Origin of the sequence: Pseudomonas sp. PDM16 (genome assembly GCF_014851865.1) — a bacterium.
GTDB lineage: Bacteria > Pseudomonadota > Gammaproteobacteria > Pseudomonadales > Pseudomonadaceae > Aquipseudomonas.
Genome location: NZ_JACVAM010000006.1, coordinates 1 through 56,667 on the forward strand (window position 1 = coordinate 1; position 56,667 = coordinate 56,667).

Below are 56,667 nucleotides of genomic sequence, written 5' to 3' on the forward strand. Positions count from 1 at the left end.
ATTCTACAGCGATCAAAACCACTGTCAACCACCTCTTTAAACCGCCTTCGATCAGAGCCGATCGAAGCGCCAACAAGACCAATCCAGCACCTTGTCAGCCCGGCGCATTCTACTCGAATTCGCCGCCAACGCAACCCTTAATTTCGTATAACTTCTTGTTTATAAAGGAGTTTTCAGATCAGGCCGCGCCGGAACAGGTGCGCATTATAGGGAGACAAATCTAACCGTCAACTACTTTCTGCAAAGCTTTGTCATCTTCTCGCGAGCGACTGACAACGCGGTCGCAACGCTTGGCAGGCGCAAGAGCATCAAAGCTCCGGCGCATGCCGCGTAGACCAGCCACTCGCCTATATCGGCGCGCACCACCCATAGCACGTGCAGCAACGCCAGGCCGAGAATCGGATATACCAACCGATGCAACTGCCGCCAACGCACACCCAGCCGACGTTGGCTGTAGCGATTAGAAGTCAGCGCGAGAGGCAGCAGGCCAAGTAGCGCCAGCGCACCAACGATGATGTAGGGGTGCTCACTGATATCCGCCATCAGACGATCAAAGCGCAGGCCAAGAATGAACAGTAGATAGCTACAGAGGTGCAGCACTATATAGAAGAAGCACCACAGCCCTAGCTGACGTCGCACCGCCAACCAGGCACCCCAAGCCGTCAAGCGGCGCAACGGGGTCATGCTCAGTGTCAGCAACAGCAGGATTAGCCCACCCTGCCCCAGGCTATCCACCAGCACCTTGCCGGGATCGGGGCCGGTCAGTCGCTGCAGTCCTTCGTACAGCCAATACAAGGGAAGCGACAAGGCCACGAGGAATACCAACCCACGCCAGATCGGATAGCGCATCAGTAATGCTTCCGCAGGTCGAGCCCTGTATAGAGGCTGGCAACTTCGTCATAGCCGTTGAACAACTTGGTATCGATGACATTGGGACTGAACAGACTATTGGGTAGACGGCGCTCGGTTGCCTGACTCCAGCGGGGATGGTCGACGCCCGGGTTCACATTGGCGTAGAAGCCATATTCATCGGGCGCCAGGCTCTCCCAGGTGGTTTTCGGCTGCTCGGCAACCAGGCTGATGCGCACGATGGACTTGATGCTCTTGAAGCCGTATTTCCACGGCACCACCAGACGCAGCGGCGCGCCATTCTGATTGGGCAGCACACGCCCGTAGAGCCCCACCGCCATGATCGCCAAGGGATGCATGGCTTCCTCCATGCGCAGTCCTTCCACATAGGGCCAGTCGATCAGCGCAAATTCGGAGCGCACACCCGCCATCTGCTCTGGCGCCACCTTGGTTTCGAAACGGACGAACCTGGCATTGCCGGTCGGCTCGGCACGTTTGAGCAGTTCAGACAGGGGGAAACCAAGCCAAGGGATGACCATCGACCAGGCTTCGACGCAGCGCAGGCGATAGATTCGCTCCTCCAGCCGATGCGGCTGGACCAGTTGCTCAAGCGATATCGGACCAGGCTTGGCCACCTCGCCATCGATCATCACCGACCAGGGTTCCACCTCGAGTTTGCCGGCATGGCGCGCCGGATCGCCCTTGTTGGTGCCGAACTCGTAGAAGTTGTTGTATTGCGTGACATCCGGATAAGGCGTCAGCGCCTCTTCACCCGCGGTTACCGCCTGCCAGCGCACATCAGGCAGCTTCTCGGCAAACCAGCCGGGCATGGGACCGGGATCGACATCCGTATATCGCGCTACGTCCGCATGCGCTCGTAGCGCCCCCAGAGCCATGGCACCGCCAGCTGCGGCCATGAAATGACGTCGAGAGAGATAAACCGCTTCGGGGGTGATATCGCATTCACGCTCTGCGGATGCGGGAGGGGTCTTGATCAGCATGGCGGGCTCCACAGCCTGGACATCGAATGCGCCAATAGACTGCGGAGCCGCGAGGAAATTACATCACTCGGCAGCTTTGCGCCGACGCAGTTGCAACAAATATTGCACAGGGCCGGACGCCGCGTAGGCGAGGAAGATCAGCAGCAGGATACGGGGCGGGTCGCTGAATACCACGGCGAACACCAGCACCACGATCAGGATGGCCACGAAAGGCACACGCCCCTTGAGATCCAGATCCTTGAAGCTGTGGTACTTGATGTTACTGACCATCAGCGTACCGGCGGCCGCCACCAGCAGGGCAACCACGAAGGCCATGTTCGAGCCCTTGATGCCGAAGTCGCTGAAAGCCCACACGGTACCGGCCACCAACGCCGCAGCAGCCGGACTGGCCAGGCCGATGAAGTAGCGCTTGTCGGCCTTCCCCACCATGGTGTTGAAGCGCGCCAGACGCAGCGCAGCACCGGCCACATAGATGAAGGCGACCATCCAACCGACCTTGCCCAGACTACCGAGAGCCCACTCGAAAGCCACCAGCGCCGGCGCGACGCCGAAGGCGACCATGTCGGACAGCGAGTCGTACTCGGCGCCGAAGGCGCTTTGGGTGTTGGTCAGGCGAGCGACGCGACCATCAAGGCCATCTAGCACCATGGCAACAAAGATGGCGATGGCGGCGTGGTCGAACTGGCCGTTCATGCCGTTGACGATGGCATAGAAGCCAGAAAACAGCGCCGCCGTGGTGAACAGGTTGGGCAACAGATAGATGCCACGGTGGCGGACCTTGCGGCCCTCGGCATCCTGGCCTTCTTCCACGTGTTCATCGATGGGCAACAGGCTCTCCGGTTCGGGGGCCTTGCCGGAGTCCTCAGGACGTTCGTTCATGAACAACACCTTGCAGCAATTGGATGAGACTTCGACCGATGCTACCGAAGCAGGTTCGCCGGTAGCATGGTTAAACGAGAGGGCTTTATACCAGAAGCCCGCTGCGCGCATAAAAAAACGCGGCCTAAGCCGCGTTCTTTTCGAGCGTCGGAAGACCTTAGTTCTTGGTCTTGTCGACGATCTTGTTGGCGGAGATCCACGGCATCATTGCACGCAGTTTCTCACCGACCACTTCGATGCCGTGAGCGGCGTTGTTGCGGCGGTAGGCAGTCATAGATGGGTAGTTGGCCGCGCCTTCGGTGATGAACATCTTGGCGTATTCGCCGTCCTGAATGCGCTTCAGAGCGTTGCGCATAGCCTGACGGGATTCGGCGTTGATGACTTCCGGGCCAGTCACGTACTCGCCATACTCGGCGTTGTTGGAGATCGAGTAGTTCATGTTGGCGATACCGCCTTCGAACATCAGGTCGACGATCAGCTTTAGCTCGTGCAGGCACTCGAAGTAGGCCATTTCCGGCGCGTAGCCAGCTTCAACCAGAGTATCGAAACCGGCTTTGACCAGCTCAACACAACCGCCGCACAGAACAGCCTGCTCGCCGAACAGGTCGGTTTCGGTCTCGTCCTTGAAGGTGGTTTCGATGATGCCGGTACGGCCACCACCGACGCCACAGGCGTAGGACAGGGCGACGTTCTTGGCGTTGCCGGAGGCGTCTTGGTAGATAGCGATCAGATCAGGGATACCACCGCCTTTGACGAACTCGGAGCGCACAGTGTGGCCCGGGGCTTTCGGCGCGATCATGATCACGTCGAGGTCGGCACGCGGTACGACCTGGTTGTAGTGGATGGAGAAGCCGTGGGAGAAGGCCAGGGTGGCGCCTTTCTTGATGTTCGGTTCGATCTCGTCCTTGTACAGACGGCCTTGGAACTCGTCCGGGGTCAGGATCATGACCAGGTCAGCGTTGGCGACGGCGGTGGCCACGTCGGTCACTTTCAGGCCATGGGCCTCGGCCTTGGCAACGGTAGCGGAGCCCTTGCGCAGACCGATGGTGACGTCAACACCGGAATCCTTCAGGTTGCACGCCTGAGCATGGCCCTGAGAGCCGTAGCCGATAACGGCGACTTTCTTGCCCTGGATGATGGAGAGGTCGCAGTCTTTGTCGTAGAAAACTTTCATGTTCTGGGCTCTTCTGGATCGAATGGAGGGGGTGCTCAGCACCGCTACGGAGGCACCTTAAGCGATCCTCACCATTGCGTAAAATGATATATTTGCAATACAACGTGCCGATATATGAAACAGATATGGACAGCCACGCTCTCAGGCTTTTTCTTTCTTTGGCAGACAACCTGCACTTCGGCAAAACCAGCCGAGAACAGCATGTCAGCCCTTCCGCTCTCAGCCGCAGCATCAAGCAACTCGAAGATGAACTTGGCGCCCCGCTATTCCTGCGCGACAACCGCTCGGTCCGCCTGACCCGCGAAGGGCAGCAGTTTCGCGGATATGCCCAGGAGGTCATGAATGGCTGGCAGGCTATCCGCCAGACATTCAAGCAGGACCAGTTGATCCTGCACGGCGAGCTCTCCCTGTATTGCTCTGTCACGGCCAGCTACAGCTTTCTGTATGACATCCTCAGCAGCTTCCGGCAGAACTACCCGCGCATCGAAATGAAGCTGCACACCGGCGACCCGGCCAAGGCCGTAGAGCGTGTGCAGCAGGAACTGGAAGACCTGGCCATCGGCGCCCGCCCGGACAGCCTGCCGACCGACATCGAGTTTCAGCCCATCGCCCGTTCCGAGCTGCGCTTCATCGGCCCACAGTCATCGCAACTACTCAGCGACGAGCAGCTGAAGCATCCCAACGCGGAAAGCTGGCGGGACGTACCGATGATCCTGTCGGAAGAGGGACTGGCGCGCACGCGCACCGACCGCTGGCTGAAGAGCCACAACATCAAGCCGCGCATCTATGCCCAGGTCAGCGGCAACGAGGCCATCGTCAGCATGGTGAGCCTGGGGTTCGGCATCGGTGTGGTACCGCAGATCGTCCTGGATAACAGTCCGCTGACTGCGCGCATCCGTATCTACGATATCCAGCCGCCACTGACTGCCTACGACATCGGCCTTTTCGCGCTGCAGAAGCGCCTCAAGGACCCGCTGATCGCCGCCTTCTGGAACCGCCAGAAATAAAAAGCCCCGCACTAGGCGGGGCTTTTTCACAACATGACGATCAGATACTCAGGACCTTGTCGCCACGCGCAATACCGGTGACACCACTACGGACAGTTTCCAGGATCGACGCGGTGCCGATGGCCTGAATGAAACTGTCCAGCTTGTCGCTGGTACCGGCCAGCTGGATGGTATAGACGCTGCTGGTGACGTCGACGATCTGCCCGCGGAAGATGTCGGTGGTGCGCTTGACCTCGGCGCGCTGGGCGCCAGTGGCCTTCACTTTCACCAACATCAGCTCGCGCTCGATGTGAGCGCTTTCCGACAGGTTCACCAGCTTGACCACTTCGATCAGCTTGTTGAGGTTCTTGGTGATCTGCTCAACGACGTCATCATGGCCAACGGTGGTCAGCGTCAGACGCGACAGGGTCGGATCCTCGGTCGGCGCCACGGTCAGGCTTTCGATGTTGTAGTTACGCTGGGAGAACAGGCCGACCACGCGGGACAGAGCACCGGGTTCGTTTTCCAGCAACAGGGAGATGATATGGCGCATGTTCAGGTCCGCTCCGTCTTGCTCAGCCACATGTCACGCATGGCACCGCCGCGAATCTGCATCGGGTACACGTGCTCGCTGGTATCCACGGCGATGTCGAGGAACACCAAACGGTTCTTCATGGCGAAGGCTTCTTCCATCTTCGGCTTGAGGTCTTTCAGATCAGTGATGCGCATGCCCACGTGACCATAGGCCTCGGCCAGCTTGACGAAGTCAGGCAGCGATTCCATATAGGAGTGCGAATAACGGCTGCTGTACTGCATGTCCTGCCATTGGCGAACCATGCCCAGGGCACCGTTGTTCAGGTTGATGATCTTCACCGGCAGGTCGTACTGCAGACAGGTCGACAGCTCCTGGATGTTCATCTGGATGCTGCCTTCACCGGTCACGCAGGCTACATCGGCCTCCGGGAAGTTCAGTTTGACGCCCATCGCCGCGGGGAAACCGAAGCCCATGGTGCCCAGACCACCGGAGTTGATCCAGCGATTGGGCTTGTTGAAACGGTAATACTGCGCCGCGAACATCTGGTGCTGCCCCACGTCGGACGTGATGTAGGCGTCGCCACGGGTCACTTCACTCAGGGTCTCGATCACCGCTTGCGGCTTGATGATGCTGCCGTCACCCTCGCTATAGGGGAACAGGCGGCCGCTACCGCGCCATTCATCGATCTGCTTCCACCAGTTGGCGACAGTTTCCTTGTTCGGAGTCTCGCCGATTTCCTTGAGGATGGCGACCATCTCGGTCAGCACGCTGTCGACCGGCCCCACTATCGGTATGTCGGCCTTGACGGTCTTGGAGATCGAGGCAGGGTCGATGTCGATGTGGATGATCTTGGCGTTCGGACAAAATTTGGCGGCGGTCTCACCGTTGATCACGCGGTCATCGAAACGCGCACCAACGGCCAGGATCACATCGGCGTGGTGCATGGTCAGGTTAGCGGTGTAGCTGCCGTGCATGCCAAGCATGCCGACAAACTGGCGGTCTGTGCCCGGGAAAGCACCGAGCCCCATCAGAGTGTTGGTCACCGGTACATTGAGCATGCGGGCCAGCTCGGTCAGAGGCTCGGAAGCGCCCCCCATGACCACACCACCACCGGAATACATAACCGGGCGCTTGGCAGCCAACAGCATCTCGACAGCCTTGCGAATCTGCCCGGAATGACCACGGGCAGCAGGACTGTATGAGCGCAGCTTGACCTTCTTCGGGTAGCTGTACTCGAACTTCTGCGACGGATCGCCCATGTCCTTGGGAATATCCACGACCACTGGACCGGGACGGCCGGACTGGGCGAGGTAGAAAGCCTTCTTGATCACTTCGGGGATTTCCGAAGGATGCTTGATGATGAAGCTGTGCTTCACGATCGGACGCGAGATACCGACCATGTCGGTTTCCTGGAAGGCGTCGGTACCGACCACGGTGCTGGGCACCTGACCGGATATGATCACCATCGGGATCGAGTCCATGTAGGCGGTAGCAATGCCGGTAATGGCATTGGTCGCCCCCGGGCCGGAAGTCACCAGCACCACACCGGCCTTGCCGGTGGCGCGGGCATAACCGTCGGCCATGTGAGTGGCAGCCTGTTCGTGACGAACCAGAATATGGGTAACTTCCGGCTCCTTGAACAGGGCATCGTAGATGTGCAGGAGAGCACCGCCCGGGTACCCATAGATATACTTAACGCCTTCGTCACGCAGCGAGCGGACGACCATTTCAGCGCCGGATAAAAGCTCCACGTTGTTCACCTCTAGAACGCCAGATCACCACCCGACAACGAGTGGTCCTTTGAGTAGGTCTTACTGGTCAGCGGACAAGCGCGACGGTGGTCGCTGATAATGCAGGGGTCTGCCTGACAAGTAGCGGAACGGCCCAATCTTGCGGAGCCTTTCCTTCCCAGCGCGAGGTAACGCGTTGCGGGTGTAACGGGGGTCGGCACGGGTAGCGCCTTTTTCCACTGAGCTGAGGGACGCTTGCGGCGGACCTCACAACAGCAGGAAGGGCCGATTGTTCGGATTAGCGAACGCCAAGTCAAGCCATGCGTCGCAGTTTCTTCTACTACCGGCTTGTGACATGGCGCAGGATGAAGATTCGTGGGATTTGGTTATAGTAACGAGCAGGTTTTGCTACCGACAAAAAGGAAACGACATGCGTCGCATGATTCTCGCGTGCAGTGTGCTGCTCGCCCTGAGCGCCGGCGCCAACGCCGGACAGATATACAAATGGGAAGATGCTCAAGGGAATGTGCACTTTGGCTCTCAACCGCCAGAGGGGCAGGACAGCACGCAGGTGAACCCGAATATCTCCCAGCCGAAGGGCACTCAGTCTCCGCCCAAGGCCGTTGCCGATGAAGGAGCGGAGGACCCCGAGCAGAAAGCCATAGATGACAAGGTGAAGAAGGATGTCGCCAAGCAGGAGTCGGAACGCAAAAAGTACTGCGAGTCCGCGCGGAACAACCTGGCTCAGCTGAAAAACAATCCTCGCGTACTCGTCGAAGAGAACGGCCAAGTGAAACGTTTGACCGAAGAGGAACGTCAGAGCCGTATCGCAGAAAGCGAGAAAGCCATCGAAACCACCTGCAAGTAGATAAGCCTTCGAGGCAGGAGCTCTACCCTGCCTCGCCGATCAAACGATCAAACTCCCCCAGCGCAGCCAGCAGCCCCTTCGCCGTACCTGAAAATCGCTCCTCAGCCATTGCCCTGATGCCGGAACTGGTGGGCAGTGTTCCTCCCGATTGCAGCAATTGCCTCATGCGCGGCAGGAATATCCACTGCAGCCAGGCCTCTAAATCCATGGTATCGACACAGAAAGGCTGCTGACTGGCCATCGCCTCGGCCGGAGGCGGCTCGGTTGCCCACAATCCCATTAGCCGCAACTCTCGCTCAACCAACAGCAACTGATCGGCCAATGCCGAAATACGGCTATCCATCAGAGATTGACCCTGGCACGCTCGCGAGCTTGGGCTGCGCCTGCTGGATCGCCTTGACGCTCACGAGCCTGACCGATCAGCCCCCATAATCCAGCCTGCAGGGCGGGACGACCACCAGCAAAACTCAGGCCGCGACGAGCCAACTGCTCGGCCTGGGCGGCATCACCTTGAGCCAGACGCACCTCAGCCAGACGATAGAGCACTTGCGGCTCGCGCGGAGCGATGCGCTGTGCACGCTCGAGACTGGACGACGCACCGTCCAGATCACCACTTCCCTGCTGCTGCTGAGCGCTGGTGAGCAGCGCCAGCACCGGCCCATCGAGCTGTTCATCACCAGCCAGACCGCCCCCCGATGGAATACCGCTTGGCATGCTCGGAGCACTCGGAGTCGGGTAACTTCCTGCAGTGGAGGAGATCGGCCCAGTATTGAGGGGAGCCTGATTGTAAGTGGAAGGGGTCGCACTGCTGCCATCCGGGTAGGTTTCCAATGGTGCGGAGGTCACACCACCCGGCACCATCACCACCACACCAGAGTCCTCAGGAAGACTCTGGGACTGCGCCTGCGGTTGCGACTGAGCACTCACCCCGGCACGACCGGCAAAGGCGCCCTGCTCGTCCTCCATCAGGCGCCCCGACGAATCCTGCACCGGAATGGAACCCCTGGGCACACTGGCACAACCGGACATAACCGCCGAAACCAGCATCACCGAAAACCACCACTTAGCCATTCTTCATCTCACTCGAAGCGAATTCAGTTGAGCCATCCACGCACCCAGTCCATCACGTTCTCCGCTGGGGCCTCCAGCAGGCCACATGGCTGTCCGGGTGGCGGTTCGCTGCCACGGATATAGGGTACTTCCACTGCATTCGGACAACCAGAAGCCGAGCCCTGGCCGCTCGATGCATCTACCCAAGCCGTCGCGACGTTGTCTGGCATGGGCATATCCAGCGGCAACGGATCGGCCTTTTTCATGAAGCTGGTCCAGACCTGTAGTGCTCCCGTCGCACCGGTAAGAGGAGTCTTACCATTGTCATCACGCCCCATCCACACGACGGCGAGTAGGTCCTGGCTGAAGCCGGCGAACCAGCTATCACGCGAATCGTTACTGGTACCGGTCTTGCCTGCCAGGTTGAGCGAAGCAGGCAACTGGCTGTAAACCGAGCGCCCGGTGCCTTCGCGCATCACTCGCTGCATCGCGTTCTGTACCAGATAGATGGCCCCCGGATCGAAGCGCTGCTGGATCTGGAACGGATAGCGCTTGAGAGGCTCGCCCTCAGCAGCCAGTACGCTGCGGATACCTCGCAACGGCGTATTGAAACCACCATTGGCCAACGTCTGATACATGGTGGCCACCTCCATCGGGCTCAGCGCACCAGCACCCAGCAGCATCGATGGATAGGCAGGCCAATCCTTCTCAACGCCCAGCCGTTCGAGGGTTTTGAGCACATTCGGCACGCCCAGTTCCAGACCGAGCTTGGCGGTGGACAGGTTGTAGGAGTTGGCCAGCCCCTGATACAGATAGATGGTGCCATGGGCCTTGCGATCATAGTTCTGTGGGCGCCAGACCTGGCCATCCTGCCCTTTCACCGAGAAGGGTGTATCTTCCAGCCAAGTGGTCAACGTGTACTGGCTGGGTCGCTCCAGGGCAGTGAGATAGATGGCCGGCTTGATCAGCGATCCGATTGGCCGATTGGCATCGAGTACCCGATTGAAGCCGGCAAAACGCGGCTGCCGACTGCCGATCAGCGCCTGCACCTCGCCTGTTTCCGGGTTGGTCACCACCATCGCGGCCTCGACCTCAGCGACACCCTGGCGCCCGGAGAGACGCTTGAGCGTCTCGCTCAGCGCAGACTCAGCCTTGAGCTGGATGATCGGATCGAAGCTGGTGAAGATACGCAGACCTTCTTCCGTCAGATCCTCTTCGCGGTAGTCCTCACGCAGTTGGCGCTTGACCAGATCGAGGAAGCCGGGGAACGAGCTATCGGCCAGGCTGCCGCGCTTGGTCACGCCAAGCGGCTTCTGCTTCGCCGCCTCGGCTACCTCGACAGTCACCACACCTTGCTCGGCTAGCAGGTCGAGCACCAGGTTGCGGCGCTTGAGCGCCAGTTCCGGATTACGCCGCGGGTTATATACGGTCGGCCCCTTGACCATGCCGACCAGCAACGCAACCTGTTCAAGCTTCAGTTCTCCCAGCGGCTGACTGAAGAAGTACTGACTGGCCAGGCCGAAGCCATGCACGGCACGCTGGCCATCCTGACCGAGGAACACCTCGTTAAGGTAGGCCTCAAGAATTTCCTTCTTGTCGTAATGCAGCTCCAGCAACACAGCCATCATGGCTTCAGTGAGCTTACGGGTCAGGCTGCGCTCGTTGGTGAGATAGAAGTTCTTCACCAACTGCTGGGTCAGGGTACTGCCACCCTGGCGCAGCTGACCGGCACTGGCATTGATCCACACCGCACGGGCTATGCCCTTGGGCGAAACGCCGAAGTGATTGAAGAATTCGCGATCCTCGACCGCCACTAGAGTCTCGACGAGATATGGCGGCACCTGATCCAGCTTGATCAGGATGCGATCTTCGTGGTGCGCCGGGTACAGGCCACCGATCAGGAGCGGCTCCATCCGGGCCACAGCCAGCTTGGCGCCACTGCCCTGATTGAGCCCCGCTACGTAATCGCCAGAGAACTTCACCCGCACCCGCTGGGCCGGTTCGTTCCCTTCGTAGAACTGGAAGCCACGGGTGTGCAGATCGACCAGATTGCCGTTCACTGCCGCGGCACCCGGGCCATTGGCGGCGCCTTCTCGGCGATAGCCAAGGGCGTCCAGCTCAGTGAGAAAGTCCTCCCTGCTCAGCTTCTGACCGACGAACAGCTCCAGAGGCCGAGCATAGACCTTGGCCGGCACCGTCCAGCGCTTGCCAGAGAATTTTTCCTGCACCACGGCATCGAGATACACAGCGAAGCCGGCCAGCAGCACCAAGCCGACCAGAGACAGTTTGAACAGCCAGCCCAGCCAAGAACGGCTGCCGGCGCGGCGCTTGGCGCCTTTGCGAGGAGTACGGGAACGAGTCATGGCGCGGCATTATACGCACTTTGCCCAGCCCCAACAGGCGCTCCCCAGCGGTTTGCAGAGCGCCTCACAGCGGCCATAATGCCGCTTCTTATCGACTCCAGATGCAAGGAAAGACCGTGAGCCAAGCCCTGATTGCCGCCCTGCAGAACCCTGCCCTCTACCCGCACCCAGTGGACGGCTTCCAGGTAATCGAGACACACATTTCATGGGTCCTGCTCACCGGTCCATTCGCTTACAAGGTCAAGAAGCCAGTCAACTTCGGCTTCCTCGACTTCACCGATCTGGACAAGCGCCAGCACTTCTGCGGTGAAGAGCTGCGCCTCAACCAGCGTCTGACCGATGGTCTGTATCTGGATGTTCTGTCGATCACCGGCAGCGAAAGCACTCCGCAGCTGGGCGGCGAAGGCCCGACCATCGAATATGCACTGAAGATGCGCCAGTTCCCGCAGAGTCAGCTGCTCAGCGCGGTGCAATCACGGGGCGAGCTGACCCCGGCGCACATAGATGCCCTCGCACAGCAGATCGCCGATTTCCACGCCCGCACCCCGGCAGTCGCCGTCGACCACTCACTGTGCCTGCCGAAAGCCATCGTCGCGCCGATGCGCCAGAACTTCGAGCAGATCCGCCCGCTGCTGTCCGACGCGGCCGACCTGCGCCAACTTGAAGCTCTGGAAGGCTGGGTAGAAGCCAGCATCGCGCGCCTTGAGCCGCTACTGGCGCGCCGCGCAGAAGCAGGTGCGATCCGCGAATGCCACGGTGACATCCACCTGGGCAACGCCACTCTGCTCGACGGCGAAGTCGTGCTGTTCGACTGCATCGAATTCAACGAAGAATTCCGCCTGATCGACATCGCCCTGGACGCCGCCTTCCTCGCCATGGACTTGGAAGACCGCGGGCTCAAGGCGCTGTCGCGACGTTTTGTCAGCGCCTGGTTGGAGCGCACGGGCGACTATGAAGCTCTGGAGCTACTCAACTTGTACAAGGCGCATCGAGCCCTCGTAAGAGCCAAGGTCGCGCTGTTCAGCCTCGCGCACCAGAGCGATGCCGTACAGAAGGCCGCAACCCTGCGTCAGTACCGCAATTATGCCAACCTGGCGGAAGGCTACAGCGCCATTCCCACCCCCTTCCTGGCCATTACCAGCGGCGTCTCCGCAGTCGGCAAGAGCCAAGTCGCCATGCGCCTAGTCGAGGCCCTAGGGGCCATCCGCCTGCGCTCTGATGTGGAACGCAAGCGCCTGTTCGGCGAACAAACAGAAGCCGCCAAGGGCAGCCTGAACGGTGGTATCTACAGTGCCGAAGCCAGCAACTCCACCTACGAACGCCTGCACCAGCTGGCAGAAAGCGCACTGCATGCCGGCTTCCCGGTAGTACTCGATGCTGCTTACCTCAAGCGCGACCAACGCTCCGCCGCCTGGCAGGTCGCCGAGCACAATGGGGCCCCCTTCTTGATCCTCGACTGCCAGGCCCCCGAAGAGGTGATCGCCGCCTGGCTGCAACAGCGTCAAGCCGAAGGCATCGACCCATCCGATGCCACGCTGGAAGTGATCCAGGCCCAACAGGCCAACCGCGACGAACTGGACGCCAACGAACAGAATCACAGCCGCCGCATCGAAACCCACAAGGCTGCGAGCCTGGACGGCCTGATCGACAGCATTCGCCAACGCTTGCCGGGGCTGTAGGATGCCGCGCCCAGGGCCTGTCTATACTGCCGGCAGGCCCTGAACGGAGGCACCCCATGAGCCAACCCCGCCAACTCGATAGCCCGCTCTATCGCCTGCTGCGTGACGAGAAGGTCAGCGAGTTCAACAAGCAGAAGCCCAAGGACGGTAGCATCGACCTACAAGGCGCCGACCTTCGCGGAGTCGATCTGCGCCAGCTGGACGCCAGCCGTATCGATTTCACCGATGCTTACTTCCGCGGCGCCGACCTGCGGGGGCTAGATCTGCGCGAGGCCTGCCTGCAGGGGGCAAGCATCGCCCATGCCCAGATTTCCGGAGCCTACTTTCCGGACCGACTGAGTGCCGACGAGATCCTGCTGTCGATGCAGTTCGGCACCCGCATGCGGTATCGAACCATCTGACCCGGAGCGCCCATCAGCAATCTGGATACCGCGTTCGATAATCGTGCCGACGCCGGTCCTCTCGATGCCGAGCGCCTTTCGAGTGCATCGTTTGGTAGGCTCGCAGCGACACCTAGACTCCAGCGCGCGATCAGCAAACCAGCCCGTGATCTTTATATCTTGTGGTACTGATGCAGAGGCGACACCAGGCCCAGGCGGCGGGAAACAGAAGCGTTTTGCACGATGGCCGCTACACTTTCCCGCAGGCTTCCCGACTCAGACTCATTCGTGACTGCGCAGAAAGGCATGGAGGCGCCATGAACGATGAACTGCAACACCTGAAGAACCTGGGCAAGACCTCTGCACAGTGGCTGCACGCAGTAGGCATCCATAGCGCAAATGACCTGCGGCGCCTAGGTTCGGTAGATGCCTATCGCGCAGTACGCGCACGTGGTTTTCGCGCATCCAAGGTGCTGCTATATGCTATAGAAGGCGCGCTGCTCGACGTTCACTGGAACGATCTTCCTCCCGGCCTCAAGGACAGCCTGAACGGGCAACTGGACGAACACAGGCCGAGCAACAAGAGCTAGCTCACAACCTCCGAGCGGCGAGATTTACCTGAGCAACGCTGCCACCTATTGTTGCCAACACTGGCGTGTCTTATCGTCAGCCCAGACAGTTCAAGGAATTACCGTCATGTACCTACTTGGGGAGCAACCGGCGTACGCCGATCAGTTGATCCAACGCCTGCAGAGCATTCCTGCGCAGTTGCTGGATGGACTACAGCCCAGCGGTGCCCCCCTGCGCCTGGAACAGGTCGACGACCTGGCCAAGATACTGCCCGGCAATCAGCTCTACATCATCGAGCATGGCCTGCTGCATGCCCTGGTCGACAACCGCCCTTTGTTCTATCTGCAGGAAGGTGATCTGGTCGGTCTGCGCCAGGGCATAGATTTACCGAGCTGCCGCTACAACAGCGAGGAGCAATTGACGCTGGTCCCCTACGCTCGCAGCGAAGTGTTCAAGCACATATACGGGAGCGAGCAGCGCCAAGAGCTGTTCATCCAGTATCTGATCGGCCACACGGCCCTGCTCTCCGACGCCCTGGCACGCTTGAAGCAGCCGGAGATCCGCCCCGCCACCGGGTTCCAGCATTTCGCGGCCGGCGAGGAGCTGATTCACCAGGGGGACGATGCCGATCACGTATTCGTGATCATCGAGGGGCATGCCGAGGCGCACGTGGATGGGCAGAAGGTCGGCGATGTGCAGAAAGACGAGATTTTCGGCGCAATGGCCGTTTTCACCCGTGAAAAGCGCAGTGCCACGGTGATTGCCAGCGAGCCCTGCACCGTCATGGTGATTCCCAAGGATCAATTCCTCAGCCTGATGCAGAGCAACCCACGCATCGCGCACAGCCTGATAGAGAGCATGGCCAGGCGCATTGACCTGCTCAACAAGGAAGTCACGCAACTGCGCAATCACCCCCAGCCTGTCTGAATAGCTGATGCGACAGACAATGCCCCGGCCCAGGCCGGGGCATTGTTTTTCCGGCCTTTGCCAACCAGTCGAAAATAATTCTCATCCAGGTGTTGACTGGAAAATGAGAATTGTTATTATTACCTCAGCTGGTCGCGAGATCAGCCGATAAGCTCAAGAGACCACGTAGTCGGACTCTTCAGATTATCTCCTCATCAGGCTAATCACGGTTATTGACCCGGCACTTTGCCGGGTCTTTTTTTGCCGGTGATTTTTCAAGCCTGCCAACATGCTCATCCATTTCCTGCCGGAGCATGAGCACGAGCATGAGTGAGGCCACGGCTCCGATCCCATGCATCAGAGGTGGTCCACCGCTGCATCCGAGCGTATTGAGCTGCAAGCAGATCACCCAACTGCGTAACGCTATCGATGACTGTCTTGAGAAATTGAGCTCACCGGAGTGGCCTTCAACACCGAATGCCATGTGCTTGGCCAGAGGTTGACGCTGCCATTTGAGGTTCTAGATCATCGCTCGATGGAGCAACCAAGCACGCTTCTGGACGCCCCCAGCTGGCAGCCACCATGCAGGCTTGCAGGGCACAGCGGTATCTGAGCGGCATCGGCAAAGCCCCCTGGCCCAAGCTAGCCGCTGCCTGAAACAGGCAAGAAGCAATGGCGAGACCGGAAATCGCAACCAGCACTGTGTCGAGCGGGAGACGTGCCCGGTCTGCGGAACGAGCCACGGTACACAGGAAGCCACAACCGCACCAGTGATCAGCCGCTACCTGCAGCAGGTACTAAGGACGGCGCATGGTGGTGAGAAGTTTTCAACCCTAGTAGAAGGCATTCAACCCGGCTGTCGTGCCGCCCGCCCCCAAGCCTGCGCCCGCAACCGAGCAGCCACCAGGAGGCCCAGCAAGACTGAACGGCTACCAGCCCACACCCAGGCCGATCATGTAACGGCGCTCGTTGGTATCGCCGTGCTCGCTGGCCACTTTATCCCACTCGGTCTTCAGGCTCAGCGCAGCCCAGCTGTTCAGCTTGTAGCGCAAGCCCGCTTCGGCGTCGATGACGTACTCGATCGAGTCATCGAACGGCGCGCCCAGTTCGCCCTGGGTATACAGCTCCATGTTCTTGCCATACAGGTAGCGCTTGTAGTCCCACTCCATGGATGCGGAGTTGAAGTGCTCGCTGCTACCGTCGGCGAAAACATAGTCGTTGCGATTGAACAGACCTGCCAGGGAAAACGCCCCCAGCTCACTGTCCCAGAACTGGTAACCGGGGCCAGTACCAACGGTACGCTGGGTCTCCAGTTCCTCGACGCGATCATGGCTGTACTTCAGCTGGCCCTGCCAGAAGAACTTCTGGGTGAAGAAGCGATCGAGATCGTACTCCAGTTCGACCCGATCGGTTTTGCGCTCGTCGTCCTTGGTCTCATGGTCGTATTCCGCCGAGATGCCATGACGCCAGGCACCATGGCGAGCCTTGGTATCGAGATCGATGTCGTAGTCCTTGATATCGTTCTCGGCCTTCTTGTAGTCGGCGGAGAAGTCCAGGGTGCCGGTCCAGGTCAGGTCCTGCACCAGCGGCTTGGGAGGCATCATCTGGCTGATCGAAGCCAATTCCACGACCCTGGGCGCCTCGCCATTGATCAATTCCACTTGCCCCTGCCCCGCAGGCTTGAGCGACTTGGCATGCTCACCGTCGAAGTCTTCCTGCTTCACCAACAGCTCACGATCACTCTCCAGGGTGGCGATCTTCGCCATTTCTAGGGTGATGCTCCCGGCGTACTCGGTCTTCAGCAGCAACTTGCCGCTATCGACCAATTGGATGGTGCCAGTGAGCTTGTCACCATTCTTCAGCCAGACAGTGTCGGCCATCAGCGGTGTGGAGGCGCTGGCAAGTGCCAGGCAAACGAGGGAGCGGAGCGATTTCATGGGCATCGACAACAGGCTGGATCATGGAAAGGCGCGCATTATCCGGATGCACGCCGACTGAGCAAGCACAGACCGGCGAATATGCCTCGAAGTTCAGCCGACGCGCTTACCAGCCCACCCCCAGACCAATGAGGTAATGCCGATCGGATACAGTCGTGCCCAGCCCACGCAGCTGGTTCAGCTCGTACAACAAGGAGAGCCGTGCCCAGTCGTTGAGGCGATAGCGCAGCCCCGCCTCGCCATCGAACACGTAGTCGATCGCGTCGATTTGCGGCACCTGCACCTCCGCGTTCGTGTAGAACTCCAGGCGAGTACCCCACAGGAGCCGCTTGTAGTCCCACTCCAGAGACCAGCTGTTGAAGCGTGCGTCTCCCAGCGCACTGTATAGCTCGATACGATTGAACTGGGTGATCAGATCCAGCCGCCCCAACTCGTTGTCCCAGAAGCGATACCCCGGCCCGGTGCCATAGATGCGTGAGCGATCGATCTGTTCGAATTCGTCCTCATCATGCTCGTAGCCGACGCGCCAGAACCAATGGTCGGTGACGAAGCGGTCAAGGTCATACTCCAGCTCCCAGTTGTCCTCCGTCTTCTCGCCATTTTCTTTCTCGTGCTCCAACTCGCCGCGCAGTACGTGACGCCAGCGGCCGTGCTCGACGCGGGTGTTACCCTTGATCTTCCATTCGTCGGTACGGTCCTGGTTGCGCTCCATGTCCAGTTTGGCGTCCAGGTTGCCCTCCCAGACCCGATCCTTGAGCAACGGTCGCGGCGGGACCAGGCGAGAGATACTCGACAGCGCAATCACTTTCTCGCTGCCATCGACCATCTTCACCATACCCCGCCCGGCGGCCTGCAGACGCTCGCTATGCTCGCTGTCCATACCCTCGCGGCGCAGCATCAGGGGCTTGTCGGAGCTGAGGGTATCGATATCCTTCCAGTCGATCAGTACCCTGCCGGCATACTTGGTCTTCAAGGCCAGCTTACCCCCGTCGAGCACCAGTATTTCGCCGGTCAGGCGATCGCCACTGTTCAGCCAAACGGTATCGGCGGCGACGGGTACCGCCAGGCTCAGCAGCAGACAGGACAGCAGGACGCGCAACATGGCCAGATCACCGAAGAAGGTACGAAGCGACACGCCAGAACATGCCCCAGCCCTGGAGCCCACGGCAAGTGCCGAAGGGCGCCGCGAAGCACTCTATCTGGTCATGGCACAGATTCCAGAGGGCAAGGTGGTCAGCTACGGCGAGCTCGCTGCCCTCGCGGGCCTCGGCCGAGCTGCTCGCTGGGTCGGTCGCACACTCAGCCAGTTACCCCACGACACCCGCCTCCCGTGGCATCGGGTACTCGGCGCAGGCGGCCGCCTGAGCCTGGCGGCCGGGACCCCGTCGGGCGAGGAACAACGCGCCCGACTTCGCACCGAAGGCCTGACCATTCGCAATGATCGCGTCGATATGAGCCGCCACGGCTGGCGCCCGATGGAGGCCAAGAGTTAGAGTGCGCCCTTTGCCCGTGCTAGCAACAGAACATTTCACACATGCCCCGTAGAACCTGGCGGGCCGCCCTCGCCACCTATGCCCATCCGGCCGCCTTGGCTCTGCTTCTGCTGGGCTTCGCCGCCGGCCTGCCTTACATGCTGGTGTTCTCCACCCTTTCGGTGTGGCTGCGTGAAGCGGGAGTGGCGCACCAGACCATCGGCTATGCCAGCCTGATCGGCCTGGCCTACGCATTCAAATGGGTGTGGGCACCGATGCTTGACCAATGGCGTCTGCCATTGCTCGGCCGCCTCGGTCGCCGGCGTTCCTGGCTCATCCTGTCTCAGGGCCTGGTCGCCTTCGGGCTGATCGGTATGGCACTGTGCGATCCGCAGCAGCACCTTTCCTGGCTGATAGCCGTGGCCGTGGTTGTGGCCTTCGCCTCTGCTACTCAGGACATCGCGGTGGATGCCTATCGCCTGGAAATCGTCGACGACACCCGCCAAGCTGCCCTGGCCGCCAGCTACATGGCCGGCTACCGCGTCGCCGCGTTGCTGGCCACTGCAGGTGCCCTGTACTTCGCCGGCTGGTTCGGCAACCCCGGCACCGGCTACCAGCATGGAGCCTGGGCCAGCACCTACCTGTTGTTCGCCATGCTGATGTTGCCGGGTGTCATCACCACCCTGTGGATGCGTGAACCGCCAGTACCTCTGCAGACCCAGATGGCCGCTGCACGATACGGCCTGTATCGCCAACTCGCCTCGGTTTTGGTGCTGATCGTGCTGCTGGTGTCGGTACCAGCGATGTTCACCCAGTTCTTCCGCAGCGACGTGTTCCTGATGCTCGGTGGCGAGATAGGGCTGATGGAACTCGTGCTCGAGGACCGTGCCTTCATGCGCTTCGGCATCTATGCCGTGCTCAGCGCTGTCTGCCTGTCGCGCATGGGCCGCCGTGGTCTGGCGCCGGTACTCACACCGGTCAACGACTTCATCCTGCGCTACCGCTGGCAAGCCCTGCTCCTGCTGGGCCTGATCGCCACCTATCGCATGTCAGATACGGTGATGGGGGTGATGGCCAACGTCTTCTACATCGACATGGGCTTCGCCAAGAGCCAGATCGCCAGCGTCAGCAAGCTGTTTGGACTGATCATGACGCTGCTCGGCGCGGCCCTCGGCGGCCTGCTGATCGTTCGCTTCGGCATCCTGCCGATTCTTCTGCTGGGCGGCGCGGCCTCGGCGGGCACCAATCTACTGTTCGCCACACTGTCCGGATTCGGCGGCGTCGTCGACCCTGCCGGCTATGGCCAGCAAACGGTGAGCCATCTGCTGTGGGCATTGGACCCACACATGCTGATGCTGGTAGTAACCATCACGCTCGACAATCTCAGCTCAGGCCTGGCCACTGCTGCCTTCGTCGCCTACCTGTCGAGCCTGACCAACCTTAAATTCTCAGCCACCCAATATGCGCTGCTCAGCTCGATCATGCTGCTGCTGCCGCGTCTGGTCGGCGGATACTCGGGTGTCATGGTGGAAAAGGCCGGCTATGCCCAGTTCTTCGTCGCCACCGCTCTGCTGGGCGTGCCGACCCTGATCCTTATCGTCCTGCAGTGGAGCCGCGAGGGACGCCAACCGGCACAACCCGAGCAAAACGCTCCAACGCAGCGCGGTGAGGTCTGATCAGCTCGGCGCGGGCGCCTTGAGGCCCCGCGCCAGCATTCCGGGTACGGCGATATCGACGCCCACCTCCCGCAGCCGATCACGAACCTGTTCGTTGAATCTGAAGGTCACCGGCCAGTAGTCGGAGTTGGCCGTCCACACTCTGAGCGACAGGGTGATGAAAGTCTCGCCCAGCCCCGCCACCACCACCGCTGGCGCTGGTTCCTTGAGTACCCGGGAGTCCTCCGCCATCTCGCGCAGCACCTGCTGGGCCTTCTGCAAGTCGCTGTCGTAATCGACCTTGACGTCGAACACTACCTGCCGAGTGGTCTGCCGGGAGGTGTTGGTGATGGTGCCGTTGGACAATGCACCGTTGGGCACGATCACTGTCTTGTTGTCGCCGGTACGCAGCACGGTATGGAAGATCTGAATGCTGTCGACCGTACCGCTCACTCCCTGCGCCTCGATCCAGTCGCCAATACGGAACGGACGGAACAACAGGATCAGCACACCGCCAGCGAAGTTCGCCAGGCTTCCCTGCAACGCCAGGCCGATGGCCAGGCCGGCGGCACCGATTGCAGCGATGAACGAAGTAGTCTCTATGCCCACCATCGAGGCCACACTGATCACCAGCAGCACCTTGAGGATGATGTTCGCCAGGTTCTCGATGAAACCTTGCAAGGCTCGGTCGGAGTGACGCGCGGCGATCAGACCACCGACGCGTGAGGTCAACCGATTGATCAGCCACCAGCCGATCAGCAACGTGACGAATGCCAGCAGCAGCTTGCTGCCATACGCGATGACCACCGGCAGCCAGGCCTCAGAGGCCTTCACCAGTTGGTCCATGTTGATTTCTGTCAGGTCCATGCCCGCACTCCTCTATCGCCAGAAACAACGACGCCATGGCAGGCCATGGCGTCATGGTGCTTCTTGTGCGACGAGAAAAAGCCCGGGGGGTTCCTTCTTCTGCCGACACAGCAGCGGCTCAGTCGCGGAAATTGTTGTACTGCAGCGGCATGCCGAACTCCTTGCCACGCAGGGCGGCGATCGCCTCCTGCAGGTCATCGCGCTTCTTCCCGGTGACGCGCACCTGCTCGCCCTGGATGGCGGCCTGGACCTTGAGTTTGCTGTCCTTGATATGGGCGACGATCTTCTTCGCCAGCTCCTTGTCGATGCCCTCGCGGAAAGTCACCTCCTGCTTCATCACCTTGCCGGACGCATAGGCATCCTTGGTTTCCAAGCACTGGCAGTCGATCTTGCGCTTGATCAGGCTGGCGCGAACGATATCGAGCATCTGCTCGAGCATGAACTCGGCTTCGGCGGTCAGCGTTACGGTCTTTTCCTTGCTCTCGATGCTGCATTTGCCGCGCAGATCGAAGCGCCGATCGAGCTCCTTGATGGCATTATCGATCGCGTTGGTAAGTTCGTGCTTGTCCAGTTCCGACACCACATCGAACGAAGGCATGGGCTTGCTCCTGATGGACGGCGCGATCCTCCTCACGGACTGAGCGCGCCTGACTTGACGATAAAATTGGCGCGCTCATTATAACCAGTCTGATACATGCCGCTCAGCAAACCCGCGGCAGCCCTCTCCCTCAGCCAGCGAGCTCCCCAATGCCCAACCCCCATCTCAGCATTCTGGTGGTGGACGATGCCAAGTTTTCCAGCGCCATGATCGGCCGCGCCTTGAGTCAGGCCGGCTATCAGGATGTGCGCTTCGCCAACAGCGCGGCAGAAGCCCTGCGCCTGCTGGAAAAACGTCCCGCCAGCGTACTGCTGGCCGACTGGCTGATGCCGGAGATGGACGGACTCGAGCTGACTGCGCGGGTACGCCAGCTGGACGAAACCGCCGAGCACTACACCTACGTCATCCTGCTCACCGGCAAGGAAGGCGAGAATGTACTGGTAGAAGCGTTCGATCGCGGCGTCGACGACTTCATCAGCAAGGCGGCAATGAACGAACAGCTGGTTCCGCGCGTGTATGCCGCCGACCGGCTGTGCAATACCCTGCAGCGGCTGCTCAACGAAAACCGCATGCTGACCCAGAACATCGCCAGCCTGGAGCAGCGCAACCTGGTAGACCCGCTAACCGGCCTGGGCAACCCGCGCTACCTGCAACAGAAGATGAGCGACTGCCTGCGCCAGGTAGAGTCTCGTGGTGGGGCCGTCTGCTACCTGCTGATCGGTCTGCAGGAAGGAGAGGCTCTGCGTCGCCAGTACGGCAACGGCTTCTGGAACGAGGTATTGCATGGTGTGGCGCGCCGTCTGCAGCAACTGGTGCGACCGCTGGATGTGCTGACTCGGGTGGATGACACCCACTTCGGCATGATAGCCATGCTCGAAGACCTGCAGGAGTGCTCACCGAGCAGCTTCAAGCGGGTGCACGAAGGACTCAACCTCAAGGCATTCAAGACCAGCGAGGGCTTCATCAGCCTCAAGGCCGGCATCGCACTGGTCGGGATGGACGCGAAGGCTCTGCCCGTGGCGCCCCAATACCTATTCTCCGAGGCAGCGCGAGCGCTACCGGACTCCTACGACAGCGGTCGCGTCAGCGCGGTACGCCTCCCCCTGGCCCAGTGAGCTGGAGCATTCTGGGTGCCGGTAGTCTGGGAGGCCTCTGGGCCGCCAGGCTGGCCGGGGCCGGAGTACCGGTTCGACTGATCCTGCGGGACCAGGAAGCGCTGGCCCGCTATCAGGCCAGAGGCGGGCTGACCCTGATCGAAGACGGTCATGCCACACTTCATCCCATCCCCGCCGAAACCCACTCCACCGGCCAGCCGATTCACCGTGTGCTGTTGGCCTGCAAGGCCTACGATGCCGAAGAAGCCATCGCGAGCCTGGCACCCCGCCTGGCACCCAATGCAGAAATTGTCATGCTGCAGAACGGTATCGGCAGTCAGGACGCCGTAGCTGCTAGCCTGCCTCAGGCACAATGCATCCTGGCCTCCAGCACGGAAGGGGCCTATCGCGACGGGGACTTCCGCGTAGTCTTCGCGGGTCGAGGCCATACCTGGCTCGGCACCCCGGAGCGATACCCCCCGCCCGCCTGGCTGGATGACCTGATCCACGCAGGCATCCCCCATCAGTGGACTGCGGACATCCTTACCAGGCTGTGGCGCAAGCTGGCATTAAACTGCGCAATCAACCCCCTGACCGTCCTGCATGACTGCCGCAACGGAGGCCTGCGCGAGTGGCCCACAGAAGTCGAAGGCCTCTGTACGGAACTAACCAGGCTGCTCCTGCTTCTGGATCAACCCGAAGCAGCCGCTGACCTGCACGAGGAGGTGATGCGCGTGATCGTTGGCACAGCATCTAACTACTCGTCCATGTACCAAGACGTCGCCAGAGGACGGCGTACGGAGATCAGCTATCTCATCGGCCGCGCCGTCCGAGAGGCAGAGCGCCTGCAGTTGCACCTGCCGCAATTGGAAGATCTGCACCAGCGTCTACGCGAGCACCTGACCGCCCGCCGATTGCCCGTGACCTGAACGAGCGCTACCCTGCCACTCCAGCCTGAACGGAACTGCGCCATTGACCCGACTGCGCCAGCACCTCGACAACCTGCCGGTCGGCCGCAAGCTCCTCGCTGCACTGCTGATCCTGTTGGCCACGGTGATGCTGGTGGCCAACCTGGCATTCATCAGCGCGGCCTACTGGATCTCCCAGGAAAGCGTTGCTCCCCAGGCGTTGCAAACGCTGGGCAAACTCATCGCCACTCCCGAACTGAGCCGCCACGCGCTGTCTTCACCAGAAGCTGCGCGCAAAGTGCTGGAAAGACTGGAGAGTTATGCCCCGCTGCGGGCAGCCGCACTCTATAACAGCACCGGACGGCGCCTGGCCGAACTGCAGCTCGGTCAGCCATTGAGCCTTCCCTCGCATAGCGACGAACTCGAGCACTGGCGCCTGGCGGAATTTCGCGCCACCCAGCTGATAGAGCTGCCACAACCGGACAAGGCGCCTGGTCGGCTCCTGCTAGTAGCATCGAGTGAGCTTCCAGGGGCCTTCTATACCGGGACCCTCACCGCGAGCGGGGTAATCCTGGCGATCAGCGTTCTGCTGTGGGCCTTGATCGCCCGCCAGGTACGGCGCCTGATCACCCGACCGATCCGCCGCCTGGAAGAACTGTCGCGCCAAGTCACCCGGGAAGAAAACTACTCACTGCGTGCGGCGCGTGGCAACCGCGATGAAATCGGCAGCCTGGCCGATGCCTTCAACACCATGCTCGGCCGCATCGAGGCCCGCGAACAACAGCTCAAGCGTGCTCGCGACGATGCCGAAAGCGCCTTCGCCCAGGCTCACAGCCTGGCCGAGGAGACCCGCCACTCCAACCGCAAGCTCGAGCTGGAGGTACAGGTACGGGGCAAGATCGAGAAGAAGCTCACCGGCTTCCAGAACTACCTGAACAACATCATCGACTCGATGCCATCGGCGCTGATCGCCCTAGACGATCAGCTCTACGTCACTCAATGGAACCAAGAGGCCAGCGCCCTTTCAGGTACACCACTGGACGAAGCACTGAACCAGCCGGTATTCCTTGCCTTCCCTCCGCTCAAGCCCTTCCTCGTCCAGCTCAAGCGCACCGCCGAGCAACATCGCGTGGAGAAGATAGAGAGGGTCACCTGGCGCAAGGGCGAAGAGGCACACCACTACGCCCTCACGTTCTACCCGCTGGTAGGGGCCGGCGGCCGTGGCGTGGTGATCCGCATTGATGACATCACCCAGCGCCTGTCGCTGGAGGAAATGATGGTGCAGTCGGAGAAGATGCTCTCGGTGGGTGGCCTGGCCGCAGGCATGGCTCACGAAATCAACAACCCGCTGGGTGCCATCTTGCACAATGTGCAGAACATACGCCGCCGGCTCTCCCCCGAGTTGGCGAAGAATCAAGACATAGCCGTCGAGGTGGGCATCGCTCTGGATGACGTCACCGCCTACTTGGACAGCCGAGAAATTCCCCAGTTACTCGAAGGCATATCCCAGGCCGGCTCCCGCGCGGCGAAGATCGTCAGCCACATGCTTGCCTTCAGCCGGCGTAGCAACCGGCAGTTGGCGCCCTGCCAGCTGCCGGTGCTGATCGACCAGGCACTGGAGATCGCCGGCAACGACTTCGATCTGACCGAGAGCTTCGACTTCAAGGCGATCGACATCGTCCGCGACTTCGACCCGCACCTGGGCCCGGTACCAGCCACGGCCAACGAGCTTGAACAAGTCTTGCTCAATCTGTTGAAGAACGCCGCCCAGGCCATCCACCTGCGCGACGACGATACCGAGCCGGGGCGCATTATCCTGCGTACCCGCCTCAGCCCTCCCTGGGCGGAGGTGCAGGTGGAAGACAATGGCATCGGCATGCCCGAACCGGTACGCAAGCGCATCTTCGAGCCGTTCTTCACCACCAAGGAAGTAGGCCAGGGCACCGGCCTCGGTCTATCCGTGTCCTACTTCATCGTCACCAATAACCACAAGGGCCAACTGGAAGTGCAGTCCACCCAGGGACAGGGCACCTGCTTCACCCTGCGCCTGCCTCTGGCCGCCCCTGAAAACTCGAGCATCTGATGGGTCACCGACTGAGCAAGATCTACACGAAGACCGGCGACAAGGGTGAAACCGGCCTGGCAGACGGCCGCCGCGTGGCCAAGAACCACCCGCGAGTGGAAGCCATAGGCGAACTGGATACCCTCAACAGCCATCTCGGCCTGCTGTTGGCAGATCTCGCCGAGCAGGAAGTCACTTGGCCAAAGCTGAGCGAGATCAGCGCGGTCCTGGCGCCCTGCCAGCACCGCCTGTTCGACCTCGGCGGCGAGCTGGCAATGCCCGACTACCAAGCACTGCAGGAGGGCGAAGTGGAGCGCTTGGAGGTGGCCATCGATCACTGGAACGAAGAGCTAGGCCCCCTGCGGAACTTCATCCTGCCGGGCGGCTCTCGCCTGGTGGCACTGGCCCATGTCTGCCGCAGTCTGGCCCGCAATGCCGAGCGCCGCTGCCAGCAGCTCAACGCCGAAGAGCCGCTACGCCCGGTGGGCATGGCCTACGTCAACCGATTGTCAGACCTGCTGTTCGTCGCCGCCCGACTGATCGCACGCAGGCAGGGTATCGACGAGGTGCTCTGGCAGGCAGCGGAGAAGCCCACGCCCTAGCCCCGTCCGTAGCCTACTGACCCGGCCAGAACGCGCGGATACCGGCCACACCCTGGGCGCCCACCTGCCAGGCCCGCTCACGATCCCGAGGGCCGATGCCACCGAGCAGATAGGCCGGCAGGTTGCTCGCGCGAAGCAGCTCGGCAGCAGTTTCCCAGCCCAGCGGAGTGGCTTCCGGATGGGTCTGAGTAATCTGCACCGGTGACAGGGTGACGAAATCCACCCCCGTGCGTACCGCCAGCTCAAGCTCCTCGGCATTGTGGCAAGAGGCGGCCAACCAGCGCTGAGCCGGGAACGGCCGACCATTAGGCGCGTACTTGCGCAGCTGCTCGGCGGTCAGGTGCCAGCCCGCGGCGGGAAAGTCGCCCAGCCACTCCAGAGGCCCCTTGAGCATCAACTGCGCCTTGCCGGCGCAGAGACCCTGGATATCAATGGCCAGATCGCGGTACTGCGGGTCGAACATATTTGGCGCACGCAGCTGGATCAGCCTGGCACCGGCAACCAGAGCGGCGCGCACGCCGTGCATCAGCTCTGGCGGATCGAGACCATCCGGAGTGATCAGATAGGTATCGGGCAGTCGCGCTGCCGACACTATTGGCTGGTTGGCCGCCGGGAACTCGTAGTCGAGCAGCTCCCGTTCAGTGGCCCAGGTCAGGGGTTGGCCCTCAGCGCCATGGGGCTCACCGGTGAAGGCAGAGACCTCCCAGACATCCAGCAGCACCTGCTTGTCCGGGTAATCATGGTGCACCTGGATCAACGGCCGCGCGGTGCTGACGCGGATTCCCAGTTCCTCTTCCAACTCGCGAGCCAGCGCCAGCTCGACGGCCTCACCCTCTTCCACCTTGCCTCCGGGAAACTCCCAAAGGCCGCCTTGATGTTTGTCCTGCGGACGTCTGGCAATCAGTACCCGGCCATCGGCACCGCGGATCACCGCAGCGGCCACGTGGATACGCTTCACGCTCCGACCTCCTGCAGCCCAGCCTGATACCAGCGATGGAACGCCGGCCATTGATAGACGGTGTCAACATAGGCCGCAGCCTCTGCCGGCAACACCACCCGATAGCTGCGTAGGCGCGCAGCAACCGGTGCAAAGAAGGCGTCTGCGATGCTGACATGGCCGAACAGGAACGGCCCGTCCTGACCGAAGCGCTGGCGGCAGTCCGCCCACAGCTTGCATACGCGCTGGATGTCGGCCTGAGCCTCGGCAGGAATTTCGGTCAGGGCCTGGTCGCGGGACAGGTCCATCGACATGTGGCTGCGCAGGGCCATGAAGCCACTGTGCATCTCGGCGCATACGCTTCGCGCCAGGGCACGAGCGTATTGGCCACGCGGCCACAGATGCGCCTCGGGGAAACGCTCAGCCAGGTACTCGGCGATCGCCAGGGAGTCCCACACCGGGCCCTCCTCGGTGAGCAGCACAGGGACCTTACCGGTCGGTGCGTGAGCCAGCAGTTGGCTGCGGCTATTCGGCTGATACAGACGCACCTTGATCTCTTCGTAGGGAACGCCAGTCAGGTCCATGGCCAGCGCCGCGCGCAGCGACCAGGAGGAATAGTTCTTGTCGCCGATCACCAGCTTGAGGGACATATCGTTCTCCTAGAGGGGTTTAGACGCAGCGTACGCGGCCGGAACGGCCGCGAACAATTCCGATCGCGCATACCCCTATGAGTGCAGGGAATGGCAGTGCGGAGCAGTTGGGACAGAGCACCCAACCGTGAAACGGTCAGCTAGCTAGCCCAGGCCGAAGGCCGTACTCGGCGCAGCGATTCGAGTATCGCTGCGCCGCCGAACCACGAGCGTCAACGACACCTCAGGTACGGTACTCAGCGTTGATCTTGACGTACTCGTGGGAGAGGTCAGTGGTCCAGATGGTTTCGCTGCAGGCACCACGACCCAGCTCGATGCGAATGGTGATTTCCTCGCGAGCCATCACCGCCGCGCCCTGAGCCTCGGTGTAGGTAGCCGCGCGCGCCCCCTTGCTGGCAATGCAGACTTCGCCGAGGAACACGTCGATCTTGCTCACGTCCAGATTCGACACACCGGCATAGCCTACGGCAGCGAGGATACGTCCCCAGTTGGGGTCGGAGGCGAAGAGTGCAGTCTTGATCAGTGGCGAGTGAGCCACGGCGTAGGCTACGTCCAGGCACTCCTGGTGGGTACCGCCACCATTGACCTGGACGGTGACGAACTTGGTGGCGCCCTCGCCATCGCGGACGATGGCCTGCGCGACCTCCATGAATACCTCCAGCACGGCTTGCTTGAGCTTGGCGAACAGCTCACCGCTGGCAGAAGTGATTTCCGGCAGCTGGGCCTGACCAGTAGCGATCAACATGCAGCAATCGTTGGTGGAGGTATCGCCATCGATGGTGATGCGGTTGAACGACTTGTTGGCCGCGTCGCGCACCAGATCCTGCAACACGCCGCGCGCCACCTTGGCGTCAGTAGCGATGTAGCCGAGCATGGTCGCCATGTTCGGGCGGATCATGCCGGCACCCTTGCTGATGCCGGTCACGGTCACGGTCACGCCATCATGCTGAAACTGGCGACTGGCGCCCTTTGGCAAGGTGTCGGTGGTCATGATACCCGTGGCAGCTTCGGCCCAGTGATCCTCGTCCAGATCGTCCAGCGCGGCCTGCAGAGCGCCTTCGATCTTCTCGACGGGCAGCGGCTCGCCAATCACTCCGGTGGAGAAAGGCAGCACAGCTTCGGCTGCCACCCCGGTCAGCGAGGCCAGGGCAGCACAGGTTCGGCGCGCATTGGCCAGGCCATCCGGGCCGGTGCCGGCATTGGCGTTGCCGGTATTGGTCAGAAGGTAGCGAACGTCGCCAGCCACACGCTCGCGGGTCACGATCACCGGGGCGGCGCAGAAGGCGTTGGTAGTAGTCACGCCAGCCACACGCGAGCCTTCGGCGCAGCGCATTACCACCACGTCCTTGCGCCCCGGACGCTTGATACCGGCGGATGCGATACCGAGTTCGAAACCGGGAACCGGGTGCAGTTTTGGCAGGGGACCGAGACCAACGGCCATAGGAGACGCTCCTTCAAAGGCAGTGACACAGAAATTGGAAAAACGCCGCGAGCGGCTGAGCCGGTCGCGGCGTTTCTATATAGCAGGTCTGAGACGGTTTAGCCGACCTGGCCGTGGCAATGCTTGTATTTCTTGCCGGAACCGCACGGACAGGGTTCGTTACGCCCGATCTTCGGCTCGCTGCGCGCCGGCGCAGCGACGGCGAGCTCGCCTTCCTCAGCCTGCTCTCCATCAACGGTGGGCATCGCAGACGCTTCGGCATGCTGGAACTGCATGCGCTGAGCCATGGCTTCGGCCTCGCGACGCTGACGTGCTTCTTCCTCGGCGGGATCTTCGCGGCGGACCTGAACGTGGGACAGCACGCGAATGGTGTCGCGCTTGATCGAATCGAGCAGATCCTGGAACAGGGTGAAGGACTCGCGCTTGTACTCCTGCTTGGGGTTCTTCTGTGCGTAGCCGCGCAGGTGAATACCGTGGCGCAAGTGATCCATGGTGGCCAGGTGGTCTTTCCACAGGTCGTCCAGGACACGCAGCAGCATTTGCTTCTCGAAGGTGCGCAGGGCCTCGGCACCGGCCAGCTCTTCCTTCTCGTTGTAGGCGGCCATCAGCTCGGAAAGGATCTTCTCGCGCAGGGTTTCTTCGTACAGCTTGTCGTCATCGTCCAGCCACTGCTGGATAGGCAGGCGCAGACCGAAATCGCTGTACAGCGCGGCTTCCAGGCCGGCAATGTTCCATTGGTCGGGCAGCGATTGTGGCGGAATGTGGGTGTTGATGGTGACGGCCAGCACTTCCTCGCGGAACTCGACGATGGTATCGCCGATGTTCTCGGCAGCCAGCAGGCTGTTGCGCATGTGATAGATCACCTTGCGCTGCTCGTTGGCCACATCGTCATACTCGAGCAGCTGCTTACGCATGTCGAAGTTGCGGCCTTCGACCTTGCGCTGGGCCTTCTCGATGGCGTTGGTCACCATGCGATGCTCGATGGCCTCGCCGGCCTGCATGCCGAGAGCCTTCATGAAGTTCTTAACCCGATCAGATGCGAAGATGCGCATCAGGCTGTCTTCCAGCGACAGGTAGAAGCGGCTCGAACCCGGGTCGCCCTGGCGCCCAGCGCGACCACGCAGCTGGTTGTCGATACGGCGGGACTCGTGACGCTCGGAAGCGATCACGTGCAGGCCACCAGACTCGATCACCTGCTGGTGGCGCTTCTGCCAGTCAGCCTTGATCTGTGCGATCTGCTCCTCGGTCGGCGCCTCCAAGGCAGCAACCTCGGCCTCCCAGTTACCGCCCAGCAGAATGTCAGTACCGCGACCGGCCATGTTGGTGGCCAGGGTCACAGCGCCCGGGCGACCGGCCTGGGCAATGATCTCTGCTTCCTTCTCGTGGTACTTGGCGTTGAGCACCTTGTGCTCGATACCGGCCTCTTCGAGGAGCTTGGAGACATACTCGGAAGTCTCGATCGACGCAGTACCGACCAGAATCGGCCGACCTTGGGCCTGGCATTCCTTGATGTCGGTAATGATCGCCTGGTACTTTTCTTCCTGGGTCAGGTAGACCAGGTCGTTGTAGTCCTTGCGCGCAACAGGACGGTGGGTGGGAATGACCACCACGTCCAGACCGTAGATCTGGCGGAACTCGAAGGCCTCGGTGTCGGCGGTGCCGGTCATGCCGGAGAGCTTCTTGTACAGGCGGAAGTAGTTCTGGAAGGTGGTCGAGGCCAGGGTCTGGCTCTCGGCCTGGATGTTCACCCCTTCCTTGGCCTCGATGGCCTGGTGCAGACCCTCGGACAGGCGACGGCCCTGCATGGTACGACCGGTATGCTCGTCGATCAGGATGACCTGATCGTTCTGCACGATGTATTCGACGTTGCGGTGGAACAGCTTGTGCGCGCGCAGGCCGGCGTATACGTGAGTCAACAGGCCAAGATTGTGTGCGGCATAGAGGCTTTCGTGCTCGGCCAGCAAGCCGGCCGCGGTGAGCATCTCTTCGACGTACTGGTGGCCGGCCTCGTTCAACTCCACCTGGCGGGTCTTCTCGTCGACCTTGTAGTGGCCTTCCTGGGTGACCACGCCTTCCTCTTCCTCGATGTGCTGCTTGAGGCGCGGAATCAGCTGGTTGATCTGCATGTACAGCTTGGAGCTGTCTTCGGCCTGACCAGAAATGATCAGCGGTGTACGGGCTTCGTCGATGAGGATGGAGTCCACTTCGTCGATCACGGCGAAGTTGAGCTCGCGCTGGAACTTCTCGTCCAGCGAGAAGGCCATATTGTCACGCAGGTAGTCGAAACCGAATTCGTTGTTGGTACCGTAGGTGATGTCAGAAGCGTAGGCAGCACGCTTCTCGTCCGGTCCCATGAACGGGATGACGACACCTACGGACAGACCGAGGAACTCATAGAGAGGGCGCATCCAGTTGGCATCGCGGCGTGCCAGGTAGTCGTTCACCGTGACCACATGCACGCCCTTGCCGGACAGTGCGTTCAGATACACCGCCAGGGTACCCACCAGGGTCTTGCCCTCACCGGTACGCATCTCGGCGATTTTACCCTCATGCAGGGTCATGCCACCGATCAGCTGCACGTCGAAGTGACGCATGCCCATCACCCGCTTGCCGGCCTCACGGGCCACAGCGAAGGCTTCGGGAAGGATCTGGTCGAGGCTTTCGCCCTTGGCCACGCGAGCTTTGAACTCCTCGGTCTTGGCCTTCAGTTGCTCGTCGGAGAGCGCCAGCATCTGCTCTTCCAGGGCGTTGATCGCGCTCACTGCCTTGAGCATGCGTTTGACGTCACGCTCGTTCTTGCTTCCAAAAATCTTCTTCAACAGTGGCGCAAACATATCGGCAGATTCTTCCACTCTGGGGGATTGGGAGGACGGCGCAGAAACCCGCCCCGCAGCCAAGCTGGCTGAATGCAAAGGGGGCATTCTACTCGGAAATGTTGGCGAGAAAAGGGCGAACTCCCGCGGGCCCGCCGAGCACGTCCCGGGCGGCCGTGCACGCTATATGGGGACGACAACCGACATCTGCAAGGGCCTTTGCTAACATGGGGCATCAATCTACGAAACCGCGACCATGAGCCTTCGCCCCCCAGCCAAGACCCCGAAAGCGCTGCTGCAAGATAACAAGTCGCTGCATGCCCTGTTCAGCGCAGCGCAGCGACTGAGTAAATTGCAGGCCCTGGTAGAGGCACAGCTTGAGCCCGCGGCGCGCGAGCACTGCAAAGTCGCCAGCTGGCATAAGGGCTGCTTGCTGCTGCTGACCAGCAATGGGCACTGGGCCACCCGCCTGCACTACCAGCAACGCCGCCTGCAGCGCCTGTTGCAGGTGCTGCCAGAGTTCACAGGGCTGCAGAAGATCCAGGTCAAGGTACGCCCGCCAAACACTCAAGTGGCCTATCAGGGCAGCAAGGTCACGCTCTCCGAATCCGCCGCCGAAAGCCTCAACTGCGCAGCGGAAGGCATTGAAGATTCAAAGCTGCGAGCCGCACTCGAACGGCTCGCTCGCAACGCCAAACACGATTGACCACAAAAAAAACAGGCCACCCGAGGGTGGCCTGAAATATCACAGAAGGAGGGTGTTGCTTACACGGCCGCTACCGGGCGCATGTAGGAGATCGGTGCAGTGCTGGCGTCGTCGAAGATCACGACCTCCCATGCATCTTTCTGCTCGATCAGGGTACGCAGCAGACGATTGTTCAGCGCGTGGCCCGACTTGAAGCCATGGAACTCGCCGATCAGACTGTTGCCCAGCAGATAAAGGTCGCCGATGGCATCGAGGATCTTGTGCTTGACGAATTCATCCTCGTAACGGAGGCCGTCTTCGTTGAGCACGCGGAACTCATCGACCACGATGGCGTTTTCCACGCTACCGCCGAGTGCCAGGTTCTGCGAACGCAGGAACTCGATGTCGCGCATGAACCCGAAGGTGCGCGCGCGGCTCACTTCCTTGACGAAGGAAGTGCTGGAGAAGTCGACGCTGGCGGTCTGGGTGCGACCACGGAATACCGGGTGATCGAAATCGATCTCGAAGCTCACCTTGAAGCCGTCGAAGGGCAGGAAGGTGGCGCGCTTGTCGCCCTCCTCCACTGTCACTTCGCGCAGCACGCGGATGAACTGCTTCGGTGCGTCCTGCTCTTCCAGGCCAGCGGACTGAATCAGGAATACAAAGGGACCAGCACTGCCATCCATGATCGGGACTTCTGACGCCGACAGCTCGACGTAGGCGTTGTCGATGCCCAGGCCTGCCATGGCCGAAAGCAAGTGCTCGACGGTGTCCACCTTGACATCACCATTGACCAGAGTGGTCGACATGGTGGTCTCACCGACATTCTCGGCGCGGGCGGGGATTTCCACGACCGGATCCAGATCGGTGCGACGGAACACGATTCCGGTATCCACCGGGGCCGGCTTGAGGGTCAGGTAAACCTTCTCCCCCGAGTGCAGGCCAACGCCGGTGGCTCGGATGATGTTCTTCAGGGTGCGTTGTCTGATCATGGTTTTGGCTGCGCTTGTTGCGAACTGTTTTCAACAATGGGCGGCGATAATAGCAGAACCGCCCTTTGCTGAACACCAATCACCGATATACTCCTGATAGACAGCATCAATCAGCCTGACGACGCAGGAAGGCCGGGATATCCAGATAGTCCAGGTCATCCTGAGTGTTCAGTTTGGCCGCCGCGGCGCTGCCGGCAAGGCTCTGACGCTGAACGGTCGGGCGCTCGTAGTCCTTGTAGTTGACGGCCGGCTGTTCAGCAGCACGCGGAGCAGCGCTGATGGTGGTAGCCGGAGTGGCAACGGCAGCGGCTGCGATGGTGTTGTCGACCACCTTGACCGGCTTCTCGATACGCGCGCCCAGGCCGGTAGCGACCACGGTCACGTGCAGCTCGTCACGCATGTCCGGATCGATCACGGCACCGACCTTGACGGTCGCGGCTTCCGAGGCGAAGGCCTCGATGATCTCGCCCACCGCGGCATACTCGCCCAGAGACAGGTCCAGACCGGCGGTGATGTTGACCAGGATACCGCGCGCACCCTGCAGGTTGACGTCTTCCAGCAGCGGATTGCGGATGGCCGCCTCGGTGGCCTCGCGAGCACGGTTCGGACCGCTGGCGCAGCCGGTGCCCATCATCGCCATGCCCATCTCGCCCATCACGGTCTTCACGTCGGCGAAGTCGACGTTCATCAGGCCTGGACGCTGCATGATGTCGGAGATACCACGCACGGCGCCGGACAGCACGTCGTCAGCCTTGGCGAAGGCGGACAGCAGGCTGGCGTCCTTGCCGAGGATCGTCAGCAGCTTCTCGTTGGGGATGGTGATCAGCGAGTCGACCACGTCGGACAGGGCACGGATGCCCTCATCGGCAACCTGCATGCGCTTGCGGCCTTCGAACGGGAACGGACGAGTCACCACGGCAACGGTGAGGATGCCCATTTCCTTGGCCACTTCGGCGATGATCGGCGCCGCACCAGTACCGGTACCGCCACCCATGCCGGTGGTGATGAACACCATGTCGGCGCCATTCAGCACTTCGGCGATGCGCTCACGGTCTTCCATAGCGGCCTGACGGCCGATTTCCGGGTTAGTACCGGCACCCAGCCCCTTGGTTACGCCTGGGCCAAGCTGCAGCACGGTGCGTGCGCCGATGTTCTTCAGCGCCTGCGCGTCGGTATTGGCGCAGATAAATTCCACGCCTTCGATGTTGTTCTTGATCATGTGGTTGACGGCGTTACCACCGCCGCCACCCACACCGATGACCTTGATTACTGCACTTTGCGGGACGTTATCTACTAGTTCGAACATTTCCCCTCTCCTTCCTTTTTTAGTTATCGCCTACAGCTACCGCGGGTTTCACATCAGAAATTGCCCTGGACCCAGCGTTTCAGCCGTTCCAGTACCGGTGTTTTGGGCTCATCGCCATATTGGATTCCAGGCACGTGGTAGCCGTCGGCCTGCTTTCGCAGCCCGTACATCAGCAAGCCCACGCCTGTGGAATAAATAGGATTACGCACGACGTCGGTCAGTCCCTTGACGCTGTGGGGTACACCCAAACGCACCGGCATGTGAAAGATCTCTTCGGCCAGTTCGACGGCGCCTTCCATCTTGGCGGTGCCGCCGGTGAGGACGATCCCTGCCGGGATCATGTCCTCGTAGCCGCTGCGCCGCAGCTCGGCCTGGATGAGGGTGAAGAGCTCGTCGTAACGGGGCTCGACTACCTCGGCCAGAGCTTGACGGGACAGCTCCCGCGGTGGCCGGTCTCCCACACTGGGAACCTTGATGGTTTCCCCTGGACCCGCCAGTTTGGCTAGGGCGCAAGCATACCGAATCTTGATTTCCTCGGCATACTGGGTCGGGGTGCGTAATGCCATTGCAATATCATTGGTGACCTGGTCTCCAGCGATCGGAATCACCGCGGTGTGACGTATCGCACCTTCGGTAAAGATCGCCACGTCGGTGGTTCCTCCGCCGATGTCGACCAGGCACACGCCCAGCTCCTTCTCGTCCTCGGTCAGCACCGAGTAGGCGGAGGCCAGCTGCTCCAGAATGATGTCGTCCACTTCCATTCCGCAGCGGCGCACGCACTTCTCGACATTCTGCGCGGCGTTGGTGGCGCAGGTGACCACGTGCACCTTGGCCTCCAGACGCACGCCGGACATGCCCAGTGGCTCACGCACACCCTCCTGGTTATCGATCACGTAGTCCTGCGGCAGGGTGTGCAGCACGCGCTGGTCTGCCGGAATGGCAACGGCCTGGGCAGCATCGAGCACACGCTCCAGATCAGCAGGGCTAACTTCGCGATCGCGGATGGCAACGATGCCGTGGCTGTTCAGGCTGCGGATATGGTTGCCGGCGATGCCGACGAAAGCCGAGTGGATGCGGCAGCCGGCCATCAGCTGCGCCTCTTCGATGGCACGCTGGATCGACTGCACGGTGGATTCGATATTCACCACCACGCCTTTCTTCAGCCCCCGCGACGGACTGGTGCCGATCCCGACGATATCCAGGTCGCCATCCGCGGTCACTTCCCCCACCAGCGCCACCACCTTGGAGGTGCCGATGTCCAGGCCGACGATCATCTTGCCGCTCTGCACGCTTGACATGATCTCTACTGTTCTCCTCGATTCACTGGACGGCGACCGTTTCTTCGGTTGCCGTCGGCGGCATCGGCTCGCGCCAGGCCACGGCAAGGCCGTTGGCGTAGCGCAGGTCGATGCGCGCGATATTCGCGATCTGCTGCTTGAGCACCTTGTCGTGGATGCTGGCGAACCGGCGCATCTTGTCGACCAGGTGATCCCGGCCCAGGAGGATTTCCACGCCCTGGGCGGTACTGATGAACCAGCTGCCGTGCTCACGCAGCTCCAGGCTGCTGATGGTGAAGCCCAGCGGACGCAACAGCTGGCTGAGCACCTGGTATTGCTGCATCACCTGCTGCTGGGCGCGCTGCGGCCCCGACAGCAGCGGCAGGTGTTCGTAATTGGCAGCTTCGCGTGGAGCGAAGGCCTGCCCCTGGTTGTTGAGCAGCGACTGATCGCCCCAGCGGGCCACCGGTAGCTGCTCTTCCAGGGTGATCGACACCTGGTCCGGCCATACGCGACGCACTTCGGCGTGAGCGATCCACGGCATCCGCTCCAGCTCGGCGCGCATGCCAGACAGGTCGATGGTGAAGAAGCTGGCCGATGTATAGGGTGCAATGCGCTCCTGCACGGCCCGCTGGCTGATATAGCTCAGTTCGCCTTGTACGCTGACACGGGCAATCGGCCGATCGGCGTATGGCAGCAGGCGCTGGGCACCCTCATAGGTACCGAACCCCAGGGCCACCAGCAGCAACGGCCAGCCCAAACGCTTAAGCCCGCGACCAAGGCCACCGAAGTCCGGCTTCGGCAGGCGCGCGGACAGCGGCTCCTTGGCTACCATCCGACTCGCGCCGCGCGCAGCGATAGGCTGACGCCGGGTGGCGCCTCCTAAGGGCTGCGGGTGACGGAGGGTGGCGACCATGGTTTAGCCCCTTGCCTCTATGCTGTCGGCCAGGATCGCCAGCACCAGCTGCTGGAAGTCCAGACCGGCGGCGCGTGCGGCCATCGGCACCAGACTGTGATCGGTCATGCCCGGCACAGTGTTCACTTCCAGCAGCCAGAACTTGCCGCTGGCATCCTGCATCACGTCGGCGCGCGCCCAGCCCTGAGTGCCCACGGCCTCACAGGCACGCGCGGTGAGCTCCTTCAGTTCCGTTTCCTTCTCGGCCGATAGACCACAGGGAATACGGTACTGGGTGTCATTGGCCAGGTACTTGGCGTCGTAGTCGTAGAAGCTGTGCGGCGTGCCCAGGGCAATTGGTGGCAGCACCTGACCACGCAGCATGGCGATGGTGTACTCGGGGCCGTCGATCATCTGCTCGACCAGCACTTGCGAGTCGTACTTGCTGGCGTCCTTCCAGGCCGCGATCAACGCCTCGACATCAGCGACCTTGGCCATGCCGATGCTGGAGCCCTCGTGGGCCGGTTTGACGAACAGCGGGAAGCCCAGCTCGGCAGCCGCCGCGCGGCAATCTTCTTCGTTGGCCAAGGCAGCGTGGTTCGGCGTCGGCAGGCCCAGGCTCAGCCACACGCGCTTGGTGCGCAGCTTGTCCATGGCCAGGGCAGAAGCGAGGATGCCGCTGCCGGTGTAAGGGATGCCAGCACATTCCAGCAGGCCCTGCATGGAGCCGTCTTCGCCGCCACGGCCGTGCAGCACGATGAAGGCGCGATCAATCCTCTCAGCGACCAGGCGCTGCAGGAAGTCGTCACCGATGTCGATGCCGAAGGCGTCCACGCCTGCCGCCTGCAGGGCTTCCAGTACGGCAGCGCCAGACTTCAGCGACACCGCACGCTCGGCGCTCTTGCCGCCGAACAGCACGGCGACGCGGCCGAAGGCCTTGGGATCGAGGGTGGAATGCAGGCTCATTTCGACTCACCTTGGAACTGGTCATCCTGGCGCGCGACGCCTTGGAACAACGGGTGCTTGATCAACTGCGGGGCTACGCCGCCGATGTCGCCGGCGCCCTGGCACAGCAGGATGTCGCCGGCACGCAGCAGCGGCTTGATGATCGGGGCCAGCTCGGTGCCACGCTCGACGTAGATCGGGTCCAGCTGGCCGCGCTGGCGGATGCTGTGGCACAGATGGCGGCTGTCGGCGCCGGGAATCGGTTCCTCACCGGCCGGATAGACTTCCATCAGAAGCAGCACGTTGGCGTCGCCGAGCACCTGGACGAAATCGTCGTACAGGTCGCGGGTACGGCTGTAGCGGTGCGGTTGATACAGAATCACCAGGCGACGCTCAGACCAGCCACCGCGCACGGCCTTGATCACTGCCGCCACTTCGCGCGGGTGATGACCATAGTCATCCACCAGCATCACGCTGCCACCGTCCACCGGCAATTCGCCGTAGACCTGGAAGCGCCGGCCAACACCCTGGAAGCCTGACAGGCCGGCGATGATAGCCGCGTCCTCGATACCCTCGTCGGTGGCGATAGCGATGGTGGCTAGGGAATTCAGCACGTTGTGGTTACCCGGCATGTTCACCGACACATCCAACGGTTCACGATCTCGACGCAGTGCGGTGAAATGAGTGCGCATGCCCTCCTGCCGCACATTGATGGCGCGCACGTCGGCGTCCTCGGCGAAGCCGTAGGTCACAGTCGGACGGGCCACCTGCGGCAGCAGTTCGCGTACCACCGGGTCGTCTACGCAGAGCACGGCCAGGCCGTAGAACGGCAGGTTGTGCAGGAATTCGATGAAGGTCTTCTTCAGAACGTTGAAGTCGCCGCCATAGGTGCTCATATGGTCGGCATCGATGTTGGTGACCACCGAGACCATCGGCTGTAGATGCAGGAAGCTGGCGTCGCTCTCGTCCGCCTCGGCGATCAGGTAGCGGCTGCTGCCGAGCTGGGCGTTGGTGCCGGCAGCGTTCAGGCGGCCGCCTATAACGAAGGTCGGGTCCAGTCCACCGGCAGCGAATACAGAGGCCAGCAAGCTGGTGGTGGTGGTCTTGCCATGGGTACCGGCTACGGCCACGCCGTGGCGGTAGCGCATCAGCTCGGCGAGCATCTCGGCACGCGGCACCACCGGAATGCGGCGCTCCAGGGCGGTGGCCACCTCCGGGTTGGAGGTATTGATGGCGCTGGAGACCACCAGCACGTCGGCCTGCTCGGCATTCTCGGCACGGTGGCCGATGTAGACGATGGCACCGAAGCTTTCCAGGCGCTCGGTCACGGCCGAGGCCTTGAGGTCGGAGCCGGACACCTCGTAGCCGAGGTTCAGCAACACCTCGGCGATGCCGCACATGCCGGCGCCACCGATACCGACGAAGTGAATGCGACGGATACGGCGCATGCGGCGGATTTCCGAGCGGGCAGCGGCGGGAGACTTAGCCACGGGCCACCTCCAGGCAGATGTCGACCACCGCCCGGGTGGCATCTGGCTTGGCCAGGCTGCGAGCGGTACGGCCCATAGCTTCGAGTTTTTCAGGGTGCATCAGAACCTCGGTCAACTGCGCGGCAAGCTTGTCCGCGTCGGTTGCATATTGCGGCAGAAGGATGGCGGCACCCTCCTTCGCCAGATATTCGGCATTGCGGGTCTGGTGATCATCGATCGCATGCGGCAGAGGCACGAGGAACGACGGCAGGCCGGCGGCGGCCAGTTCGCTGACAGTCAGCGCACCGGCGCGGCAGATCACCAGATCGGCCCATGCATAGGCACGGGCCATGTCCTTGATGAAGGGCGCGACCTCGGCTTCGACCGCGACTTCGCGATAACGCTCCGCTGTGACTTGATCGTGTTGCTTGCCAGCCTGATGGAACACCTGCGGACGCAAATCGTCCGGCAGCTTGGCCAGTGCAGCGGGTAGCAACTTGTTCAGCGGTTCCGCTCCCAGGCTACCGCCCAGAACCAGCAGGCGCGGCTTCCGTCCGGACAGCGCGTCACGTGGAATCTCCAGGAACAGCTCCTCACGCACCGGGTTGCCAGTGGCATGCAACTTGGCACGCTTGTCGAAGGTGCCCGGGAAGGCCTCACACACTCGCGCGGCAAATGGCACCAGGCTGCGATTAGCGGTACCGGCCACGGCGTTCTGTTCGTGGATCACCAGCGGCGCGCCATTCATCCGCGCGGCCAGGCCACCCGGGCCTGTGACGTAACCGCCCATGCCCAGCACGCACACCGGCTGCAGCTCGCGCATCACCTTGCGCGCTTGCAACAGGGCACGGACCAGCTGGAACGGCGCCTTGAGCAGGGACAACTTGCCCTTGCCGCGCAGGCCCGTGACCTGGATCAGGTGCAGCGGCAGCTCAGCAGCCGGCACCAGTTCGTTCTCGATGCCCCGCGGAGTGCCCAGCCAATGCACGGCATAGCCACGCGCCTTGAACTCGCGGGCGCAGGCCAGCGCTGGGAACACGTGGCCGCCGGTACCTCCGGCCATGATCAGGACATTACCGCGCATGCTTGACCTCCTCGGTGTCGAAGAAGTCCGACTCGCTGAATTCGACTTCCTCGCTGCCCAGCGAGGTACGGCGCTCCCACTCGATGCGCAGGAGCATGGCCAGGCTGACGCAGCAGATGATCAACGAGCTGCCGCCGTAGCTGAGGAACGGCAGAGTCAGGCCCTTGGTCGGCAGCAGGCCAACGTTCACGCCGATGTTGATCAGCACCTGGCCGATCCACTGGATAGCGATGCCATAGGCCACGTAGGCGGCGAAGAACTGCTTGGCCTTCTCGGCCCACAGGCCGATGTATAAGGCGCGCACGGCAACAAAGACGAACAGGCCGACGGTGGCCAGCGCACCGACCATACCCAGCTCCTCGGCGAGCACGGCGAAGACAAAGTCGGTGTGCGCCTCGGGCAGATAGAACTGCTTCTGGACGCTGTTGCCCAGACCGACACCGAACCACTCGCCGCGACCGAAGGCAATCAGCGCTTGGGACAGCTGGTAGCCGGCGCCGTACTGATCGGCCCAGGGATCGACGAAGTTTGTCAGACGCTCCAGACGATAGGCCTGGCTGGTCATCACGATCGCACCGAGCACCAGCACACAGGCGCCCAGCGGGATGAAGCGCACCAGGTTGATGCCGCCGAGGAACAGCATGGCTATGCAGGAACCCACCAGCACCACGGTGGCGCCGAAGTCCGGCTCGGCCAGCAGCAGCACGGCCATGGGGCCGAGCACCAGCATCGGCTTGAGGAAGCCGGAGAGTTTCTCGCGCACCTCGTCCTGGCGACGCACCAGGTAGCCGGCGATGAACACCACGGTGAACAGCTTGGCCAGCTCGGACGGCTGCACGTTGAACATGCCGAAACCGATCCAGCGCTTGGCGCCGTTCACTTCGCGGCCGATGCCGGGGATCAGCACCATGACCAGCAGGGCGAAGGCGATCAGCAGCAGGCTGGCGCTATAGCGCTGCCAGAAGGCCATCGGGATCATCAGCGTAACGACGGCGGCGCTGATGCCAATAGCCAGGTAAATCAGGTGGCGGATCATGTGATATAGCGGGTTGCCGGACATCGCCGCAGCCACTTCCGAACTGGCCGAGGTGATCATCACCAGGCCCAGACCGAGCAGGGCCAAGCAACCCGCCAGCAGCGGGAAGTCCAGGTCGATGCCGCGTGGAGTGCGCAGCGGCGACGGAGCGGCGAACAGGCGGGACAGCAGGGTCATTGCAGGCCCTCCGCCGCCTGGGCGAACAGGCGCCCACGCTCTTCGAAGTTCTTGAACATGTCCAAGCTGGCGCAGGCCGGCGACAGCAGCACGGCGTCGCCAGGTTCGGCCAGGGAAGCAGCGCGCTGCACGGCCTCGTCCAAGGTCTTCACGCGCACCAGCGGCGCGTCATCGCCCAAGGCTTCGGCAATCTGCTCGGCATCGCGACCGAGCAGCATCACGGCGCGGCAGAACTTGGCTACCGGCGCTTTCAAGGCAGAGAAGTCGGCACCTTTGCCATCGCCACCGGCGATCAGCACCAGCTTGCCGGCGATATCCGAGCCCAGGCCCTCAATGGCAGCCAGGGCGGCGCCGACGTTGGTGGCCTTGGAGTCGTCGTAGTAACCCACGCCGCGCAGCTCGCGCACCCACTGGCAACGGTGCGCCAGGCCGGCGAAGCTGCGCAGGGTCTGCAGCATGGCCTCGAACGGCAGGCCAACGGCGTGGCCGAGAGCCAGCGCAGCCAGGGCATTGGACTGATTGTGCGCACCACGAATCTTCAGTTCGGCGGTCGGCATCAGCGCCTCGAACTGGAAGGCCAGCTGCTTCTCGCCGTTCTCTTCGATCAGGCCGAAGCGTTTGAAGTCGGGCTTGCCCAGGCCGAAGGTCCAGCACGGCACCTGGTCGGCGATCAGTGGGCGCGACAGGGCGTCGTCACGGTTCACCACCACCTGCTTGGCACCACGGAAGATGCGGTGCTTGGCCAGGTGGTAGTGCTGCATGCCGTCATAGCGATCCATGTGGTCTTCGCTAATGTTCAGGCAGGTGGCGACTTCGGCGCCCAGGCGCTCGGTGGTCTCCAGCTGGAAGCTGGACAGCTCCAGGACATACAGCTCAACGTCGGCGGCGAGCAGGTCCAGCGCCGGGGTACCGATATTGCCGCCGACGGCGACCTTCTTGCCGGCAGCCGCCGCCATCTCGCCGACCAGGGTGGTGACGGTGCTCTTGGCGTTCGAGCCGGTGATGGCGACGATCGGCGCCTTGGCGTGACGGGTGAACAGATCGATATCGCCGGACATCTTCACCCCGCGAGCGGCCGCTTCACGCAGCGCCGGAGTGGCCAGGGCCAGGCCCGGACTCACGTAGAGCTCCGAGGCGCGGCAGAGGAAGTCGACGTCCAGCTCGCCGCAACGCACTTCCACTTGCGGGTAGTCGCGCTGCAGGGTCGCCAGTTCCGGCGGGTTCGCGCGCGTATCGGCCACGGCGAAGCGCACGCCCTGCTGCGCGAGGAAGCGCACCAGGGACATGCCGCTCTTGCCGAGGCCGACAACGATGCGGAACTGGTCGGAAGCGATCAGCGACACTCTCTATTACCTCAGTTTCAGGGTGGCCAGACCGACCAGCACCAGGATCACGGTGATGATCCAGAAGCGCACGATCACGCGCGGCTCCGGCCAGCCTTTCAATTCAAAGTGGTGGTGGATCGGCGCCATCCGGAACACGCGCTTGCCGGTCAGCTTGAAGCTGGCGACCTGGATCATCACCGACAGGGTTTCCATGACGAACACGCCGCCCATGATGAACAGCACCACTTCCTGGCGAACGATCACGGCGATGGTGCCCAGTGCGGCGCCCAGCGCCAGCGCACCGACATCGCCCATGAAGACCTGAGCCGGATAGGTGTTGAACCACAGGAAGCCGAGGCCGGCACCGACCAGGGCGGCGCAGAACACGATCAGCTCACCGGCGCCCGGCACATAGGGGATCAGCAGGTATTCGGCGAATTTGATGTTGCCCGACAGGTAACAGAAGATCGCCAGCGCGCCGGCCACCATCACGGTCGGCAGGATGGCCAGGCCGTCGAGGCCGTCGGTCAGATTCACCGCGTTGCTGGTACCGACGATGACGAAGTAGGTCAGCACCACGAAGCCCGCCCCTAGGGGTATTGCGACATCCTTGAGCACCGGCAGGATCAGGGTGGTTTCTACCGGGCTCTGCGCGGTCATATAGAGGAAGATGGCTGCAGCGCCGCCGAACACCGACTGCCAGAAATACTTCCAGCGGCTCGGCAGGCCGCGCGAGTTCTTCTCGATCACCTTGCGGTAGTCATCGACCCAACCGATGGCGCCGAACAGCAGGGTCACGGCCAGCACGGTCCACACGTAACGGTTGGACAGGTCGGCCCACAGCAAGGTACTGACGGCGATGGCGGTGAGAATCAGCGCGCCACCCATGGTCGGCGTGCCTTTCTTCGACAGGTGCGACTGCGGACCATCGTTGCGCACGGCCTGGCCGATCTGGCGGATCTGCAGGGTGCGGATCATCCACGGACCGAGCCACAGCGACAGGGCCAGGGCGGTGAGCACGCCGAGAATCCCGCGCAGGGTCAGGTACTGGAACACCCCGAAGCCGGTGTAGAACTGTTGCAGGTACTCCGCCAGCAGCAGCAGCATGATTAGTGAACCTCCCCGGATGCCCGTTGCAGCAACGCGTCGACGACCTTGTCCATCGCCGCGCTGCGCGAGCCTTTAATTAGAATGGTGGTATCGCCCGATTCGCTGCGAAGCGCCTCGATCAGGCTGGCTTGATCGGCGAAATGACGGCCATTGGCACCGTAAGCTGCAACGGCATGCGCCATCAGCGGCCCTACGGCATAGAGCGCATCGACCTTGCCTGCGGCATGAGCGCCGACATCGCGATGGCCCCGCTCGGCCCACTCGCCCAACTCGCCCATATCTCCCAGCACCAGAACGGTGCGGCCGGAGAAGACGGCGAGTATATCGACTGCCGCGCACATGGACAGCGGGTTGGCGTTGTAACTGTCATCGATCACCCGCACGCCGTTCGGCGCCAGGTCAGCCACGGCGCGGCCCTTGACCGGCTGCAGGGATTCCAGGCCAGCCTTGATCCCGACCAGCGGCACACCGAGGGCGTGTGCAGCAGCGGCGGCGGCCAGGGCATTGGCCACGCTGTGCTCGCCGAGCAGGTTGAGCTGGATGCGCGCCTCACCGGCACGGCCGGCCAGGGCAAAACCGGCGCAACCTCGGGCATCGCGCCACAGCTCGGCGGCGTGCAGGTCAGCAGATTGCTCGTGCAGGGCAAAGCTCAGCACCTGGCGCCCCCTGGCGCGGGCCTGCCAGGTGGCGAAGGCCTTGTCGTCACGGTTGAGCACGGCGATGCCCTGCTCGCTCAGGCCTTCGAGAATCTCGCCCTTGGCCTCGACGATCTTCTCCGGACCACCGAACTCGCCGACATGAGCCAGGCCGGCATTGGTGATGATGGCCACCTGCGGCTTGGTCAGGCCAACGGTGTAGGTGATCTCGCCAATATGGTTGGCGCCCAGCTCGATCACCGCGCCGACATGCTCGGAGGCCAGCTCCAACAGGGTCAGCGGCGCGCCGAGGTCGTTGTTCAGGTTGCCACGGGTGGCCAGAACCGGACCATTGAGGCCAGCACGCAGGATGCTGGCGAGCATCTCCTTGACCGTGGTCTTGCCGCTGGAGCCGGTGACGGCAGCTAGCGGCTTGTTGAAAGCCATGCGATTGAGCGCACCGAGCTGGCCCAGGGCGATGCGGGTGTCGGCTACTACCAGCTGCGGCAGCGGCGCATCGGCCACTTCGCGCTGTACCAGAGCGGCGACAGCGCCCTTGGCAGCGACCTCGGCCAGGTAGTTGTGGCCGTCGAAATTCGGCCCGACCAGGGCGATAAACAGCTGGCCGTGGTCGATCTTGCGGCTGTCGGTGGAAACAGCGGAGAACGCCACATCAGCGCCCACCAGATAGCCATCCAGCGCCGGGGCCACTTCGCTCAGCAGCAGCGGCTTAAGCATGGGCGGCCTCCCAGGCCTGCAGGGCCTTGGTGGTTTCATCCAGGTCGGAGAAGGCATGGCGCACGCCGGCAATCTCCTGGTAATCCTCATGCCCCTTGCCTGCCAGCAGTACCACATCGCCGACCTGGGCGGAGGCGACCAGACGAGCGATGGCATCGCCACGGCCATGGACGAACTCGGCGGCCTCGGGCTTGGCGAAGCCGGCACGGATATCGGCGAGGATCTGCGCCGGGTTCTCAGTACGCGGGTTGTCGTCGGTGACCAGCACGGTATCGGCCAGGCGCTCTGCCACGGCCGCCATCAGCGGGCGCTTGCCGCGATCGCGGTCACCGCCACAGCCGAACAGGCACAGCAGACGGCCGGTCACGTGCGGACGCAGGGCCTCCAGCACTTTCTCCAGGGCATCCGGGGTGTGGGCGTAGTCGACCACCACCAGCGGCTGCTGCTGGCCGCCGAAGCGCTGCATGCGGCCGACCGGGCCCTGCAGCTGTGGCAGCACGCGAAGAATCTCGTCCAGCCCGTAGTTCAGGCCGAGCAACGCGCCGACCACGGCCAGCAGGTTGCTCAGATTGAAGCGACCGAGCAGCGGGCTGCGCAGATGGCCTTCGCCCTGCGGGGTGATCAGGCTGGCTTGCACACCGTGATCGTCGAACCGGGCCTCGCGGCAGAACAGGTAGGCGGAGGCATCGCTCAGGCTGTAGCCAATCAGGCGCGACTCGCGCTCTTCGCTCGCCAACTGGCGGCCGAACTCGTCGTCCAGGTTGATCACCCGGCACTTCAGGTCCGGCCAGGCGAACAGCTTGGCCTTGGCTGCGCCGTAGGCCTCCATCGAACCGTGGTAGTCCAGATGATCGCGGGACAGGTTGGTGTACACCGCCACGTCGAAGTCCAGGGCAGCCACGCGGCCCTGGTCCAGGCCGTGAGACGACACTTCCATGGCTACGGCGCGGGCACCAGCCTGTTTCAGGTCGGCCAGGGTGGCCTGCACGGCAATCGGGTCCGGCGTGGTGTGGCGGCCACTCTCCAGCGCATCGAAGAAGCCGGTGCCGAGGGTTCCGACTATGCCGCAGCGCTCGCCCAACAGGTCGAGCGCCTGGGCCAGCAGTTGGCTGACACTGGTCTTGCCGTTGGTACCGGTGACGCCGATCAGGCGCACGCCACGGCTCGGTTCGCCATAGAAGCGCCCGGCGATAGCCGACAGCTGACCGGCCAGGCCCTTGAGCGGCACCAGCTCGGCGCTGCTCGCGCTCATGGCGGCGGCACCTTCGGCCTCATAGGCCACGGCAGTGGCGCCGCGGGCGATGGCATCGGCGATATGCGCGCGACCGTCCTGAGCCAGGCCAGGTACGGCAAGGAACAGGTCGCCCGGGCGCACCTTGCGGCTATCCAGGGTCAGTTCACGGATCAGCGTGGCGCCGCTTGCCTGCGGCAGCAGTTGATTGAGGGGCATGGGCATCAGATTCGCCCTCCCGGGTTGGCGGCCGCGTCGGCAGTCTGCGGCTGCGGCACCGCAACCTGATCGACCGGCGGCGGCAGGTTGTCTGGAGTGATGTTCATCAGGCGCAGCGAGCCGGCCATCACCTTGCTGAAGACGGGCGCGGAGACCAGACCGCCGAAGTATCCCGCCTTGCTCGGCTCATCGATCACCACGAACATGGCGATGCGCGGATTGGAGCTGGGCGCGAAACCAGCGAACATCGAGCGGTAGGCATTGGCGGTATAGCCCTTGGTGCCGACACTGGCCTTACGTGCGGTACCGCTCTTGCCGGAGACGTGGTAACCCGGTACTTGGGCGCGGAACACCCCGCGCGGCGCCTCGATCACTTGCTGCAGCATGCCTTGCAGGGTCTTGGCCACGTCTTCCGGCACCACCTGGGCGCCGACCGGCTTATTGTCCACGCGGGTCATCGACAGCGGCAATACCTGACCGTTGTTGGCCAGGGTGGCATAGGCATGCGCCATCTGGATGGCGGTCACCGATACGCCGTAGCCGTAGGACAGGGTCGCGGTCTCGGCCTTGCGCCACTCGCGATGACTGGGCAGCTCGCCGACACGCTCGCCGGGGAAGCCCAGACCGGTATCCTGGCCGAAGCCGACCTTGCTCATCATGTCGTGGATGGTCTCGCCACCGATGTCGAAGGCGACCTTGCTCATGCCGACGTTGGACGAGTTGATCAGGATTCCGGTCAGGTCCAGCACCGGACCCTGGGTCTTGGACACGTCCTTGATGGTGTAGCGACCGATCTGCAGCGAGCCGGGATATACCTCGACCTTGTCTTCCGGCTTCCAGCGCCCGGTCTGCAGGGCGGCAGCCATGGAAATCGGCTTGACGGTGGAACCTGGCTCGAACACGTCGATCATGGCGCGGTTGCGCATCGCGGCCGGCTGCAGGTTACGACGATTGTTCGGGTTGTAGGACGGCTGGTTGACCATGGCGAGCACTTCACCGGTCTTCACGTCGATCATCACCAGGCTGCCAGCCTTGGCACCCTGCTCGACCAGCGCATTGCGCAGCTCGCGGTGGGCCAGGTACTGCAGGCGCAGATCGATGGACAGCGCCAGGGCCTTGCCGGCCTTGGCGTTCTGGGCAACCTGTACATCCTTAATCAGACGACCACGGCGATCCTTGAGCACCTGGCGCTTGCCCGGCACACCAGCCAGCCACTCCTCGAAGGCCAGTTCAACACCTTCGCGACCGCGATCATCGACATCAGTGAAGCCGACTACGTGGGCAGTCACTTCGCCAGCCGGGTAGAAACGGCGGAACTCCTCCAGGCCGTACACACCCGGCACCTTGAGATCGAGCACGCGCTGGCCCTGCTCAGGGGTCAGGCCGCGGACCAGGTACATGAACTCGCGCTCCTGAGCCTGACTCAGGCGTTGGGCGAATGACTTGGGCTCCTGTCCGAGTGCTGCGGCCAGGTCGACCCAGCGATCCTGCGCCTTGAACAGTTCCTTGCCATTCGCCCACAGGGTAGTCACCGGGGTACTGACGGCTAGCGGCTCGCCGTTGCGGTCGGTGATCAGGCCACGATGCGCCGGGATGGGAATATGGCGCACGCTGCGTGCGTCACCATGGGCCTTGAGGAAATCATGGTCGATCACGTGTAAGTCGACGATACGCCAGGCAATGGCACCCACCATCAGTGCCAGCAGCGCCAACACCAAGCGAAAGCGCCAAGGATAGAGTGCGCCCTCGAGGCCAATCATGGCGCGACCATCCGCACTTCAGCCGGCTCGGGGATACGCATCTTCAACTGGCCGGCGGCCAGGGTCTCGATACGGCTGTGAGCGGTCCATGTACTCTGCTCCAGCACCAGGCGACCCCACTCGGCCTGCACCTTATCGCGCACGCTCAGCTCGGCGTACAGGGCATTGAGCAACTGGCGATTCCAGTGCGCGCTATAAGCCACCGCAACCGCCGACAGCAGCACAGCCCCAAAGAGCAGGCCGAGCAGCAGGCTGCCGGGCGGCAATGGCTTGGCGTACAAACGGCTCACCGCAACTTCTCCGCCACACGCATCACCGCACTGCGCGAGCGCGGATTGGCTTTGAGCTCGACGTCGCCGGCAAAGATCGGCTTACCCAGCAGCCTCAGGCGAGGCTCGAAGGCCTTGGGAATGATTGGCAGGTCGCGCGGCAGATTATCCGCCTCACCTTTCGCCTGGCGCCTCATGAATTGTTTGACGATACGGTCTTCCAGCGAGTGGAAGCTGATCACCACCAGGCGACCACCCACAGCCAGGGTCTCGAGGGCCGCATCGAGGCCGCGCTCCAGGTCACCCAGCTCGTTGTTGACGTGGATGCGCAGCCCCTGAAAGGCACGGGTCGCCGGGTTCTTGCCCTTCTCCCAAGCCGGATTGGCCTCGGTCAGTACCGCCGCCAGATCGGCAGTGCGCTCGAACGGCTTCTGCTCGCGACGCTCGACCACGGCGCGAGCCATGCGCTTGGCGAAGCGCTCCTCGCCGTATTCCTTGAATACCCGGGCGATCTCGTCGGCGCTGGCAGTGGCGATGAACTGGGCGGCGCTGATGCCGGCATCCGGGTTCATGCGCATGTCCAGCGGGCCGTCATTGAGGAAGCTGAAGCCGCGCTCGGCATCATCCAACTGCGGCGAGGAGACGCCGAGGTCGAGCAGCAGGCCATCGACCTTTCCGACCAGGCCCCGCGCGACTGCCTCTTCGCCGAGGTCGGCGAAGCTGCGCTGTACAACGACGAAGCGGCCGTCTTCGGCCGCCAGTGCTTGTCCGCTTGCGATTGCCAGAGGGTCCTTGTCGAACCCGAGCAACCGCCCCTCTGGTCCGAGCCTCTCGAGGATCAACCGGCTATGTCCTCCCCTCCCAAATGTGCCATCCAGATAGCAGCCTTCAGCACGCACGGCGAGGGCCTCGACGGCCTCGTCGAGCAGCACGGTGATATGGCGGAAGCTGCTAGTCATGGTCACAGGATCAGATCGCGGAGGTCGTCCGGCAACGCGCCGGGTTGTTTGATGGCAGCCAGGTCGGCATCTGCAAGCGCATTCCAGGCATCCTCGTTCCACAGCTGGAACTTGTTCAGTTGGCCGACCAGCATCGCGTGCTTGTCCAGGCCTGCATGCGTGCGCAGACGCGGCGGCACGAGAAAGCGGCCACTGCCGTCCAGCTCGATATCCACGGCATTGCCGATCAACAGACGCTGCAGGCGACGGGTCTCTTCACGCAGGGATGGCAGGTCGCGGAGCTTGGCTTCGATCAGCTCCCACTCAGGCAGGGGATAAACACACAGGCAGGGATCTACGGCATCGATGGTCACGATGAGCTGGCCAGAACAACGCGAAACGAGCTCGTCGCGATACCGGCTCGGCATCGCGAGTCGCCCTTTGGCGTCGAGACTGATGGCGTTAGCTCCACGAAACAAGGCTGCGCTTCCCCACTGTATTTAGCTTTCCGTGCCCTTATGACCCACTTTTTTCCACTTTGTGCCACTTCGACACACTATAGAAATGCGTGCACCCCAGCGTCAAGGCGCGAAAATAGGGAAAAATCCTTATAGGACGGAGATTTAGCGAACTAGAGGAGGCTTTGAAGGATGCAAAACAAAGAATCTTGAGAGTGAATTCCCCCAAGGTCAGGGAACTAAACCCCGAACTTAAAGTAACTTCTCAAGAGTAAGAATTTTTCGGTATTGAGGAATGAAGCAGATAGAAGAGAAAGGAGGAGAGTCGATCTGTAAGCCGGGTTCTGTCGAGGACAGTCATTCCTCTACGACGCACATCACTGTACGCCTCTAGCAACCTACCCGGTTCCAGCGCGGGCCACGCCGATGGAACCCTATTTGGTCTTGCTCCGAGTGGGGTTTACCTAGCCACGGACTGTTGCCAGCCGTGCGGTGCGCTCTTACCGCACCTTTTCACCCTTACCGGCGCCGAAGCGCTTAGGCGGTTATTTTCTGTGGCACTTTCCGTAGGCTTGCGCCTCCCAGGCGTTACCTGGCACTCCGCCCTATGGAGCCCGGACTTTCCTCCCCCTTCATGAATGAAGGCAGCGACTGTCCGATCGACTCTCCGCCGCCAAGGGTAACGACCCTAGCGACGCAGGACAAGCTCAAGCATCTCTCTGGCGATCAAGAGCCGCCTGGTACAACAGATTCTTGCGCACCCCGGTGATCTCCGCCGCCAGCGCTGCCGCGCGCTTAAGCGGCAGCTCGGAGAGCAGCAGATCGAGCACCCGCAGGGCCTCGCCGCTAACCGCCTCGTCACCCTCCGGCGCCTGCCAGCCAGCGACTAGGATCACGCATTCGCCACGCTGCTGGTTGCTGTCCGCTGCCACCCAGTCGTGCAGCTCGCCCAGCGGCAGGCCCTTGAGAGTCTCGAAAGTTTTGGTCAGCTCGCGCCCCAACACCGCAGGTCGGTCAGCGCCAAAGATGTCGCGCATATCGGCAAGGGACTCGAGCAGGCGATGCGGCGCCTCGTAATAGATAAGGGTGCGACCATCTTCCCTGACCTGCTCCAGACGCGAACGGCGACCGACCGTCTTGGCCGGTAGGAAGCCCTCGAAGCTGAAGCGATCAGACGGCAGCCCGGCCGCCGACAGCGCGGCGATCAACGCGCACGCCCCCGGCACCGGCACTACGCGAATGCCGACTGCACGAGCGGCGCGCACCAAGTGGAAGCCCGGATCAGAAATCAGCGGTGTGCCGGCATCGGAGATCAGCGCCACGTCCTCGCCAGCCTGCAGGCGCGCCAGGAAACGCCCGCCCTGGTCACGCTCGTTGTGCTCATGGCAAGCCACCAGCGGCGTGGAGATGCCGAAATGCTGCAGCAAGCGCACTGAATGCCGAGTATCTTCGGCGGCGATCAGCGCCACCTGGCCGAGGATGCGCAGCGCCCGCGCACTGATGTCGTCCAGATTACCGATCGGCGTAGCAACCACATACAGCGTGCCGGCAGCAGAAACAGCGGAAGCACTCACGGGCACACCTCGATTACGGAAAGCGCGCATTGTAGCCCGTTTCACGGCACCGACATCGCACCTGCGGCGGTGCTTGGGTACAATCCCGCCTTCTTTATGATCAGTACCAGGAACGTATTAGATGATCGCCTGCCTGCGTCCACTCACCGCTCTCTGCCTCGCCGGCCTGCTCGCTGCCTGTGGCAGCTCGCCCTCGTCCAGCCTGGGCGAGCTGCCGCGCACGCCCCAGGCCAGCATCGATCAACTGCTACAGCAGGCCAGCCAGAGCAAGCCAGAGCAGGCAGCCCTGCTGCGCCTGTCAGCTGCAGATCAGGCTTATCGTCAGCAGGACATCGGCCGCGCCACGCGCATCCTCGACGAGATATCGCTGGACAACCTGAAGCCGGCCCAACAGGTTTTCGCCGCCACCCTCAAGGCCGAGCTGGCCATGGCCCGCAACAAACCCAAGAGTGCCCTGAAGGCCTTGCAACACCCAGGCCTTGAGCGCCTTGCCGAGCTCCCGGTTGAGCAGCAGATCCGCACACAACTGGTCCAGGCCCGCGCCCTCGAGGCGGACGGTCAGATCCTGGCGGCCGCACGCGAGCGCGTTTTCATCGCCCCGCTGCTGTCCGGTGAAGCAGCCACGACCAACCATGAGGATATCTGGAGTCTGGTTTCCAGCCTGCCACAGAGCCAATTGACCAATGCGGGCGACAGCGACCTGGACGGATGGCTAAGCCTGGCCCTGACCAGCAAGAATGCCGGCACCCCGGACCAGCAGCTGGCTGCCATCGACGACTGGAAGAACCAGCACCCGCAGCACCCAGCCGCCGAGCAGCTGCCCTTGCCACTGAGCAAACTGAAGGAACTGGCAGGCCAACCACTGCAGAAAATCGCCCTGCTGCTACCGCAAGAAGGCCAGCTCGCCTCGGTGGCCCGCGCCCTGCGTGACGGCTTCCTGGCCGCCCACTACCAGGCCCAGCAGGCCGGACAGAATCCCCCGGAGGTGCTGCTGTACGACAGTTCGCGCCTATCCTCGCTAGATGACTTCTACCGCCAGGCCCAGACCGACGGCGCACAACTGGTAGTCGGCCCCCTGGAAAAACCCCTGGTCAAGCAACTAAGCGAGCGCCCGCAACTGCCGCTGACCACCCTGGCACTGAACTACAGCGACGCCGGGCGCGAGACACCTGCCCAGCTGTTCCAGTTCGGCCTGGCCGCCGAAGACGAGGCCCGCGAAGTGGCCCGTCGCGCCTGGGCCGACGGCATGCGCAGCGCCGTAGCCCTTGTGCCTCAGGGCGAATGGGGCAATCGCGTGCTCGCCGCCTTCCAGCAAAGCTGGCAGGCCGCTGGCGGCAACCTGATTGCCGCCGAGCATGTCGACCAGCCAGTGGAGCTGGCCCAGCAGATCGCCGATCTGCTCCAACTGCGTCAGAGCGAGGCTCGTGCCAAACGACTACAGAGCACCCTGGGCACCCAGCTGGCCGCCCTACCGTCACGCCGCCAGGACATTGATTTCATCTTCCTCGCCGCCACCCCACAGCAGGCCCAGCAGATCAAGCCGACCCTGGCCTTCCAGTACGCCGGCGACCTACCGGTATATGCCACGTCACACCTCTACACCGGCGGCCAAAATCCGGCGCAATACCAGGACCTGGAGGGCATCCGCTTCTGCGAAACCCCTTGGCTGCTGGACGCAAATGACCCACTGCGCCAACAGGTTGATCAGCAATGGCCGCAGGCTGCAGGCAGCCTCGGCCGCCTGTACGCGATGGGCGTAGACGCATTCCGTCTGGCGCCCCGCCTGGGCCAGCTCAAGGCGTTACCGGACAGCCAGGTCGAAGGTCTTTCCGGCAACCTGAGCCTCAACCAGGCTCAGAGAATCGAGCGCCAGCTGCCCTGGGCCGAATTCCGCAACGGCCAGGTCCAGCGCCTGCCGGACGCCATCAATTAAGAGCACTCAGGACAGTGGTCGCGCTGCCGAACAACTGGCGCGCGACCACCTGCTGCAACATGGCCTGCGCCTGCTGGCGCAGAACTGGACCTGCCGTGGAGGCGAGCTCGATCTGGTCATGCTCGACGGCGATACAGTAGTATTCGTCGAAGTCCGCTACCGCAAGCACACTGCCTGGGGCGGCGCGCTGGAGAGTGTCGACGCCCGCAAGCGCCAACGCCTGATTCTCGCCGCGGAGCTGTTTCTGCAGCGCGAGAGTCGCTGGGGGAAGCAGCCTTGTCGCTTCGACGTGATAGCAATCGGCTCCGGCGATACACCCCTGAACTGGCTACGCAACGCTTTCGATACGTGAATAGGCCCGATCAAGTATTTCTAGTCGCCTCACGGTGCCGCCTTCAGGTACAACCTCGCTCATCGAGCGCCTTGGCGACTTTCGACACTTCCGGCTGTCTCAGCCAGCACACCTAAGGTTTCAGCCCATGGATATGCAATCCCGTATTCGCCAGATGTTCCAGGCCAGCATCGACACCAAGCAGCAAGCCATGGAGGTGCTGGTGCCGTTCATCGAGCATGCCAGCCAGGTGATGGTTCACTCGCTGCTCAACGAGGGCAAGATTCTCTCCTGTGGCAACGGTGGCTCGGCTGGCGACGCCCAGCACTTCTCATCCGAGCTACTCAATCGCTTCGAGCGTGAGCGCCCGAGCCTGCCAGCCATCGCCCTGACGACCGATAGCTCGACCATCACCTCGATCGCCAACGACTACAGCTACAACGAGGTGTTCTCCAAGCAGATCCGTGCCCTCGGCCAGCCGGGCGACGTGCTGCTGGCAATCTCCACCAGCGGCAACTCGGCCAACGTGATCCAGGCCATCCAGGCCGCCCATGACCGCGAAATGGTTGTTGTCGCCCTGACCGGCCGCGATGGCGGCGGCATGGCTTCTCTGCTGCTGCCAGAGGATGTGGAAATCCGCGTACCCTCCAAAGTCACCGCACGCATCCAGGAAGTGCATCTGCTCGCCATCCACTGCCTGTGCGACCTGATTGATCGTCAACTGTTCGGGAGTGAAGAATGACCCGCAATCCGCTGATCCTCGCCACCCTTGCCTTCAGCCTTATCCTAGGCGGCTGCAGCAACCGCAGCATCGGCAACAAGATCGATGACCAGTTCCTCGAACCCAACGTGGCCAGCGCCATCTCCCGCGCCCATGCGGATCTGACCAGCCCGACTTCGCACATCGTGGTCACCTCCTATAACGGCGTGATCCTGCTGGCCGGCCAGTCTCCCCGGGGGGATCTGAAGGAGAAAGCAGGCCAGGCTGCCAATGGCGTACAGGGTGTGAAGAAGCTTCACAACGAGATTCAGATCCTACAGCCCACCAGTGCCCTCGCCCGCAGCAACGACGCGCTGATCACCAGCAAGATCAAGACGATCATGCTGGCCGACAGCAAGGTTCCCAGCGCCAAGGTCAAGGTGGTGACCGAGAACGGCGTCGTCTACCTGCTCGGTCTGGTCACCCGCGCCGAGGGCGCCGCCGCCACCAGTGTGGTGTCGAGCGTGTCCGGCGTGCAGAAGATCGTCACCCTGTATCAGTACACCAACTGATCCGGCGGCATACGAAACTGCGACTGGACAGCCTGTCGCGAACATGAAAAAGGCGATCCTCGGATCGCCTTTTTCATGGCTACTTGACCACCTTCAGACTGGGCCGACCACTGGGCCGTGGCGGCTCACTACCGCCGTCCGGACCATCGTCGTCGGGACCAGCGCCAACTTCCTCATCGTCTACCGGCGGCTCCAGCTCGAAGACCATGCCCTGGCCATTCTCCCGCGCATAGATCGCCAGCATGGCGCCAGTCGGGATGTACAGAGAGTGGGGCACACCGCCGAAGCGACCCTCGAAGCTCACCGCCTCGTTGTCCATGTGCAGGTTACGCACGGCACCGGGCGAGACGTTGAGCACGATCTGGCCATCGTTGGCATAGCCTGCCGGCACACGCACGTCCGGATACTCGGCATTGACCAGCAAGTGCGGAGTGCAGTCATTGTCGACAATCCATTCGTACAGGGCACGCACCAGATAAGGGCGACTGGAGTTCATCTCGGCCTCCTTCGGCTCAGCGCATATCGCGTTCGACGGTGGACAGACTGGCCTGGAAGGCCTCGCGGGCGAACGCCCTTTCCATGTAGTCCAGCAAAGGTTTGGCCGGGCGCGGCAACTCGATACCCAGCCTAGGCAGGCGCCAGAGGATCGGCAGCAGGCAGCAGTCCACCAGACTCATCTCGTCACTGAGGAAGAACTGCTTGTCAGCGAACAGCGGAGATACCCCTGTCAGGCTTTCACGCAGCTCCTTGCGCGCCACAACCTTGTCGGCCTCCTTGGCACGCGGATCAAGGATCTGATCCACCAGCTTCACCCAATCGCGCTGAATGCGATGCATCAGCAGACGACTCTTGGCACGATCGACCGGGTATACCGGCAGCAACGGCGGATGAGGGTAGCGCTCGTCGAGGTACTCCATCACCACGGTGGACTCATACAGTGCCAGGTCACGATCGACCAGGGTCGGCACGCCGCCGTAGGGGTTGGCCTCGGCCAGCTTGGGC

Annotated in this window: 53 protein-coding genes, 1 other RNA gene and 1 pseudogene (1 of these 55 only partly in view); 18 read left to right on the top strand and 37 right to left on the bottom strand. The window is 62.3% G+C overall.

Annotation, left to right across the window (positions count from 1 at the left end; translation table 11 throughout):
* Positions 1-224: pseudogene (locus IB234_RS24005) on the top strand (hypothetical protein); the annotation flags it as partial.
* A gap of 7 nt (positions 225-231) precedes the next feature.
* Here IB234_RS24005 and msrQ read toward each other — a convergent pair.
* The 4 genes from msrQ to ilvC form a co-directional block, all read right to left on the bottom strand.
* Entirely contained in the window at positions 232-849 is a 618-nt protein-coding gene (gene msrQ / locus IB234_RS19425) for a protein-methionine-sulfoxide reductase heme-binding subunit MsrQ (protein ID WP_192321042.1), read from the bottom strand.
* Positions 849-1,850: a protein-methionine-sulfoxide reductase catalytic subunit MsrP gene (gene msrP / locus IB234_RS19430; protein WP_192321045.1), complete on the bottom strand. Its 1,002-nt coding sequence runs from the start codon at positions 1,848-1,850 to the stop codon at positions 849-851. Before msrP ends, msrQ begins: the two co-directional genes overlap by 1 nt.
* A 63-nt stretch (positions 1,851-1,913) precedes the next feature.
* Positions 1,914-2,729 carry a CDP-diacylglycerol--serine O-phosphatidyltransferase gene (gene pssA / locus IB234_RS19435; RefSeq protein WP_137974867.1) on the bottom strand — a complete coding sequence of 272 codons (816 nt, stop codon included), beginning with the start codon at positions 2,727-2,729 and terminating at the stop codon, positions 1,914-1,916.
* Between the two features lie 157 nt (positions 2,730-2,886).
* Entirely contained in the window at positions 2,887-3,903 is a 1,017-nt protein-coding gene (ilvC, locus tag IB234_RS19440; protein WP_043309071.1) for a ketol-acid reductoisomerase, read from the bottom strand.
* Between the two features lie 125 nt (positions 3,904-4,028).
* Between ilvC and ilvY the strand changes: the two genes are divergently transcribed.
* Positions 4,029-4,910: an HTH-type transcriptional activator IlvY gene (ilvY, locus tag IB234_RS19445; protein ID WP_192321047.1), complete on the top strand. Its 882-nt coding sequence runs from the start codon at positions 4,029-4,031 to the stop codon at positions 4,908-4,910.
* 40 nt (positions 4,911-4,950) lie between these two features.
* On the opposite strand, the gene ilvN is transcribed toward ilvY, so the two are convergent.
* Together ilvN and IB234_RS19455 are read right to left on the bottom strand one after the other, a co-directional pair.
* Positions 4,951-5,442 (bottom strand): acetolactate synthase small subunit, encoded by a 492-nt coding sequence (ilvN, locus tag IB234_RS19450; protein WP_192321049.1) that lies wholly within the window; start codon positions 5,440-5,442, stop codon positions 4,951-4,953.
* Between the two features lie 2 nt (positions 5,443-5,444).
* Positions 5,445-7,175, bottom strand: a complete 1,731-nt coding sequence (locus IB234_RS19455; protein WP_192321051.1) for an acetolactate synthase 3 large subunit — start codon at positions 7,173-7,175, stop codon at positions 5,445-5,447.
* 409 nt (positions 7,176-7,584) lie between these two features.
* On the opposite strand from IB234_RS19455, the gene IB234_RS19460 reads away from it, so the two are divergent.
* A complete protein-coding gene (locus tag IB234_RS19460) occupies positions 7,585-8,022 on the top strand; it encodes a DUF4124 domain-containing protein (protein WP_192321053.1) in 438 nt (145 codons plus the stop codon).
* 22 nt (positions 8,023-8,044) lie between these two features.
* Here IB234_RS19460 and IB234_RS19465 read toward each other — a convergent pair whose 3' ends face one another.
* From IB234_RS19465 to mrcB, 3 genes are read right to left on the bottom strand one after another with little or no spacing between them, the layout of a single operon-like run.
* A complete protein-coding gene (locus tag IB234_RS19465) occupies positions 8,045-8,365 on the bottom strand; it encodes a YqcC family protein (RefSeq protein ID WP_192321055.1) in 321 nt (106 codons plus the stop codon).
* On the bottom strand, positions 8,365-9,093 hold the full coding sequence (locus IB234_RS19470) for a tetratricopeptide repeat protein (protein WP_192321057.1): 729 nt from the start codon (positions 9,091-9,093) through the stop codon (positions 8,365-8,367). The genes IB234_RS19465 and IB234_RS19470 overlap by 1 nt, the downstream gene beginning before the upstream one ends.
* A gap of 23 nt (positions 9,094-9,116) precedes the next feature.
* A complete protein-coding gene (mrcB, locus tag IB234_RS19475; RefSeq protein ID WP_192321059.1) occupies positions 9,117-11,435 on the bottom strand; it encodes a penicillin-binding protein 1B in 2,319 nt (772 codons plus the stop codon).
* A 116-nt stretch (positions 11,436-11,551) separates the two neighbouring features.
* Here mrcB and IB234_RS19480 point away from each other — a divergent pair, with 116 nt between their 5' ends.
* The 4 genes from IB234_RS19480 (at position 11,552) to IB234_RS19495 (ending at position 14,991) form a co-directional block, all read left to right on the top strand.
* On the top strand, positions 11,552-13,114 hold the full coding sequence (locus tag IB234_RS19480) for a bifunctional aminoglycoside phosphotransferase/ATP-binding protein (protein WP_192321062.1): 1,563 nt from the start codon (positions 11,552-11,554) through the stop codon (positions 13,112-13,114).
* Between the two features lie 56 nt (positions 13,115-13,170).
* Complete coding sequence (locus IB234_RS19485) at positions 13,171-13,515, top strand: pentapeptide repeat-containing protein (RefSeq protein WP_192321064.1); 345 nt, start codon at positions 13,171-13,173, stop codon at positions 13,513-13,515.
* Between the two features lie 296 nt (positions 13,516-13,811).
* Entirely contained in the window at positions 13,812-14,084 is a 273-nt protein-coding gene (locus IB234_RS19490) for a TfoX/Sxy family protein (RefSeq protein WP_192321066.1), read from the top strand.
* 106 nt (positions 14,085-14,190) lie between these two features.
* The gene (locus IB234_RS19495; RefSeq protein ID WP_192321068.1) at positions 14,191-14,991 is read left to right on the top strand and encodes a cyclic nucleotide-binding domain-containing protein; all 801 of its coding nucleotides are present in this window, start codon (positions 14,191-14,193) and stop codon (positions 14,989-14,991) included.
* Between the two features lie 908 nt (positions 14,992-15,899).
* Here the strand turns inward: IB234_RS19495 and IB234_RS19500 are convergent.
* Entirely contained in the window at positions 15,900-16,907 is a 1,008-nt protein-coding gene (locus tag IB234_RS19500) for a DUF481 domain-containing protein (RefSeq protein WP_192321071.1), read from the bottom strand.
* A 106-nt stretch (positions 16,908-17,013) separates the two neighbouring features.
* Positions 17,014-18,009, bottom strand: a complete 996-nt coding sequence (locus IB234_RS19505; protein WP_192321073.1) for a DUF481 domain-containing protein — start codon at positions 18,007-18,009, stop codon at positions 17,014-17,016.
* On the opposite strand from IB234_RS19505, the gene IB234_RS19510 reads away from it, so the two are divergent.
* Positions 18,008-18,400: an MGMT family protein gene (locus IB234_RS19510; RefSeq protein ID WP_192321076.1), complete on the top strand. Its 393-nt coding sequence runs from the start codon at positions 18,008-18,010 to the stop codon at positions 18,398-18,400. The two genes, IB234_RS19505 and IB234_RS19510, sit on opposite strands and share 2 nt — an antisense overlap.
* Before the next feature lie 41 nt (positions 18,401-18,441).
* Positions 18,442-20,055 (top strand): AmpG family muropeptide MFS transporter, encoded by a 1,614-nt coding sequence (locus IB234_RS19515; protein WP_192321078.1) that lies wholly within the window; start codon positions 18,442-18,444, stop codon positions 20,053-20,055.
* Here the strand turns inward: IB234_RS19515 and IB234_RS19520 are convergent, their stop codons facing one another.
* Positions 20,056-20,901, bottom strand: a complete 846-nt coding sequence (locus IB234_RS19520) for a mechanosensitive ion channel family protein (RefSeq protein WP_192321080.1) — start codon at positions 20,899-20,901, stop codon at positions 20,056-20,058.
* A gap of 118 nt (positions 20,902-21,019) precedes the next feature.
* On the bottom strand, positions 21,020-21,499 hold the full coding sequence (locus tag IB234_RS19525) for a YajQ family cyclic di-GMP-binding protein (RefSeq protein WP_192321083.1): 480 nt from the start codon (positions 21,497-21,499) through the stop codon (positions 21,020-21,022).
* A 149-nt stretch (positions 21,500-21,648) separates the two neighbouring features.
* Here IB234_RS19525 and IB234_RS19530 point away from each other — a divergent pair, with 149 nt between their 5' ends.
* Genes IB234_RS19530 through IB234_RS19545 form a run of 4 tightly spaced genes read left to right on the top strand, consistent with a single transcriptional unit; the run spans position 21,649 to position 26,165 of the window.
* Positions 21,649-22,614 carry a response regulator gene (locus tag IB234_RS19530; RefSeq protein ID WP_192321085.1) on the top strand — a complete coding sequence of 322 codons (966 nt, stop codon included), beginning with the start codon at positions 21,649-21,651 and terminating at the stop codon, positions 22,612-22,614.
* A complete protein-coding gene (locus IB234_RS19535) occupies positions 22,611-23,522 on the top strand; it encodes a putative 2-dehydropantoate 2-reductase (RefSeq protein WP_192321087.1) in 912 nt (303 codons plus the stop codon). Before IB234_RS19530 ends, IB234_RS19535 begins: the two co-directional genes overlap by 4 nt.
* A 43-nt stretch (positions 23,523-23,565) precedes the next feature.
* Positions 23,566-25,584 (top strand): sensor histidine kinase, encoded by a 2,019-nt coding sequence (locus IB234_RS19540; protein WP_225580713.1) that lies wholly within the window; start codon positions 23,566-23,568, stop codon positions 25,582-25,584.
* The gene (locus tag IB234_RS19545; protein WP_192321090.1) at positions 25,584-26,165 is read left to right on the top strand and encodes a cob(I)yrinic acid a,c-diamide adenosyltransferase; all 582 of its coding nucleotides are present in this window, start codon (positions 25,584-25,586) and stop codon (positions 26,163-26,165) included. Before IB234_RS19540 ends, IB234_RS19545 begins: the two co-directional genes overlap by 1 nt.
* 13 nt (positions 26,166-26,178) lie before the next feature.
* Here the strand turns inward: IB234_RS19545 and IB234_RS19550 are convergent, their stop codons facing one another.
* The 4 genes from IB234_RS19550 to secA form a co-directional block, all read right to left on the bottom strand.
* Complete coding sequence (locus tag IB234_RS19550; protein ID WP_192321091.1) at positions 26,179-27,123, bottom strand: Nudix family hydrolase; 945 nt, start codon at positions 27,121-27,123, stop codon at positions 26,179-26,181.
* Entirely contained in the window at positions 27,120-27,752 is a 633-nt protein-coding gene (locus IB234_RS19555) for a glutathione S-transferase family protein (RefSeq protein WP_192321094.1), read from the bottom strand. The genes IB234_RS19550 and IB234_RS19555 overlap by 4 nt, the downstream gene beginning before the upstream one ends.
* A gap of 223 nt (positions 27,753-27,975) precedes the next feature.
* The gene (argJ, locus tag IB234_RS19560) at positions 27,976-29,193 is read right to left on the bottom strand and encodes a bifunctional glutamate N-acetyltransferase/amino-acid acetyltransferase ArgJ (protein ID WP_192321096.1); all 1,218 of its coding nucleotides are present in this window, start codon (positions 29,191-29,193) and stop codon (positions 27,976-27,978) included.
* 98 nt (positions 29,194-29,291) lie between these two features.
* Positions 29,292-32,027, bottom strand: coding sequence for a preprotein translocase subunit SecA (gene secA / locus IB234_RS19565; protein ID WP_192321098.1), 2,736 nt, complete (start codon positions 32,025-32,027; stop codon positions 29,292-29,294).
* Between the two features lie 235 nt (positions 32,028-32,262).
* Here secA and IB234_RS19570 point away from each other — a divergent pair, with 235 nt between their 5' ends.
* Positions 32,263-32,712 carry a DUF721 domain-containing protein gene (locus IB234_RS19570; RefSeq protein WP_192321100.1) on the top strand — a complete coding sequence of 150 codons (450 nt, stop codon included), beginning with the start codon at positions 32,263-32,265 and terminating at the stop codon, positions 32,710-32,712.
* 59 nt (positions 32,713-32,771) lie between these two features.
* On the opposite strand, the gene lpxC is transcribed toward IB234_RS19570, so the two are convergent.
* The 18 genes from lpxC to rsmI form a co-directional block, all read right to left on the bottom strand.
* The gene (gene lpxC, locus IB234_RS19575) at positions 32,772-33,683 is read right to left on the bottom strand and encodes a UDP-3-O-acyl-N-acetylglucosamine deacetylase (protein ID WP_192321103.1); all 912 of its coding nucleotides are present in this window, start codon (positions 33,681-33,683) and stop codon (positions 32,772-32,774) included.
* A 106-nt stretch (positions 33,684-33,789) separates the two neighbouring features.
* Positions 33,790-34,989, bottom strand: a complete 1,200-nt coding sequence (gene ftsZ / locus IB234_RS19580; RefSeq protein WP_192321105.1) for a cell division protein FtsZ — start codon at positions 34,987-34,989, stop codon at positions 33,790-33,792.
* Positions 34,990-35,042: 53 nt separating this feature from the next.
* Complete coding sequence (gene ftsA / locus IB234_RS19585; RefSeq protein ID WP_192321107.1) at positions 35,043-36,287, bottom strand: cell division protein FtsA; 1,245 nt, start codon at positions 36,285-36,287, stop codon at positions 35,043-35,045.
* Positions 36,288-36,309: 22 nt separating this feature from the next.
* Complete coding sequence (locus IB234_RS19590) at positions 36,310-37,182, bottom strand: cell division protein FtsQ/DivIB (RefSeq protein WP_192321109.1); 873 nt, start codon at positions 37,180-37,182, stop codon at positions 36,310-36,312.
* 3 nt (positions 37,183-37,185) lie between these two features.
* On the bottom strand, positions 37,186-38,127 hold the full coding sequence (locus IB234_RS19595) for a D-alanine--D-alanine ligase (protein WP_192321111.1): 942 nt from the start codon (positions 38,125-38,127) through the stop codon (positions 37,186-37,188).
* Positions 38,124-39,554 (bottom strand): UDP-N-acetylmuramate--L-alanine ligase, encoded by a 1,431-nt coding sequence (murC, locus tag IB234_RS19600; protein ID WP_225580720.1) that lies wholly within the window; start codon positions 39,552-39,554, stop codon positions 38,124-38,126. Before murC ends, IB234_RS19595 begins: the two co-directional genes overlap by 4 nt.
* A 34-nt stretch (positions 39,555-39,588) precedes the next feature.
* Complete coding sequence (murG, locus tag IB234_RS19605) at positions 39,589-40,659, bottom strand: undecaprenyldiphospho-muramoylpentapeptide beta-N-acetylglucosaminyltransferase (RefSeq protein ID WP_192321115.1); 1,071 nt, start codon at positions 40,657-40,659, stop codon at positions 39,589-39,591.
* A complete protein-coding gene (gene ftsW / locus IB234_RS19610; protein ID WP_192321117.1) occupies positions 40,649-41,872 on the bottom strand; it encodes a putative lipid II flippase FtsW in 1,224 nt (407 codons plus the stop codon). The genes murG and ftsW overlap by 11 nt, the downstream gene beginning before the upstream one ends.
* Entirely contained in the window at positions 41,869-43,215 is a 1,347-nt protein-coding gene (murD, locus tag IB234_RS19615) for a UDP-N-acetylmuramoyl-L-alanine--D-glutamate ligase (protein ID WP_192321119.1), read from the bottom strand. The genes ftsW and murD overlap by 4 nt, the downstream gene beginning before the upstream one ends.
* A 6-nt stretch (positions 43,216-43,221) precedes the next feature.
* Positions 43,222-44,304, bottom strand: a complete 1,083-nt coding sequence (mraY, locus tag IB234_RS19620; protein WP_192321121.1) for a phospho-N-acetylmuramoyl-pentapeptide-transferase — start codon at positions 44,302-44,304, stop codon at positions 43,222-43,224.
* Positions 44,305-44,306: 2 nt separating this feature from the next.
* Complete coding sequence (locus tag IB234_RS19625; RefSeq protein WP_192321123.1) at positions 44,307-45,680, bottom strand: UDP-N-acetylmuramoyl-tripeptide--D-alanyl-D-alanine ligase; 1,374 nt, start codon at positions 45,678-45,680, stop codon at positions 44,307-44,309.
* Positions 45,673-47,136, bottom strand: a complete 1,464-nt coding sequence (gene murE, locus IB234_RS19630; RefSeq protein WP_192321125.1) for a UDP-N-acetylmuramoyl-L-alanyl-D-glutamate--2,6-diaminopimelate ligase — start codon at positions 47,134-47,136, stop codon at positions 45,673-45,675. Before murE ends, IB234_RS19625 begins: the two co-directional genes overlap by 8 nt.
* On the bottom strand, positions 47,136-48,890 hold the full coding sequence (locus IB234_RS19635; protein WP_192321127.1) for a peptidoglycan D,D-transpeptidase FtsI family protein: 1,755 nt from the start codon (positions 48,888-48,890) through the stop codon (positions 47,136-47,138). The genes murE and IB234_RS19635 overlap by 1 nt, the downstream gene beginning before the upstream one ends.
* The gene (gene ftsL, locus IB234_RS19640) at positions 48,887-49,180 is read right to left on the bottom strand and encodes a cell division protein FtsL (protein WP_192321129.1); all 294 of its coding nucleotides are present in this window, start codon (positions 49,178-49,180) and stop codon (positions 48,887-48,889) included. The genes IB234_RS19635 and ftsL overlap by 4 nt, the downstream gene beginning before the upstream one ends.
* The gene (gene rsmH, locus IB234_RS19645; RefSeq protein WP_192321132.1) at positions 49,177-50,118 is read right to left on the bottom strand and encodes a 16S rRNA (cytosine(1402)-N(4))-methyltransferase RsmH; all 942 of its coding nucleotides are present in this window, start codon (positions 50,116-50,118) and stop codon (positions 49,177-49,179) included. The genes ftsL and rsmH overlap by 4 nt, the downstream gene beginning before the upstream one ends.
* 2 nt (positions 50,119-50,120) lie before the next feature.
* On the bottom strand, positions 50,121-50,576 hold the full coding sequence (mraZ, locus tag IB234_RS19650) for a division/cell wall cluster transcriptional repressor MraZ (protein ID WP_192321134.1): 456 nt from the start codon (positions 50,574-50,576) through the stop codon (positions 50,121-50,123).
* Positions 50,577-50,872: 296 nt separating this feature from the next.
* An RNA gene (gene rnpB / locus IB234_RS19655) (RNase P RNA component class A) lies at positions 50,873-51,222 on the bottom strand.
* 40 nt (positions 51,223-51,262) lie between these two features.
* Positions 51,263-52,159: a 16S rRNA (cytidine(1402)-2'-O)-methyltransferase gene (gene rsmI, locus IB234_RS19660; RefSeq protein WP_192321136.1), complete on the bottom strand. Its 897-nt coding sequence runs from the start codon at positions 52,157-52,159 to the stop codon at positions 51,263-51,265.
* A gap of 91 nt (positions 52,160-52,250) precedes the next feature.
* Between rsmI and IB234_RS19665 the strand changes: the two genes are divergently transcribed.
* The 4 genes from IB234_RS19665 to IB234_RS19680 all read left to right on the top strand — a co-directional run bounded on the left by IB234_RS19665 (position 52,251) and on the right by IB234_RS19680 (position 55,665).
* Positions 52,251-54,062 carry a penicillin-binding protein activator gene (locus IB234_RS19665; RefSeq protein WP_192321138.1) on the top strand — a complete coding sequence of 604 codons (1,812 nt, stop codon included), beginning with the start codon at positions 52,251-52,253 and terminating at the stop codon, positions 54,060-54,062.
* Complete coding sequence (locus tag IB234_RS19670) at positions 54,058-54,414, top strand: YraN family protein (protein WP_192321533.1); 357 nt, start codon at positions 54,058-54,060, stop codon at positions 54,412-54,414. The genes IB234_RS19665 and IB234_RS19670 overlap by 5 nt, the downstream gene beginning before the upstream one ends.
* Before the next feature lie 127 nt (positions 54,415-54,541).
* Positions 54,542-55,135, top strand: a complete 594-nt coding sequence (locus tag IB234_RS19675; RefSeq protein WP_192321141.1) for a phosphoheptose isomerase — start codon at positions 54,542-54,544, stop codon at positions 55,133-55,135.
* Entirely contained in the window at positions 55,132-55,665 is a 534-nt protein-coding gene (locus IB234_RS19680; protein ID WP_192321143.1) for a BON domain-containing protein, read from the top strand. Before IB234_RS19675 ends, IB234_RS19680 begins: the two co-directional genes overlap by 4 nt.
* Positions 55,666-55,744: 79 nt before the next feature.
* Here the strand turns inward: IB234_RS19680 and IB234_RS19685 are convergent, their stop codons facing one another.
* Together IB234_RS19685 and IB234_RS19690 are read right to left on the bottom strand one after the other, a co-directional pair.
* The gene (locus tag IB234_RS19685; protein WP_192321145.1) at positions 55,745-56,161 is read right to left on the bottom strand and encodes a ClpXP protease specificity-enhancing factor; all 417 of its coding nucleotides are present in this window, start codon (positions 56,159-56,161) and stop codon (positions 55,745-55,747) included.
* A 16-nt stretch (positions 56,162-56,177) separates the two neighbouring features.
* Positions 56,178-56,667: the 3' portion of a glutathione S-transferase N-terminal domain-containing protein gene (locus tag IB234_RS19690; protein WP_192321147.1), read on the bottom strand. The gene runs 128 nt beyond the window's last position; the window shows 490 of its 618 coding nt (coding positions 129-618); its start codon lies beyond the right edge, outside the window — the gene reads right to left on this strand; the stop codon is at positions 56,178-56,180.

Excerpts from the sequence above, each read along its gene's own strand:
- msrQ (WP_192321042.1), bottom strand. The coding sequence starts at position 849 with ATGCGCTATCCGATCTGGCGTGGGTTGGTATTCCTCGTGGCCTTGTCG.
- msrP (WP_192321045.1), bottom strand. The coding sequence starts at position 1,850 with ATGCTGATCAAGACCCCTCCCGCATCCGCAGAGCGTGAATGCGATATC.
- pssA (WP_137974867.1), bottom strand. The coding sequence starts at position 2,729 with ATGAACGAACGTCCTGAGGACTCCGGCAAGGCCCCCGAACCGGAGAGC.
- ilvC (WP_043309071.1), bottom strand. The coding sequence starts at position 3,903 with ATGAAAGTTTTCTACGACAAAGACTGCGACCTCTCCATCATCCAGGGC.
- ilvY (WP_192321047.1), top strand. The coding sequence starts at position 4,029 with ATGGACAGCCACGCTCTCAGGCTTTTTCTTTCTTTGGCAGACAACCTG.
- ilvN (WP_192321049.1), bottom strand. The coding sequence starts at position 5,442 with ATGCGCCATATCATCTCCCTGTTGCTGGAAAACGAACCCGGTGCTCTG.
- IB234_RS19460 (WP_192321053.1), top strand. The coding sequence starts at position 7,585 with ATGCGTCGCATGATTCTCGCGTGCAGTGTGCTGCTCGCCCTGAGCGCC.
- IB234_RS19465 (WP_192321055.1), bottom strand. The coding sequence starts at position 8,365 with ATGGATAGCCGTATTTCGGCATTGGCCGATCAGTTGCTGTTGGTTGAG.
- IB234_RS19470 (WP_192321057.1), bottom strand. The coding sequence starts at position 9,093 with ATGGCTAAGTGGTGGTTTTCGGTGATGCTGGTTTCGGCGGTTATGTCC.
- mrcB (WP_192321059.1), bottom strand. The coding sequence starts at position 11,435 with ATGACTCGTTCCCGTACTCCTCGCAAAGGCGCCAAGCGCCGCGCCGGC.
- IB234_RS19485 (WP_192321064.1), top strand. The coding sequence starts at position 13,171 with ATGAGCCAACCCCGCCAACTCGATAGCCCGCTCTATCGCCTGCTGCGT.
- IB234_RS19490 (WP_192321066.1), top strand. The coding sequence starts at position 13,812 with ATGAACGATGAACTGCAACACCTGAAGAACCTGGGCAAGACCTCTGCA.
- IB234_RS19495 (WP_192321068.1), top strand. The coding sequence starts at position 14,191 with ATGTACCTACTTGGGGAGCAACCGGCGTACGCCGATCAGTTGATCCAA.
- IB234_RS19500 (WP_192321071.1), bottom strand. The coding sequence starts at position 16,907 with ATGAAATCGCTCCGCTCCCTCGTTTGCCTGGCACTTGCCAGCGCCTCC.
- IB234_RS19510 (WP_192321076.1), top strand. The coding sequence starts at position 18,008 with ATGGCCAGATCACCGAAGAAGGTACGAAGCGACACGCCAGAACATGCC.
- IB234_RS19505 (WP_192321073.1), bottom strand. The coding sequence starts at position 18,009 with ATGTTGCGCGTCCTGCTGTCCTGTCTGCTGCTGAGCCTGGCGGTACCC.
- IB234_RS19515 (WP_192321078.1), top strand. The coding sequence starts at position 18,442 with ATGCCCCGTAGAACCTGGCGGGCCGCCCTCGCCACCTATGCCCATCCG.
- IB234_RS19520 (WP_192321080.1), bottom strand. The coding sequence starts at position 20,901 with ATGGACCTGACAGAAATCAACATGGACCAACTGGTGAAGGCCTCTGAG.
- IB234_RS19525 (WP_192321083.1), bottom strand. The coding sequence starts at position 21,499 with ATGCCTTCGTTCGATGTGGTGTCGGAACTGGACAAGCACGAACTTACC.
- IB234_RS19530 (WP_192321085.1), top strand. The coding sequence starts at position 21,649 with ATGCCCAACCCCCATCTCAGCATTCTGGTGGTGGACGATGCCAAGTTT.
- IB234_RS19545 (WP_192321090.1), top strand. The coding sequence starts at position 25,584 with ATGGGTCACCGACTGAGCAAGATCTACACGAAGACCGGCGACAAGGGT.
- IB234_RS19555 (WP_192321094.1), bottom strand. The coding sequence starts at position 27,752 with ATGTCCCTCAAGCTGGTGATCGGCGACAAGAACTATTCCTCCTGGTCG.
- argJ (WP_192321096.1), bottom strand. The coding sequence starts at position 29,193 with ATGGCCGTTGGTCTCGGTCCCCTGCCAAAACTGCACCCGGTTCCCGGT.
- secA (WP_192321098.1), bottom strand. The coding sequence starts at position 32,027 with ATGTTTGCGCCACTGTTGAAGAAGATTTTTGGAAGCAAGAACGAGCGT.
- IB234_RS19570 (WP_192321100.1), top strand. The coding sequence starts at position 32,263 with ATGAGCCTTCGCCCCCCAGCCAAGACCCCGAAAGCGCTGCTGCAAGAT.
- lpxC (WP_192321103.1), bottom strand. The coding sequence starts at position 33,683 with ATGATCAGACAACGCACCCTGAAGAACATCATCCGAGCCACCGGCGTT.
- ftsZ (WP_192321105.1), bottom strand. The coding sequence starts at position 34,989 with ATGTTCGAACTAGTAGATAACGTCCCGCAAAGTGCAGTAATCAAGGTC.
- ftsA (WP_192321107.1), bottom strand. The coding sequence starts at position 36,287 with ATGTCAAGCGTGCAGAGCGGCAAGATGATCGTCGGCCTGGACATCGGC.
- IB234_RS19590 (WP_192321109.1), bottom strand. The coding sequence starts at position 37,182 with ATGGTCGCCACCCTCCGTCACCCGCAGCCCTTAGGAGGCGCCACCCGG.
- IB234_RS19595 (WP_192321111.1), bottom strand. The coding sequence starts at position 38,127 with ATGAGCCTGCATTCCACCCTCGATCCCAAGGCCTTCGGCCGCGTCGCC.
- murC (WP_225580720.1), bottom strand. The coding sequence starts at position 39,554 with ATGCGCCGTATCCGTCGCATTCACTTCGTCGGTATCGGTGGCGCCGGC.
- murG (WP_192321115.1), bottom strand. The coding sequence starts at position 40,659 with ATGCGCGGTAATGTCCTGATCATGGCCGGAGGTACCGGCGGCCACGTG.
- ftsW (WP_192321117.1), bottom strand. The coding sequence starts at position 41,872 with ATGACCCTGCTGTCCCGCCTGTTCGCCGCTCCGTCGCCGCTGCGCACT.
- mraY (WP_192321121.1), bottom strand. The coding sequence starts at position 44,304 with ATGCTGCTGCTGCTGGCGGAGTACCTGCAACAGTTCTACACCGGCTTC.
- IB234_RS19625 (WP_192321123.1), bottom strand. The coding sequence starts at position 45,680 with ATGCTTAAGCCGCTGCTGCTGAGCGAAGTGGCCCCGGCGCTGGATGGC.
- murE (WP_192321125.1), bottom strand. The coding sequence starts at position 47,136 with ATGCCCATGCCCCTCAATCAACTGCTGCCGCAGGCAAGCGGCGCCACG.
- IB234_RS19635 (WP_192321127.1), bottom strand. The coding sequence starts at position 48,890 with ATGATTGGCCTCGAGGGCGCACTCTATCCTTGGCGCTTTCGCTTGGTG.
- rsmH (WP_192321132.1), bottom strand. The coding sequence starts at position 50,118 with ATGACTAGCAGCTTCCGCCATATCACCGTGCTGCTCGACGAGGCCGTC.
- rsmI (WP_192321136.1), bottom strand. The coding sequence starts at position 52,159 with ATGCGCGCTTTCCGTAATCGAGGTGTGCCCGTGAGTGCTTCCGCTGTT.
- IB234_RS19665 (WP_192321138.1), top strand. The coding sequence starts at position 52,251 with ATGATCGCCTGCCTGCGTCCACTCACCGCTCTCTGCCTCGCCGGCCTG.
- IB234_RS19675 (WP_192321141.1), top strand. The coding sequence starts at position 54,542 with ATGGATATGCAATCCCGTATTCGCCAGATGTTCCAGGCCAGCATCGAC.
- IB234_RS19680 (WP_192321143.1), top strand. The coding sequence starts at position 55,132 with ATGACCCGCAATCCGCTGATCCTCGCCACCCTTGCCTTCAGCCTTATC.
- IB234_RS19685 (WP_192321145.1), bottom strand. The coding sequence starts at position 56,161 with ATGAACTCCAGTCGCCCTTATCTGGTGCGTGCCCTGTACGAATGGATT.